This is a genomic window from Vibrio sp. 1F169 (genome assembly GCF_041439605.1).
Lineage (GTDB): Bacteria > Pseudomonadota > Gammaproteobacteria > Enterobacterales > Vibrionaceae > Vibrio > Vibrio tasmaniensis_A.
In genome coordinates this window covers 1-56,563 of record NZ_JBGOOI010000028.1, presented here as the reverse complement: position 1 = coordinate 56,563, position 56,563 = coordinate 1, and the positions used below count along the sequence as shown (strand labels likewise).

At 43.2% G+C, this 56,563-nt stretch carries 50 protein-coding genes and 4 pseudogenes; 33 read left to right on the top strand and 21 right to left on the bottom strand.

Translation table 11 applies throughout. The features are described 5' to 3' along the window. Positions 1–74 precede the first annotated feature (74 nt). On the bottom strand, positions 75–2,102 hold the full coding sequence (locus tag ACED53_RS12645; protein WP_017100051.1) for a cache domain-containing protein: 2,028 nt from the start codon (positions 2,100–2,102) through the stop codon (positions 75–77). Continuing rightward, positions 2,092–3,555, bottom strand: a complete 1,464-nt coding sequence (locus ACED53_RS12640) for a sigma-54 dependent transcriptional regulator (protein ID WP_032499045.1) — start codon at positions 3,553–3,555, stop codon at positions 2,092–2,094. The genes ACED53_RS12645 and ACED53_RS12640 overlap by 11 nt, the downstream gene beginning before the upstream one ends. 303 nt (positions 3,556–3,858) lie before the next feature. Between ACED53_RS12640 and ACED53_RS12635 the strand changes: the two genes are divergently transcribed. The 5 genes from ACED53_RS12635 to ACED53_RS12615 all read left to right on the top strand — a co-directional run bounded on the left by ACED53_RS12635 (position 3,859) and on the right by ACED53_RS12615 (position 8,750). Then, complete coding sequence (locus ACED53_RS12635; protein WP_009846741.1) at positions 3,859–4,665, top strand: substrate-binding domain-containing protein; 807 nt, start codon at positions 3,859–3,861, stop codon at positions 4,663–4,665. 277 nt (positions 4,666–4,942) lie between these two features. Continuing rightward, positions 4,943–5,641, top strand: coding sequence for an ABC transporter permease (locus ACED53_RS12630; RefSeq protein ID WP_009846742.1), 699 nt, complete (start codon positions 4,943–4,945; stop codon positions 5,639–5,641). 10 nt (positions 5,642–5,651) lie between these two features. Next, positions 5,652–6,371 carry an energy-coupling factor ABC transporter ATP-binding protein gene (locus ACED53_RS12625; protein ID WP_009846743.1) on the top strand — a complete coding sequence of 240 codons (720 nt, stop codon included), beginning with the start codon at positions 5,652–5,654 and terminating at the stop codon, positions 6,369–6,371. Then, entirely contained in the window at positions 6,349–6,933 is a 585-nt protein-coding gene (mobA, locus tag ACED53_RS12620; protein WP_009846744.1) for a molybdenum cofactor guanylyltransferase MobA, read from the top strand. Before ACED53_RS12625 ends, mobA begins: the two co-directional genes overlap by 23 nt. Continuing rightward, on the top strand, positions 6,933–8,750 hold the full coding sequence (locus ACED53_RS12615; protein WP_009846745.1) for a bifunctional molybdopterin-guanine dinucleotide biosynthesis adaptor protein MobB/molybdopterin molybdotransferase MoeA: 1,818 nt from the start codon (positions 6,933–6,935) through the stop codon (positions 8,748–8,750). The genes mobA and ACED53_RS12615 overlap by 1 nt, the downstream gene beginning before the upstream one ends. A 122-nt stretch (positions 8,751–8,872) precedes the next feature. Here ACED53_RS12615 and ACED53_RS12610 read toward each other — a convergent pair whose 3' ends face one another. Together ACED53_RS12610 and ACED53_RS12605 are read right to left on the bottom strand one after the other, a co-directional pair. After that, positions 8,873–10,276 (bottom strand): sensor domain-containing diguanylate cyclase, encoded by a 1,404-nt coding sequence (locus tag ACED53_RS12610; protein ID WP_017100053.1) that lies wholly within the window; start codon positions 10,274–10,276, stop codon positions 8,873–8,875. Between the two features lie 93 nt (positions 10,277–10,369). After that, entirely contained in the window at positions 10,370–11,020 is a 651-nt protein-coding gene (locus ACED53_RS12605; RefSeq protein WP_017100054.1) for a tetratricopeptide repeat protein, read from the bottom strand. A gap of 171 nt (positions 11,021–11,191) precedes the next feature. Between ACED53_RS12605 and ACED53_RS12600 the strand changes: the two genes are divergently transcribed. Next, positions 11,192–11,458: a DUF2960 family protein gene (locus ACED53_RS12600; protein ID WP_004733780.1), complete on the top strand. Its 267-nt coding sequence runs from the start codon at positions 11,192–11,194 to the stop codon at positions 11,456–11,458. A 179-nt stretch (positions 11,459–11,637) separates the two neighbouring features. Here the strand turns inward: ACED53_RS12600 and nagK are convergent, their stop codons facing one another. Next, positions 11,638–12,546, bottom strand: coding sequence for an N-acetylglucosamine kinase (gene nagK / locus ACED53_RS12595; protein WP_012603950.1), 909 nt, complete (start codon positions 12,544–12,546; stop codon positions 11,638–11,640). 163 nt (positions 12,547–12,709) lie between these two features. Further along, positions 12,710–13,456 carry a tRNA-uridine aminocarboxypropyltransferase gene (locus ACED53_RS12590; protein ID WP_017100056.1) on the bottom strand — a complete coding sequence of 249 codons (747 nt, stop codon included), beginning with the start codon at positions 13,454–13,456 and terminating at the stop codon, positions 12,710–12,712. A gap of 68 nt (positions 13,457–13,524) precedes the next feature. Between ACED53_RS12590 and ACED53_RS12585 the strand changes: the two genes are divergently transcribed. Then, positions 13,525–14,328, top strand: coding sequence for a sterol desaturase family protein (locus ACED53_RS12585; protein ID WP_069591774.1), 804 nt, complete (start codon positions 13,525–13,527; stop codon positions 14,326–14,328). 206 nt (positions 14,329–14,534) lie between these two features. Here the strand turns inward: ACED53_RS12585 and ACED53_RS12580 are convergent, their stop codons facing one another. Then, entirely contained in the window at positions 14,535–16,580 is a 2,046-nt protein-coding gene (locus ACED53_RS12580) for a methyl-accepting chemotaxis protein (RefSeq protein WP_017100328.1), read from the bottom strand. 104 nt (positions 16,581–16,684) lie between these two features. On the opposite strand from ACED53_RS12580, the gene ACED53_RS12575 reads away from it, so the two are divergent. Beyond that, the gene (locus tag ACED53_RS12575; RefSeq protein WP_017100329.1) at positions 16,685–17,170 is read left to right on the top strand and encodes a C40 family peptidase; all 486 of its coding nucleotides are present in this window, start codon (positions 16,685–16,687) and stop codon (positions 17,168–17,170) included. A gap of 91 nt (positions 17,171–17,261) precedes the next feature. Here the strand turns inward: ACED53_RS12575 and ACED53_RS12570 are convergent, their stop codons facing one another. Continuing rightward, positions 17,262–17,606: a DUF3802 family protein gene (locus ACED53_RS12570; protein WP_009846752.1), complete on the bottom strand. Its 345-nt coding sequence runs from the start codon at positions 17,604–17,606 to the stop codon at positions 17,262–17,264. A gap of 454 nt (positions 17,607–18,060) precedes the next feature. Between ACED53_RS12570 and ACED53_RS12565 the strand changes: the two genes are divergently transcribed. After that, positions 18,061–18,927 (top strand): fructosamine kinase family protein, encoded by an 867-nt coding sequence (locus tag ACED53_RS12565; protein WP_017100330.1) that lies wholly within the window; start codon positions 18,061–18,063, stop codon positions 18,925–18,927. A 115-nt stretch (positions 18,928–19,042) separates the two neighbouring features. Continuing rightward, positions 19,043–19,246: a CPXCG motif-containing cysteine-rich protein gene (locus tag ACED53_RS12560; RefSeq protein WP_012603956.1), complete on the top strand. Its 204-nt coding sequence runs from the start codon at positions 19,043–19,045 to the stop codon at positions 19,244–19,246. A gap of 175 nt (positions 19,247–19,421) precedes the next feature. Here ACED53_RS12560 and ACED53_RS12555 read toward each other — a convergent pair whose 3' ends face one another. Next, the gene (locus ACED53_RS12555; protein WP_029225414.1) at positions 19,422–20,033 is read right to left on the bottom strand and encodes a riboflavin synthase; all 612 of its coding nucleotides are present in this window, start codon (positions 20,031–20,033) and stop codon (positions 19,422–19,424) included. A gap of 441 nt (positions 20,034–20,474) precedes the next feature. Between ACED53_RS12555 and ACED53_RS12550 the strand changes: the two genes are divergently transcribed. Beyond that, the gene (locus ACED53_RS12550; RefSeq protein WP_012603959.1) at positions 20,475–21,845 is read left to right on the top strand and encodes an MATE family efflux transporter; all 1,371 of its coding nucleotides are present in this window, start codon (positions 20,475–20,477) and stop codon (positions 21,843–21,845) included. Between the two features lie 118 nt (positions 21,846–21,963). On the opposite strand, the gene ACED53_RS12545 is transcribed toward ACED53_RS12550, so the two are convergent. Further along, complete coding sequence (locus ACED53_RS12545; RefSeq protein WP_029225415.1) at positions 21,964–22,806, bottom strand: DNA ligase; 843 nt, start codon at positions 22,804–22,806, stop codon at positions 21,964–21,966. 311 nt (positions 22,807–23,117) lie between these two features. Between ACED53_RS12545 and ACED53_RS12540 the strand changes: the two genes are divergently transcribed. The 20 genes and pseudogenes from ACED53_RS12540 to ACED53_RS12445 all read left to right on the top strand — a co-directional run bounded on the left by ACED53_RS12540 (position 23,118) and on the right by ACED53_RS12445 (position 49,044). Continuing rightward, a complete protein-coding gene (locus ACED53_RS12540; RefSeq protein ID WP_004733793.1) occupies positions 23,118–23,447 on the top strand; it encodes an STAS domain-containing protein in 330 nt (109 codons plus the stop codon). 62 nt (positions 23,448–23,509) lie between these two features. Then, on the top strand, positions 23,510–24,346 hold the full coding sequence (locus ACED53_RS12535) for an OmpA family protein (RefSeq protein ID WP_017100333.1): 837 nt from the start codon (positions 23,510–23,512) through the stop codon (positions 24,344–24,346). Next, positions 24,343–26,442 (top strand): SLBB domain-containing protein, encoded by a 2,100-nt coding sequence (locus tag ACED53_RS12530; RefSeq protein ID WP_017100334.1) that lies wholly within the window; start codon positions 24,343–24,345, stop codon positions 26,440–26,442. Before ACED53_RS12535 ends, ACED53_RS12530 begins: the two co-directional genes overlap by 4 nt. Then, positions 26,442–27,131: a tyrosine-protein kinase family protein gene (locus tag ACED53_RS12525; protein ID WP_017100335.1), complete on the top strand. Its 690-nt coding sequence runs from the start codon at positions 26,442–26,444 to the stop codon at positions 27,129–27,131. Before ACED53_RS12530 ends, ACED53_RS12525 begins: the two co-directional genes overlap by 1 nt. A 599-nt stretch (positions 27,132–27,730) precedes the next feature. Further along, positions 27,731–28,723, top strand: coding sequence for an ABC transporter substrate-binding protein (locus ACED53_RS12520; RefSeq protein WP_102580036.1), 993 nt, complete (start codon positions 27,731–27,733; stop codon positions 28,721–28,723). Positions 28,724–28,870: 147 nt separating this feature from the next. Continuing rightward, complete coding sequence (locus ACED53_RS12515; RefSeq protein ID WP_102580037.1) at positions 28,871–29,770, top strand: proline/glycine betaine ABC transporter permease; 900 nt, start codon at positions 28,871–28,873, stop codon at positions 29,768–29,770. Next, the gene (locus tag ACED53_RS12510; protein ID WP_009846762.1) at positions 29,763–30,995 is read left to right on the top strand and encodes a glycine betaine/L-proline ABC transporter ATP-binding protein; all 1,233 of its coding nucleotides are present in this window, start codon (positions 29,763–29,765) and stop codon (positions 30,993–30,995) included. Before ACED53_RS12515 ends, ACED53_RS12510 begins: the two co-directional genes overlap by 8 nt. A gap of 501 nt (positions 30,996–31,496) precedes the next feature. Further along, positions 31,497–32,618 (top strand): annotated as a pseudogene (locus ACED53_RS12505) (sigma-54 interaction domain-containing protein); the annotation flags it as partial. Continuing rightward, positions 32,599–33,705, top strand: coding sequence for a glycosyltransferase family 4 protein (locus ACED53_RS12500; RefSeq protein ID WP_009846765.1), 1,107 nt, complete (start codon positions 32,599–32,601; stop codon positions 33,703–33,705). The pseudogene ACED53_RS12505 and the gene ACED53_RS12500, both read left to right, overlap by 20 nt. A gap of 258 nt (positions 33,706–33,963) precedes the next feature. Continuing rightward, positions 33,964–35,340 (top strand): O-antigen ligase, encoded by a 1,377-nt coding sequence (locus ACED53_RS12495; protein ID WP_017100340.1) that lies wholly within the window; start codon positions 33,964–33,966, stop codon positions 35,338–35,340. A 92-nt stretch (positions 35,341–35,432) separates the two neighbouring features. Further along, positions 35,433–36,218, top strand: a complete 786-nt coding sequence (locus ACED53_RS12490) for a DapH/DapD/GlmU-related protein (RefSeq protein ID WP_017100341.1) — start codon at positions 35,433–35,435, stop codon at positions 36,216–36,218. Then, positions 36,211–37,328 (top strand): annotated as a pseudogene (locus ACED53_RS12485) (glycosyltransferase). The gene ACED53_RS12490 and the pseudogene ACED53_RS12485 overlap by 8 nt, the downstream one beginning before the upstream one ends. Beyond that, positions 37,325–38,749, top strand: coding sequence for a Wzz/FepE/Etk N-terminal domain-containing protein (locus ACED53_RS12480; protein WP_017100342.1), 1,425 nt, complete (start codon positions 37,325–37,327; stop codon positions 38,747–38,749). Before ACED53_RS12485 ends, ACED53_RS12480 begins: the two are co-directional and overlap by 4 nt. Positions 38,750–39,120: 371 nt before the next feature. Next, entirely contained in the window at positions 39,121–40,221 is a 1,101-nt protein-coding gene (locus ACED53_RS12475; RefSeq protein WP_017100343.1) for a glycosyltransferase, read from the top strand. Next, complete coding sequence (locus ACED53_RS12470) at positions 40,218–41,405, top strand: glycosyltransferase family 2 protein (RefSeq protein ID WP_017100344.1); 1,188 nt, start codon at positions 40,218–40,220, stop codon at positions 41,403–41,405. Before ACED53_RS12475 ends, ACED53_RS12470 begins: the two co-directional genes overlap by 4 nt. Positions 41,406–41,414: 9 nt before the next feature. Beyond that, the gene (locus ACED53_RS12465) at positions 41,415–42,074 is read left to right on the top strand and encodes a sugar transferase (protein WP_017100345.1); all 660 of its coding nucleotides are present in this window, start codon (positions 41,415–41,417) and stop codon (positions 42,072–42,074) included. Between the two features lie 216 nt (positions 42,075–42,290). After that, positions 42,291–43,169: a LysR family transcriptional regulator gene (locus tag ACED53_RS12460; protein ID WP_017097827.1), complete on the top strand. Its 879-nt coding sequence runs from the start codon at positions 42,291–42,293 to the stop codon at positions 43,167–43,169. 100 nt (positions 43,170–43,269) lie between these two features. Further along, positions 43,270–44,403 (top strand): efflux RND transporter periplasmic adaptor subunit, encoded by a 1,134-nt coding sequence (locus ACED53_RS12455; RefSeq protein ID WP_017100346.1) that lies wholly within the window; start codon positions 43,270–43,272, stop codon positions 44,401–44,403. Between the two features lie 10 nt (positions 44,404–44,413). Next, positions 44,414–47,533, top strand: coding sequence for an efflux RND transporter permease subunit (locus ACED53_RS12450; RefSeq protein WP_199861940.1), 3,120 nt, complete (start codon positions 44,414–44,416; stop codon positions 47,531–47,533). Between the two features lie 2 nt (positions 47,534–47,535). Then, positions 47,536–49,044 carry an efflux transporter outer membrane subunit gene (locus tag ACED53_RS12445; protein ID WP_017100348.1) on the top strand — a complete coding sequence of 503 codons (1,509 nt, stop codon included), beginning with the start codon at positions 47,536–47,538 and terminating at the stop codon, positions 49,042–49,044. A gap of 124 nt (positions 49,045–49,168) precedes the next feature. Here the strand turns inward: ACED53_RS12445 and ACED53_RS12440 are convergent, their stop codons facing one another. From ACED53_RS12440 to ACED53_RS12390, 11 genes are all read right to left on the bottom strand, one after another. Then, on the bottom strand, positions 49,169–49,384 hold the full coding sequence (locus tag ACED53_RS12440; protein WP_017101670.1) for a DUF6434 domain-containing protein: 216 nt from the start codon (positions 49,382–49,384) through the stop codon (positions 49,169–49,171). Between the two features lie 34 nt (positions 49,385–49,418). After that, the gene (locus tag ACED53_RS12435) at positions 49,419–49,751 is read right to left on the bottom strand and encodes a YnfA family protein (RefSeq protein ID WP_004733816.1); all 333 of its coding nucleotides are present in this window, start codon (positions 49,749–49,751) and stop codon (positions 49,419–49,421) included. A gap of 71 nt (positions 49,752–49,822) precedes the next feature. Continuing rightward, positions 49,823–50,119, bottom strand: coding sequence for a hypothetical protein (locus tag ACED53_RS12430; RefSeq protein WP_017099842.1), 297 nt, complete (start codon positions 50,117–50,119; stop codon positions 49,823–49,825). Between the two features lie 452 nt (positions 50,120–50,571). Beyond that, the gene (locus tag ACED53_RS12425; RefSeq protein ID WP_009846780.1) at positions 50,572–50,853 is read right to left on the bottom strand and encodes a hypothetical protein; all 282 of its coding nucleotides are present in this window, start codon (positions 50,851–50,853) and stop codon (positions 50,572–50,574) included. A gap of 60 nt (positions 50,854–50,913) precedes the next feature. Beyond that, positions 50,914–51,246 carry a hypothetical protein gene (locus tag ACED53_RS12420; protein ID WP_009846781.1) on the bottom strand — a complete coding sequence of 111 codons (333 nt, stop codon included), beginning with the start codon at positions 51,244–51,246 and terminating at the stop codon, positions 50,914–50,916. A gap of 110 nt (positions 51,247–51,356) precedes the next feature. Continuing rightward, entirely contained in the window at positions 51,357–51,809 is a 453-nt protein-coding gene (locus ACED53_RS12415) for a hypothetical protein (RefSeq protein ID WP_017099843.1), read from the bottom strand. A 183-nt stretch (positions 51,810–51,992) separates the two neighbouring features. Then, complete coding sequence (locus tag ACED53_RS12410; protein WP_029225355.1) at positions 51,993–52,541, bottom strand: GNAT family N-acetyltransferase; 549 nt, start codon at positions 52,539–52,541, stop codon at positions 51,993–51,995. Between the two features lie 213 nt (positions 52,542–52,754). Further along, on the bottom strand, positions 52,755–53,252 hold the full coding sequence (locus ACED53_RS12405) for a DUF2867 domain-containing protein (RefSeq protein ID WP_029225356.1): 498 nt from the start codon (positions 53,250–53,252) through the stop codon (positions 52,755–52,757). Between the two features lie 214 nt (positions 53,253–53,466). After that, a complete protein-coding gene (locus tag ACED53_RS12400; protein ID WP_017099848.1) occupies positions 53,467–54,141 on the bottom strand; it encodes an HAD family phosphatase in 675 nt (224 codons plus the stop codon). 143 nt (positions 54,142–54,284) lie between these two features. Further along, positions 54,285–54,623: a hypothetical protein gene (locus ACED53_RS12395; protein ID WP_102580039.1), complete on the bottom strand. Its 339-nt coding sequence runs from the start codon at positions 54,621–54,623 to the stop codon at positions 54,285–54,287. 103 nt (positions 54,624–54,726) lie between these two features. Beyond that, positions 54,727–55,536 (bottom strand): class I SAM-dependent methyltransferase, encoded by an 810-nt coding sequence (locus ACED53_RS12390; protein ID WP_017099847.1) that lies wholly within the window; start codon positions 55,534–55,536, stop codon positions 54,727–54,729. A 79-nt stretch (positions 55,537–55,615) separates the two neighbouring features. Between ACED53_RS12390 and ACED53_RS12385 the strand changes: the two are divergent. Together ACED53_RS12385 and ACED53_RS12380 are read left to right on the top strand one after the other, a co-directional pair. Continuing rightward, positions 55,616–55,774 (top strand): annotated as a pseudogene (locus ACED53_RS12385) (IS110 family transposase); the annotation flags it as partial. A gap of 550 nt (positions 55,775–56,324) precedes the next feature. Further along, positions 56,325–56,563 (top strand): annotated as a pseudogene (locus ACED53_RS12380) (IS110 family transposase); the annotation flags it as partial.

Below are 56,563 nucleotides of genomic sequence, written 5' to 3'. Positions count from 1 at the left end.
ATCACTTACTACCGTTTTTGTTTTGAGTTCCCGCTAATCCGCGATGAACCTTTTTCTATTCGCGTTATGAACGACTAAAGGTTAGACACTAATAACTGCGGTGTGGCTTTTTGCTGAAGATAGATACTAAAGCGACTTCCTTTACCTACTTCGGATTCAACTCGTATTTCGCCGCCCGTTTGGCTCAAAATACTTTGAGAAACGGACAAACCTAAGCCTGTACCGTCTCTTTTGGTGGTATAGAAAGGAGAGAAAATACGTTTCAGTTGTTCTTCCTTAATACCACAGCCCTCATCTTCAACATGAACAATAGCCCCATGAGATACTCCATTTTCAACCCAATCTTCACTCGAGATAGTCAATGTGCCCTGTCCGTCCATCGCGTGAATCGCGTTCATTTGCAGGTTAACTAGAATTTGCAGCAATTGGTTTCGGTTCACTTCGACTGAGGTTTTAGCATTCAATTGCGAGACATACACAATGCCTTTCTTTTTTGCGCCTGTTTTTACGAGCGTAATACTTTCATCGACAATTGGATTGATATGTTGCCAAGTGATTTCGTCTTGTACACCACCGTGTCGGCTGTATTGAAGTAAGCTTCGCGTGATGTTTCGGATTCGGTCGATCTGCTCCATGATCGCGTGGACTTCTTCGTCTACACGAGCCACTTCGTCACCTAGTTCAAACTTCATTAGCTCAACGTTGCCTAGAATTACTGCTGTCGGATTATTGATTTCATGGGCAATACCTGCGGTTAACTCACCTAACGCGGCTAATTTTTCGTTGACCACCAGCTTATCTCTAGCTTGGTTAAGAAGCTGGATGTGCAGTTCGAGTTCTTCCGTTTTCTCTTTCAAACTGGCGGTACGAGAATGAACCTTACATTCGAGTTCAGACGCCGCTTGTTGAATCTCTTGATTACGCTCGTGGAGCAGATCTAACATTTTGTCGAACTGTTTCGCAAGCAACGTAAGTTCATGTTGATCATCCAAACCCAACGTACCGATTCGCTTGTCTTGCCCCATTTGGACTAGCTTTACAACTTTATGGATGCGTTCAATTGGGTTGAAAAGATCGCGTGCACCACGGTGTACGATCAAACCTGAAGCTAACAGCAGTAATATGATGGTAATGCTGATTTCACCAAGGTTAGTCAGATACGTCTCTACGAGTGGCCAGATTAGATAGCCGGTATAAAGCATGCCAATAACGTTATCAAACTGGTCGTGGATTGGTTGATAAGCGGTGATGTACCAAGCGTCGTAAACATATGCTCGGTCTAACCACTTTTGCCCTTGATTCAAGACTTTTGAATGAACCTCATGAGAAACGCGAGTACCAATTGCGCGCCCTGCACTGTCTTCACTGCTTAATGGCACATTAGTGCTGACACGCAGATCATCAAGGAATACGGTAACCGTACCAATGCGGCGATTAAAACCATCACGTTGTGGATAGATCAAGTTGCTGATCTGATCAACTAACTGTGTGCTGTTGTTAAGTAGGATCCCGCCATCAAGAAAACCAATAACGTGATCATTCTTGTCTCGAATTGACACAACAGTGCGGCTAACTAAACCTCGAGTTTCAACGTTTTGATTATTGAGCATTGGGACTTCGGCTTGCCTGGCAAGGTTTTGGTCTAAATCGTTGAGTTCGTTTTGGCTCAATACACTAAAGAACGATTCTTTGTGTGTCAGGTTGAGGTATTCAAGCTTTTTCTCCATGCTCTCGACGCTACGCCAGCGTAGAAAATCGAGTTCATAGCGAGATTTGTTTTCTGAAACCCAACGTGTGAGCTCTTCTTTCGAAATATCACTCGTGAGTTTGATTCGGAAGTTGTAAGACTCAGCAAATGCTTGAACGTTATAGGCCTGTTGGTTCTGAATTAAATGGATACTGTTGTCGGCAACATCCAAACGCTCATCGACATCAATCAGAGCACCCTGCCACGTGTAATGTACTGACCAATACAGTGTTATAGCGACAAGCGCACACAAAGTAAGAATGATGGGAGCGGATGTTAGAAATAGCAGGCGATAACGCACCATGGTTTTGAACCGGAACGCCCACTTTGTCCACCAATGACGTCTAATCGGCATATTCAGAGCCTTCTGTGTTCCATTCTTTGTACTTACGCTCTAGTGTTTTACGCGCCACACCGAGATCTCTCGCTGCTGCAGATTTATTGCCATCATGAAAACTCACCAGTTGTTCTATGTGAGATTTCTCGACTTCTTTGAGTGTCCAAGTGTTCGGGTAACCCTCAGCTGCGTCTACATTATTCAAGTTTGGTATTTCCGCCCCATGTGACACCGTCACTGAAATGCTGGTTGGGGCTGGATCACCATTCACTTCTCGCCAATAGTGTGCTGGTGGCTTGTCTAAAAGAATGCATCTTTCGACTAAGTTCTTAAGTTCGCGGATATTGCCCGGCCATTCGTATTCATTCATTGCCAAGATATCTTCATGTGCCCAGTTTGGAACCGGCATACCCAGTTCACTAGATAAAAGACGAGTGAAGTATGGAACAAGCTCTATCAGATCAGACGGTCGTTCTCTCAATGGCACAACATCAATCTTAAGTACATTGAGTCGGTAGAACAGATCGCGACGGAAGTGGCCTTTATCGACCTCTTCTTGAAGGTTTCGGTTTGTTGCTGCGACGACACGTACATCGACAGCGATCTCTTTCTCACTGCCAACTGGACGAATAGTACGTTGCTCTAACACACGTAACAGCGCTGCTTGCATTGGCAGTGGCATTTCACCTATTTCATCTAGGAACAAGGTGCCGCCACTTGCGACTCGGAAAAGGCCTTCACGGTTTTTCTTCGCACCGGTAAATGCGCCAGAGGTATGCCCGAATAGTTCACTTTCAAGAAGTTCTGGGGCGATTGCGCCACAGTTGATTGGCACAAATGGCCCTGTACGTTTACTGGCTTCATGTACACCACGTGCAACTAGCTCTTTACCTGTACCTGACTCACCTTCTATAAGAACGGATGCTCGAGAGGGTGCAAATTGACTGATCAGCAATTTAAGCTGTTTGGTTTTATCTGAGTTACCGATTAACTCGGTCTTGATATGACGGCTAACATCACGCTTCAATGCGTATTGCATTCTTTGGTCAAGGCGCTTATCCATACAACGTAGTACAGCTTGTATCATTTGTTCTAAGTTGAAAGGTTTAAGAATGAAGTCTGAAGCGCCAAGCTTAAGCGCAGATATGGTCATCTCTAGATCAGCATAGCCAGTCATGAAAATAACATCGGCACGTTTGTCGTTGTCGTTAAAAGCCTCTTCCCACTCAATGCCAGAGCGTCCTGGCAGGTTGATATCAAGAACAATGAGATCAAAATGTTCGCTCGAACGCAGTATTTCAGCTTCTTCAACAGACCCTGCACTCGATACCTTGCCAAAGAACTTACCTAGGGCCTTCTTTAGAATAGCCTGCATCCCGACTTCATCGTCCACGACCAAGACGGAAAACGCTTGATATTGAGTCAATGTGTTTGGGTTGAGGTTCGATGCAGGTGAACTAGGTAAAGACATAATGATTAGCCGATGGGGAAAGTTGGGACAGAGTGTACCAATTAACCTTTTGTGCGACAGGGACAATGTGCGACATTTTGTCCTAGCTCATATTTTAATGCATTTTGTTAGCCTAAATGACGCAGTTTTGTTCGATATAACAGCAATTTAATGAAATTTGATGCACTATTTATTGGCATTAAGATTGCTTATTAGGTGTAGATTCCTAATTACAACAATTAGCGTCTTATGCACATGCCCTTCTTTGAGCCCTTTAAAAATAGAGGCATGTCATTCATTTATAACAGAATGGACATAATAATAATGAAAGCAATTCCCCTAACTATTGCAGCTCTATCTATCGTCAGTTACACGGCTAGCAGCGCGGAAGACACCACTCATATCAAATTGGCGACAACCACAAGTACCTACCACTCAGGCTTACTGGACTACTTATTGCCTGAGTTCGAAAAGGATTCTGGTATTAAGGTTGATGTTCTCGCTGCGGGTACGGGTAAATCACTTCGCATGGGTGAAAACGGTGATGTTGATTTGGTAATGACTCACGCACCAAAAGCTGAAGCGAACTTCGTTGAAAAAGGTTACGGCGTTTTACCTCGTAAGCTGATGTACAACGATTTTGTTATCGTTGGCCCACAAAGCGACCCTGCGAAGATTGAATCTCAAAAAGCAGTAGCTGATGTGTTCAAAGCAATCGCGAACAACAACGTGACGTTTGTTTCTCGTGGGGACGACTCTGGTACTCATAAGAAAGAGATGGGTATTTGGGCGCAAACTAAGATGGAGCCGAACTTTGGCGGCTATCGCAGCGTTGGTCAAGGAATGGGCCCAACTCTGAACATGGCGTCTGAAATGCAAGGCTACACCATGACAGACCGCGGTACTTGGTTAGCTTACCAAAACAAACTTGACCTTAAAGTGTTGTTCCAAGGCGACAAGAACCTATTTAACCCTTACCAAGTGATTCTTGTTAACCCAGAACGCTACCCAAGCATCAATTACCAAGCAGCGAAAGTATTCAGTGATTGGTTGGTTAACCCTAAAGGCCAGAAACTGATCAACGACTTTAAACTGCACGGCAAACAGCTATTTGTTGCAAACGCAGAATAGTTGGTTGCAAGCGCAGAATAGCTTGTTGTAAGAAATGAGTCGTGGGTTGTGAGTAAAGCGTAGCGTTGAAGGTTTAACCCTAACCAACTAGCGCTACGCTTAACTAAACAGTCAACGAGACCACCTAAATAATCACGTTTAAAAACCGTCTTGCTTTAAAGGCATTCACGCTTAGAAACAATAGCTGACCAATACAGGCTCAAATAGTTTGTGTCAGCTATGATTAACATCAGACACTACCGATAAAAGCCTATTATCGATTCAAACGAGATACTTCATGACCTTATGGCAAACAACGATTGATGCAATGAATCTACTGGTGAGTTTTGACCACGAATTGTGGCAAATCGTCGCGGTATCCTTCAGTGTATCTTTGTCCGCCATCTCATTAGTGATTGTTCCTGCAATCCTTATGGCTTTCTTACTGGCTTACACCGAATTCCCCGGTAAATGGGCGCTGCTTTCGGTGATCAACACCTTACAAGCGATACCGACCGTGGTAATTGGCTTGTTGATGTACATGATGCTCTCTCGTTCTGGTCCTTTAGGTGACTGGCAATTACTGTTCACGCAAAAGGCGATGATTCTAGGTCAGATGCTGATCTGTTTCCCTATCCTAGTTGCGATGATGCATGGCGCTCTGCAGGCCAGTGACCGCCGAGCAGTAGAAACAGCGCGCACTCTTGGCGTATCAACAACACGAGTCGCGTGTACCTTGATTTGGGAAACTCGTTTCCCTCTATTGGCTGCAACCATTGCTGCCTTCTCTCGTATCGTCACAGAAGTAGGTTGTTCAATGATGGTGGGTGGCAACATTATGGGGATGACAAGAAACATCCCAACAGCTATCGCCATGGAAAGCCACAAAGGCGCATTCGCTCAAGGCGTCGCCCTCGGTATGGTGTTATTAGCATTGGCATTAGCCCTTAACTTTTTCCTTTCCAGTGTGAGAGGAAAAGGCTATTTAAGAACTTAGGAACGCTGTCATGAGTATAAAAATAACAACGCAGCAAATTTCAATGCGCTACAAAGAGCGTGTTTTGTTCCACATCCCCGAATTGTCGATCGGCCCCAACGATGCCATTTATCTCAAAGGGGACAATGGCGTTGGCAAAACGACCCTACTTAAAATCTTATCAGGATTGATCAAGCCGAGCTCTGGCCGTATTCAGTCTCCGACACAAAGCTGGCAACATAGCCTGTTTCCTCGGTTAAAATTTAAAGACATCATCTATCTCCACCAAACTCCTTACCTTTTTGATGGCTCGGTGTACCAAAATGTCGCTTATGGCATTCGCTTTAATAAAGAGAGTCAAAAAGATAAGCGAGCTCAAATAATTAATGCATTAAGAATGGTAGGTTTAGAAACCTTGGCAGATGAGCACATTTCTGTGTTGTCTGGTGGTGAGCGCCAACGCGTGGCAATGGCCCGTGCTTGGATTCTTAAGCCTTCAATCTTGCTTATGGATGAACCAAGTGCTTCTTTAGACAAAGAATCTATTGAAAGATTGGTGATTATGGCCGAAGATCTTCTTCAGAGAGGCGCGAGTTTGGTCATCACTAGCCACCAAACTAACGCGTTAACCGATTTATGTAAGAAGCAGTGGTGGATCAAGGACAACACTTTGACTGAATCACCGCTTCTGCAAGTTATTAAAAAGAACAAAGCACAAGAGAATATTTATGCTGCTTCCAACGCAAACTAGTTGGGTTATTTTGGCTGGCGGACAAGCCAGCCGCATGGGCGGAAAAGATAAAGGACTCGTTGAGCTCAACGGTTCTCCGCTCATTCAATACGTTATTAACAAGCTGTCACAACAAGATGTCAGCATTACCATCAATGCCAACCGTAACTTAGACAGTTACCAAGCATTTGCACCGGTTGTTTCCGATTCTTTCCCTGACTATCCAGGCCCATTGGGCGGCATTCATGCTGGCCTTAAAAACGCGAGCACAGATTGGGTCGGCTTTGTCCCTTGCGACAGCCCACAGATTAGTGATGACCTTGTTGAACGTTTTTGTGCAGCAGTAAAAGAAGACAGCGACATTCTTGTCGCGCATGATGGCGAATTTAAGCAACCAGTATTCACCCTATTCCACAAACGTGTTCTACCAAAGTTAGAAGCGTTTTTGGAACGTGGTGATCGTAAAATTATCTTGCTGTACAAAGAGTGTGTCACGGAATACGTTGATTTTAGCGATTCTCCTAACTGCTTTGTTAATCTCAACACGCCAGAAGAACTCACCCAATTCGGAACGCTTCAATAATGAAAGATTCTAAACAACGCCCTAACCTTCCTCTATTGGGGTTTGCTGCTTACAGTGGCACAGGCAAAACAACCGTATTAGAAGCTCTGCTTCCTTTATTGACAGAGTCGGGTTTAAAAGTTGGTGTGCTAAAACATGCTCACCACGATTTTGATGTCGATAAGCCGGGCAAAGACAGCTACCGTTTACGCAAAGCGGGCGCAAATCAAATGCTGATAGCTTCGCGTAACCGTCATGTGATGATGACTGAGACTCCAGAAGCAGAAGCCGATTTTGATTACCTGTTGACTCGTTTTGATACCAACACACTTGATCTGATTTTGGTTGAAGGCTGTAAGAACATTGCTTTCCCTAAAATCGAGCTTCACCGTGATGAAGTGGGTAAACCTTGGTTGTACCAAAACGATGACAACATCATTGCTATTGCTGCTGATAGCCACGTTGAATCTGACTTACCTCAAATGTCGATCAACGACTTAGAAGCGATTCGTGATTTCATCATCGATTACGCGCAGTCCTTTGACCTTTCCTCTACAAAAGGCAAAGCAGCGTCATGCTCATCTTCAAAAGACGCAGCGCCCGCGGTGTGTTGTGATTCGTTCTCTCCAGCAGGTTTAACCGTAACTCAGGGCCAACAAAAGATTGTTGATAGCATTGACGCGCTTGATCTCACAGAGAGTGTTGAATTACTGCAAGGCTACGGTCGTGTGTTGGCTGAAGATGTGATCTCGCCAATCAACGTCCCACAGAATACTAATTCTGCAATGGATGGCTACGCGATTCGTAGTGAAGATCTTGAATTGGATAGCTACAACATTGTTGCTGAAGTTATGGCTGGTCACAGCTACGACAAAACCGTTCAACAAGGTGAAGCTGTTAAGATCATGACGGGTGCACCAATGCCAGATGGCGTTGATGTTGTTGTGATGCGTGAGCAAGCCGTGCAAGATGGCGATAAAGTTAGCTTCCCAGACGCGAAAATCTCCGTTGGACAAAATGTCCGTATGGCCGGTGAAGATTTAGAAATTGGCCAACCTGTCTTTACACGTGGCACACGCATCGAAGCACCAGAAATGGGTATGATGGCGTCGTTAGGTTTCGGTACCTGCCCTGTTCTGCGTAAAGTGAAGGTGGGTGTGTTCTCAACGGGTGATGAAGTTCAGGCACCGGGCGTTGAGCAAAAGCCAAACTCTATCTACGACTCGAACCGTTTCACTATCATCGGCATGCTTCAAAAGCTAGGTTGCGACATCGTTGATTACGGCATTATCGAAGATGACGAACAAAAGATGATGGATGTACTTCATGCTGCGTCGTTAGAGACCGATATGGTTCTGACTTCTGGTGGCGTGTCTGTTGGTGATGCTGACTACATCAAACTCGCGTTAGATAAGTTGGGTGAGATTAACTTCTGGCGTATCAACATGCGTCCAGGTCGCCCTCTTGCTTACGGCAAAATTGAAGACAAACCTTTCTTCGGTTTACCTGGCAACCCAGTAGCCGTGATGGTGTCGTTCATTAACTTTGTAGAACCTGCAATCCGCAAGCTACAAGGTCAAACTAACTGGACACCAGTGAAAGCGAACGCGATAGCGACTGAGCAATTACGTTCTCGTCAAGGTCGTACTGAGTTCAGCCGTGGCGTGTTCTCAATGAACGAATCAGGCGTGCTTGAAGTAAAAACAACCGGTAAGCAAGGTTCAGGTATTCTACGTTCAATGAGCGAAGCAAACTGTCTAATCGAGATTTCACCAGCGGTAGACACTGTAAAAGCCGGTGAAACGGTGACGATCATTCCTTTGCAAGGTCGTGTGTAAATAAACAAGATTGTTAGCTTTAAGCTAGCGAATTCAGAGTAATACATACTCTAAATAGATGAAGCCCCTGATATTGGATATCAGGGGCTTTCTTTTTATGGGGGGTTGTATACAGAGTTGAACTAAACAAGCTCGACTTTAAGTAATCTGCAATCGACCAAATTATAGTTGTTACGGCCATTTTCTTTGATTTGATAGAGCTGTTTGTCTGCAATATCACAAATCATTTTAAAGTTTCGATCCACATTGTCACTGGCTAAGTCGACGTTAACCCCACCAATAGAGAGTGTTAATTGTTCCGCATAGAGAGCTTTAGGGTTTGCTAATTTGACTTCATTTAACATCTTTCGCAGAGTGACAACCTTATTTTCAATATCACTACTACTCTGTCCGAAGCAAATCGCCATGAACTCATCACCGCCATATCTGAAAAGGTAGTCATTCTTGGTTGTGAATGTTTTTTTAAGTAAGCGACTGATAATACGAAGCGCTTCGTCGCCCTCTAAATGCCCATGAAAATCGTTATAAGCTTTATACTCGTCAACATCGATCATAAGGACCGCTAGAGATTGTTTTTGGTAGTAAGCGTTATGTATTAAGACTGGCGTGATGTTATCTAATTGATATCTATTAGCTAGACCTGTTAGTGGGTCAGTAGTACTCAAGATTTCGAGTGTTTGATTCGCACTTTCTAAACGCTGTCGTTGCTTTTGATTTTCTAGCGACACGGCAATAAAGCTAGCTAAATGTTCTATAAGCTGACAGTGGTGTTCCTGATATTGGTTTGGTAGATGATGCTGAACTGACAGAAAGCCGATTAATTTTTCATTAAGAATGATTGGCGTTAGAATCATTGAGTTAGTATCAAGCTCGCCACGAAACGTAACGAAATTATCGTCTTGTGTGGTTTTACCGATATAGGGTTCTAGAGCCGCATCTGTCGCGCTATTAAAATGAACGGTAGCTCGCTTGCGAATCACATACGTACCAATGGTTTGGTTCTCTTGGCAAACTACTTTTAGGTTCGGTATTAATCCTTGAGTATCAACAAAATAGCGGTAGTCGAGTATGTCTGATTTATCGTCATACATAGCAATCCCAAACTCAGATGTTGGTAGAATCATATTTATCTTATGGAGTATCTCAGGCAGTACGCTTTCTAAATCTGCAGCGGTTGCTATGAATTGACCAATATCAGTGAGCGCACCCATATATTTTTGCATTTGAGTCAGAACGTCATTTTTCTTCTTACTCTGAATGGTACCTACCCCTTCTAGAATACGTTCGCTCTGTTCGCGCTCATAACTTCTCATGTGTTTTTCTAAAAGATCCACATGCTGAGTTTGAAGTGCCGCTAAACCAGACCAATCCTCTTCATCTCGAAAGAGCTTCGCCTTAGTTTGGGCATAGATAGCATAAGAACGGTAACTACTCTTTAGATCAAAATTCTGTTCGAGAAAAGCGCACCCTACTTTTGCTTGTTCTCGCTCTCCAATGCCTTCTAAGAATTGAAACCAGTAAACCAAATTTTCTTTTCGATTATGCTCATCTCTCGATTTTTTGAAGTGCTCTTCTGCCTGATAAAATGCATCTAATACATCACTATCATCGAAGCCTCCCTACAAGAGCATGGTTTGCCCTAGGTAACTATGACAAAGAGCTATCGTCCTGTGACTAGAAAGCGAGGTGCCTATTCTTTTCGCTTCCATAATGGCGCTAACCGCTTGCTCAAACTCATTTGTATATGCACAGCTATAGGCTAGGTTTAAATGGCTGACAGCACAATCTAACAGGCGATTCGCATTTTGAGATGAAATAATGGCTTTACGAGCATATTGCTTCGCTTGTTCGTATTTTTCTAAGCTTAAGTGCAAGTCACTTAGATTACAGAATATAAGTGACTTAAAATTGTCATCAACTAGGTGTAAGTTTTCTAGTGTTTCTGAGTAACAAGCATACGCTGATTGATAATCACCACGAATGTTGTGGGTAGACGCAAGTAACCCGATGACAAATACATATAGTTGAATTTCTTCAGGAGCAATGACGTTTAGGCAGGCTTTATAATGCTCAGCAGCGTCAGAAAGGTTATCGTGGCGATAGCTTGTGAAACCTTTAAGGAAAAGCGCGATTGAATCCGGGATCGGTTGATTATTAGCTTCGCATAGACTCGTTATTCTGTCTTCGACTTCTTTTAATCCTTTGATTCCAGGGTAGTTCTGGATTCGCGTTATAATTCCCATGATCTTTGGGTAAAGCGTATTGCTCATAAGTTCCGTTTAAGTCAGCCAGATTAAAAAATAACGAATAGTATACCACAAAATGCTTATTACACATTCCATTCATGAGGCTAATAAGTGGTAATTTCCTATCATTATCTTGAGTGGCGTACTGTTTTTATGTAGAGTGCGCGCAAAGTAATAATTATATTGGAGAGCACCATGGCTCGTACCATTCTGTACACTTATAAAGATGAAGACAAAGAGTTATTGTTTTCGAAACAAGAACACCGCACGATCCAAGAAGCTGTTGCAGCCGCTGAAGGTATCGACATCACTGAGTATCTAAAAACTGAGCAGCAGCTTGAGTTCATTTCTGATACTAAAGCGGTTCGTAACTACCAAGACAACTATTTCCGTAAGCTTGGTTTTACTAAGCTTACATTGAAGCAAAAAGACAACCTTGGTGTTGGTAAAAAGAAGAAGTAAGCCCTCTGGCTCTTTTTCTTGATATGTAGCTTCTAGCTTTTCGTTTGTAATTAGAGCTAAGAGCTGAAGAAACGAAAACACTGAACAATAAAAAATGCCGCAACCTCTTTCGAGATTGCGGCATTTTTAGTTGTTCTTTTTAACTATCTAACCTTAGCTAGCTTAACGGTAAGTAACGATTACTTAATGTTAAGGAATGCAGCGCCACGAACACCGCCTGAATCACCGTGTTTCGCTTTGATGATTTTCGGACACTTCGCTACAGACAGTAGGTATTTAGGGATACGCTTTGGCATCTCTTCGTAGATAAGTTCGAAGTTTGAAAGTCCGCCACCCAGTGCAACAACGTGTGGGTCAAGACCCGTAAACAGGTTTGCAAAACAGATAGCCAATAGCTCCATAAAGCGATCTACGTGCTCAGCGGCTTTTGATTCGCCTTCGTTGTATGCTTGAATGATCTCGATCGCTTTCTTCTTCTCACCGAAGTAGTGCTCGTAAATCAGTTCGAAGCCGCGACCCGATAAGTAACTGTCTAAACAACCTTTCTTACCACAACCACAACCCAGTAGCGGTGCGTTGTCGCCAAGGTGGAACCAAGCATCTAGAGGAAGGCGCATATGACCTAATTCACCAGCAACGTGGTTACGACCAGAGAACACTTTACCTTCATAAACTAAACCGCCACCGAAGCCTGTACCTAGAATTAGGCCTGCTACTGATGGTTCGTCTTTAAGTTCATCATCCCACGCTTCTGAAAGCGCAAAACAGTTTGCATCATTTTCAATTTTGACACTACGACCAATAAGCGCTTCTAGGTCTTTGCGTAGTGGTTTCCCCGTTGAAGCTGGTACGTTAACAACCAGCATTGTGCCGTCGTCAGCATCTTCCATTCCAGGAAGACCAAGACCAATTTTGCCTTCGCAAGAAAATTCGTTGTCGTACTTCTTTACCAAACCAGCAATTGTATCAAGTAGCAGTTGATAATCTTCAGTGGGCGTTGGTACGCGTTCTGTCGCTACTCGCTCAAGTTTTTCATTGAATGCACCAAACTCAATCTTTGTGCCGCCAACATCGAAGCCGTAATACATGAAATCTCTCCAATTTTTCCCTAAATTCGGGCAAATAAATTTTTGTAAATAAACAACTAAAGAGCATTATCCATAACACTCCCCCTACAAACCGTGATAGATGACAAACTTATTCCGTGTTTGAGTTTGTTTGAACAACAAGTCAGCACAAAGCGGTTAAAGGTTAGAGTGACTTCTCACTTTTAGTATGATCTATGAAAGCATTCAGGCTCGGTTTGGTTGGATCTGACTTATAACGTGTCTTACTTAACATGTAACTTTCCCGAAATGTCTCAAACCATAGCTGTAAAGTCTTGGCACCCTGCTCTTCACCAGCCTGTTTCAAAACCAAGCTCGCCACTTCTGCTGTCGAAAGATGTTGTTCGTTGTCTGACTTTCGCATCATGTATTGAGAAACTGACTCAGGCTCAATCGATAACACAGGTAAATCTTGCAGATATTCTGAGCGACGAAAAATTCGACGTGCCTCGCGCCAGCTACCATCAATAAAGATCAGCAATAGTGTTTTGTTTGGGTCACGCATTTGTGGCAGATCTTGAACCACGCGTGTTTTGTCGTCGGTATAGTCTTCAGGGAACACGATCACAGGTTGGTATTTGTCGTCTTTTAGAACATCCAACATCTCTTGATTTGGCTCAGTACGATGCCAAAGGTAGGCGTAACTGTCTTTTACCGTATCAACAATTAAACGACCGGTGTTACTTGGTTTTAAGATTTCGTTGTCTGACAAGATCAACATAGTCGCGACGTTCGTATCAATGTTAGGTTGATGCTCGCAGATACAGCTGTCTTGTTTTATTTTACAGAACTCACATCGCACTACTTTACACCCGCGCGCATTAAACGGCTTAGTAGCAATGGATAAACGGTGTTGATATAAACGGTGAAAAGCGTGGATTCTCATGGACAATAACGATAGATCTAGAAAAGTGGCACGATTGTACTTACAGTGACCCTAGAATGATAGAAGGAATTCCCATGCAAGACCCATCCCTGCTTCGCCTTGTTTGTTTTATTGTCGTTTTTGGATCATGTGCGCTTTGGGAGTACCGCTTTCCACGTAAAACGCTGACTCAGAGTAAATGGTTTCGTTGGGGAAACAACTTTGCGTTGGTTGCTTTAAACAGTTTTCTATTAGCCACTCTAATTCCAATCGCAGCATTTCAAGCGGCGGTTATCGCACAAGAAAGCCAATGGGGTCTATTCAATACCCTGTCACTTCCTAAAGAACTCAGCATTCTCATCTGTGTTTTACTGTTAGATTGCGCTATTTACCTGCAGCATTTGGTGTTTCACCGTGTTTCATGGCTATGGAAGTTACACCGAGTTCATCATGCAGATCTAGATATTGATGTCACAACCGGAACTCGTTTTCATCCAATCGAGATGATTATTTCAATGCTGATTAAAGTGAGTTTAGTGATCGCGCTTGGTATACCTGTCATCGCTGTTGTCATCTTTGAAATTGTTCTTAACGCCAGCGCGATGTTTAACCACAGCAATGCGCGTCTGCCACTGTGGATTGATAAGCGATTGAGAAAAGTGATTGTGACACCAGACATGCACCGAGTTCATCACTCGGTCATTGTTAAGGAAACGCACTCAAACTTTGGTTTTTTCTTATCGGTGTGGGACATTTGGTTCAAAACCTATCGCGCTCAACCTAAGCTTGGCCATGATAACGTTCAGATTGGCGTTCCAGAGATTCAAGATGGTAAAGAGCAACGGTTAGACTTAATGCTACGTCAGCCATTTGCACGATTCCCGACAACGAAAGACTAGGTTCGAATTCAGTTGAGTCTCAAGTTTAAACTGAGGTCAAACCTATCTTAATAACAAACCCGTCTCCATAACAAACCAAGCTTAATACCAAAGCAAAACGCCCTTAGATTCTTGTGAAAACTTAAGGGCGTTTCTGTATCAATAGGAATTTAAGCGTACTTGGTGCTTCAACTATTATGCTGTCAGGCTTAACTCAGCACGCTCGTTTATTTCAACACGTATTTATGAAGCATAGCTTGTTGGTGCCCTGCTATCTCTCCGACTTGCTCTGAACTCTCGATCATGGATTCAAGCTGTAACTTAGTATTCTCGCCTTGTTCAGAAACACGAGTGATCGAATGTGTCACATCCACCGTTGCACGTGCCTGTTGCTCAGTCGCCACCATGATTTGTTCAACACGTCCTTTAATCTGGCTAACCGCTACCTCGATTTTTTCAAACGCTTGTTTCACATCTCCACTGGTTTCCAGTGCATTCGCCATTTCGTTTCTCGACTCTGTTACAGACGCCCGTGAGCGATCAGCTGCTGCTACCAATTCATTCATCATATTTCGAATATTAGTGGTTTGCTGGGAAGTATCGCTGGCTAGTTTTCTTACTTCATCGGCGACCACTGCAAAGCCTCGGCCTTGATCTCCTGCTCGAGCTGCTTCTATTGCTGCATTCAATGCGAGTAAGTTAGTGTTGTCAGCAATGCCGCTGATCATGTCGACCATTTCGCGAATCTGTTTAACACGCCCGTCTAAGTCGGCCATCGATTCTTCATTCATGCTTAGAGAGTGTTCTAGTGCATGCAGTCGCTGCTGGTTAAGTCCAACAACTTGACTCCCTGTTACTGACTCACTTTCAGCAAGCTGGGCGTCATCATTCGAGGCGTTAGAAATACGTGCAATTTCACCAATAGATGCTTCAAGCTCTGTAATGGTGGTAATCATGTTTTGAAGTGATTCATTTTGCTCGTGTAAGCTTGAGTTAGTTTGCTCTGCGGCATCGTGACTGACTTCCGCGGTTTGATAAAGCGTTTCACAGTTTCGTGTTACCAAGCGCACCGAATCAGCGGTTGAGTCGACAACAGAATTAAGTTTTGATGCGATAACTTGCAATTCCAATGGGCCAACTAATTGACTCTGTTTTGAAAAATCGTGTTCCGCGAGTAAGCTCATTTGTTGAGTAATGTTCCTGAGTCCTTTGTTCACCCAGTGACGCAATACGAACCATGAAATAGAAATGATGGCCGTTATCACTAATCCGCTAATAAATAGTACTTTGTCTATCGTCGCAATTGTCTGATTGACCACAAACTCGCTTTCATCAATTAAAATGGAAGCGGTGTTCGATAGTTGATTTAAGGTCCCTATCACGGTGTTAGCCAGATAGATGACTTTTGCTAAGTCGGCTTCTTGTTGCTCAACAAGTTCTAGCTTTTGCAGGATTTGTCTTAATACACCGTTATCTGCAAAGCCAGATTTAACCATCTCATAAGGCGCTGTTAAGCTTGCGAACTCTACGATGTCTGGATGCCATTCAGAAAAGTCATCATACGCGAGGTTAATGCCTGCAATTCGATTTCGAAGCTCTCTGTATTCGTCTTGCGCTTTTTCTAAGTCTGATTGCATCATCAACATTAGGAAGGTGTTCGCCATTGCAGAAGCACTCGCTGTGAATCGGTTAGCCGCATCGGAAGCCTCTGGGTTGTTCTGAACAAGGAAAGAACTGATACGGTTCATTTCAGGTCCGATAGAACTCACACCATAGCGAAACTCAGTGACTTGGCCATCGATGAGGTTTTGCTTATTCTGAATTTCAATTTGAGAAGACAACACTTGGCTAGTCATCAATTGTAAGGTCGCCATGTTCTCGGTTAAGTCTTGTTTTTGTTCAACGGAAATCGCGTCAGGAAAAGATTGGGATATGAAGAGGAGTTCTTCTAGCGTTTGGTTACTTTCGGCAACTAACACGTCGATCGAGTTGCCTGTTGTGTTAAGCGTATTTAGGTCGGTTGATTGGGTGCTATAAGTAAGAAGTTTTACCTGCTCCAACACGCTTTGTGTTAATTCGGCGTTGTTTAATGCAAGAGGTAATGCTTGTTCCGAAAGTGCTTCAAAATGGCCCCCGACCCGATCGACGCCTCGGAGACTGACCAAAGATAAAAAGATGACGAGCAAAAGAATGGAAATAAATACAGCGGTGACGGTTTGAATGAGCGAGAATGTATAACGTGAAGGTTTTATTGATAAATTTGTGTCGGGCATGTGAAATCCAGTTTGACTACGAAAAAAGATATCCTTAAGTTAGTTCGTATACTAGAAGTCCTTGATGACGTTTATATTTCAGTTTTTTGTCAGAAGAGTTACATATGAAATTCAGAAAAATGGCTGTAGTTACAATAACTTTAGCAACATTGGCTGCTTGTAGCTCGACGCCATCCCCTTCTCAGCTTAGTCAAACCGCACACAAGCCTCTGCCAAAGTTAGAGCAATCAACGACCAATGCGTATATGAGTGTGTATGAACAGTGGAAAGGTGTGCCATATCATTTCGGTGGGACTTCATTTAGAGGCGTAGATTGCTCTGCTTTCGTTCAAATCGCAGTGCAAACTGCGACCCAGCAAGCCTTACCGAGAACCACAAAAGATCAAGTTAAAAAGGGAAAGGAAATAGCGTATGGACAGGCAATAAGTGGTGACTTGGTGTTTTTCAAAACATCGATGACGGTACGACACGTCGGTGTATATTTAGGAAACAATCAATTCCTACATGCTTCGACATCGAAAGGTGTCATTATATCGAGATTGGATAACCCTTATTGGGCCTCTAAGTTTTGGCATTTTAGGCGTTTATAGTGATTAAAAGATTAACTGATAACACAGTTGCTTTGAAGGTACTATTTAAACGCCTATCGCTGTTTAGCCTAGAAAATGTACTAGAAGCTAATTAGTCGTATTGAGCGACCGCAGTATCAAACAGATTCTTCACTAATGCGATGTATTCATCTAAGAATACAATTTGTTCGTTAGTCGCTTTTTTTGACCATACACCAGCTAACACTTCACCTAAATCAGCCACCACTGAATCCGCTTCTTTCAATAGTTGAAAACGAACGCTTGAATGTAACTCAGGGTTTTGCTCGAAAATAGCCATGATGTTTGTTGATATCATGTCAGTGATGATGTCTTCGACACTTTCATTTCCTGTATCACCATTACTATTAGTAAAGACATCTAGGTTAAATGATAAGTGTTCGATCAAAGCCAAATAGCCATCGGTTTCTACAACCACAATAAATCTCCGTTTAAGCTCAAGAGCAGATTAATATGTACCTACCTAATACTATGTATATGAGTCTGTTTGTCATCTCTTTATTACTAAAAACTGTATTAAAGTGATCCGAGTTAGCATTTAAGCTTAAATTTCAATCAAAACACCCTAACTTCACCAAACACACCTAAAATATAGTGAAAAATAATCTCAACCTATTTCTGCGATTCTATTGTATGAAAATCATCATGCCGTGAGATTAGTTCCAAACTATTTCCTTACATCGTTCTCAATTTTTGTTTTGATTTCAAAGGGCTTGAATCAGTTCGAGTTCACAAATCAGCCAATTGATTCTACATTAGTTGAAGAAGAGCCAAGAACATTGACGAGTGCGTCTATAAATTGCTCAGATTTATCCTAAACTATTTCTAGTAAACAAACAGTATTTCTAACCTTCAGTCTTTGAGGATTTCCTATGTGGCAGGCCATTTCTCAACAACTTTCAGATACTCTTCTATTTAACTTCCAGATAACTGAACGAACCAAGGTTTCTGGTGGCGACATTAACGATTGCTATATGATTAGCGATGGTAACGAACGTTATTTTGTAAAAGTGAACCAGCGAGAATTTTTACCTAAGTTTGAAATTGAAGCTGAGAACTTACGCTTGTTAAGAGAAACTTCTACCGTTTATGTTCCTGAGTTGGTACTGATTGGTAAAACCAAAGAATGCTCGTTCATTATCCTTAATTACTTGCCGACCAAGCCGCTTGAAACAAGCAATAATAGCTATGACTTTGGCGTTCAACTTGCTCAATTGCATCAATGGGGTGAACAGAAAGAGTTTGGTTGTGACCAAGACAATTATATTGGTAGCACCCTTCAACCCAACCCTTGGCATAAGAAATGGGGGCGTTTTTTCTCTGAGCAACGCATTGGCTTCCAACTGCAATTGTTAAAAGAAAAAGGCATCGAATTCGGCGATATCGATGACATTGTTGATGTAGTGAATATGCGTCTTGCAGGCCACAACCCTCGCCCTTCTTTGCTTCATGGCGATCTTTGGAACGGTAATGTTGCTAACTCAGCCTTTGGGCCAATCTGTTATGATCCCGCTTGTTATTGGGGCGATCATGAATGTGATTTAGCGCTAACTGAACTGTTTGAAGGGTTTTCAAAAGAGTTTTATGAAGGTTACCAGAGCATCAATCCACTCGACGTTGGCTATACTGATCGGAAAGACATTTATAATTTGTACCATCTTCTCAACCACTGCAATCAATTTGGCGGCGAGTATTTAGCACAAACTGAGGCGTGTATTCAGAAGATACAGGCCGTTTAACACCAATCACAGCTAGCTACTGCGATCGATATAAGTGCAACGTTCGATATCGCTATTTGTTACGCCCCATACAAGCTACTACGATTAGTGCAAGTTACAGTGAGGAGAATTCGCCATGCATAAATACACAGAGAAACATGTTTCTTGCCCCCATTGTGGTCATGCAATTAGCATAACGCTGGATGCTTCTAATGGGAGCCAAGATTTTTATGACGATTGCCCTGCATGTTGCAATGCTATTCATCTGGACATGCAGGTTGATGAATTGAGAGACAGAATCCATCTTTCAATTGATGCAGACGACGAACAAGTTTTCTAACACCTACTCTCTTGTCGAGTTGGCTCTACACCTCGATTTAAAGCTACACCTCGATTTTGAAGCTAGCCTAGAAAAACACAAAAATAAAAAAAGAGCACTTAATGTGCTCTTTTTTAATATCTTCGACTTTTACTTAGTCAACGCTTTTTGGGCAAGTGTTATTGATGAACCGCTACTACGACGTCTGGTTTGCTAGCACGCGCTCAACAGTATCAACAATCGCTTGTGTTTGAGGATCAAACTCAATATTTACTTGGTCGCCTATTTCGCGGCTGCCAAACAAAGTGCGATTTAGCGTTTCAGGAATTAAGTGTACAGAGAAACGGTTCTCTTCCACTTCACCTATCGTTAATGAACAACCATCAACGCCAATATAACCCTTGCTCAATACATACTTCATTGATTCTTGTGGCAACTCAAACCAAAGCGTGCGGTTGTTTTCAGTCTTGATCACATCCACTAAGTTCGCCATCAACGTAATGTGGCCAGACATACTATGCCCGCCAATTTCATCACCAAATTTTGCTGCTCGCTCAACATTCACTTTATCACCAACATTCAGTTGGCCCAAGTTCGTCAATCGCAATGTGGCTTGCATTAAATCAAAAGCAATCTGATTGCCCGAAATTTCCGTTACCGTTAAGCAACAACCGTTATGAGCTACTGAGGCACCAATCGCTAATCCCTCAACCATTTCGTCGCTTAGCTCAATGGTATGAGTCTGAAACAACTCTTTTTTGTTTATAGCAACCAGTGTTGCCATGCCTTGAACGATACCTGTAAACATAAGATTCCTATTTAGCATTCTAGGGCGTGTTGACCTTTCTCGGTTAAATTTTGTTCGAGATAAAAGCGTTTTAATCGCGGCGAGGGGGAAGTAGCCTAGTCATCCTAAGCAAATCTCCCTCAACAAAGAGTAAAACGCTTTTTGCGGGGGCGCCCAGCTCGAACCCTTCGGGCAGCGTTTGCTGGTCATTTTTACTACGTTATCTGCTTCTCATGTAGGCTAGCTACACATCGAAGCCTCTGCCTTGTATAAACACCCAGCAACTCGCTGCAAAAATCAGCTCGAAAGATCAACACGCCCTAATAACAGTTTTTCATAGCAGTTATTGTGACATTTCTTTATGATTCGTCCAGTGGAAGCTTAAGATCATTGTCTCTGATTCCTTCAGAATGTCCTTTCCTACACTATTATTCTAATTTTCCCTCTTATTTGGAGTTGTTTGTGCATCGTTACAAAGAAGAATCCTCGAATCTAATCAAACTTGCGACCCCAGTATTGATCGCATCTGTTGCACAAACTGGAATGGGTTTTGTCGATACCGTAATGGCCGGTGGTGTAAGTGCTATCGATATGGCGGCGGTTTCGATTGCAGCAAGTATCTGGCTACCATCAATCTTATTTGGTGTGGGTCTGTTGATGGCGTTGGTTCCTGTCGTTGCACAACTACATGGTTCTGGTAGACAAGTAAAAATTCCATTTGAGATTCAACAAGGTGCGTTTTTAGCGCTTGTCATCTCCCTTCCAATCATTGGCGTACTTTTTCAGACACAACTGATATTGGAGTGGATGGACATAGAACAACTCATGGCAGAAAAAACCATCGGTTATATGAATGCGGTGATGTTTGCTGTCCCTGCATTTTTGTTGTTCCAAACATTGAGAAGCTTTACAGATGGTATGTCTTTAACTAAGCCTGCAATGGTGATTGGTTTTATTGGCTTGCTATTAAACATCCCGCTTAACTGGATGTTCGTATACGGAAAGCTTGGCGCTCCCGCTCTAGGTGGTGTTGGCTGTGGAGTTGCAACGGCTATCGTATATTGGGTGATGTTTGCTCTGCTGTTCGCTTACGTTTTAACATCAAAGCGTTTGGCTAAAATCAATATCTTCGGTACGTTCCACAAACCTCAGCTCAAAGCACAAATTCGTTTGTTTAAACTGGGCTTTCCAGTTGCTGCTGCTATCTTCTTTGAGGTGACGTTATTCGCTGTTGTTTCTCTGTTGGTTGCCCCTCTTGGGTCTTTGGTTGTCGCCGCACACCAGGTTGCAATTAACTTCTCGTCACTGATATTTATGATACCAATGAGTATCGGTGCCGCCGTGAGTATTCGTGTTGGTCATAAGTTGGGTGAAAACAACACTGAAGGAGCGAAAATCGCGACACACGTGGGAATCATTGTTGGTTTAGTCACAGCCCTAATGACAGCTACATTGACGGTACTATTCAGAGAGCAAGTTTCGTTACTGTACACAGAGAATACGGCGGTAATTACTGTTGCAATGCAATTACTATTGTTCGCTGCAGTTTATCAATGTACTGACGCAATCCAAGTTATCGCTGCAGGGGCTTTGCGTGGATACAAAGACATGCGTTCGATCTTCAACATTACTTTCGTTGCTTACTGGTTGCTTGGTCTTCCTATTGGTTACATTTTAGGAATGAAAGATTGGATTGTTGAGCCTATGGGCGCGCACGGTTTCTGGGTTGGGTTCATTGTTGGTCTAACGTCTGCAGCTATTATGCTAGGTATGCGTCTGCACTGGATGCACAAACAAGACGACGATGTGCAGTTAGAATTTAGCTCTCGCTGAGTTCTAACTCACTCAACCGGTATCCCTGATATTGAATACGAAAAAGAGCTCTGATATTCAGAGCTCTTTTTCGTTTACTGTGTGTATGACTATATTGTACTGAACAATCTGATTGGTATTAATACTCACTCTTTTCTCTAACGAAGCGCGCAAACTTGGGTTTTCCATTTTGAGTAAAGCCATTGTAGCGAAAGGTAATACGGCTGCCGATCTCAGGCGGCGCAAGTCTCATTTGATCACTGAACCCGCTTCCGATATAAAACTCAACCCCTTCTTCCGTGTGAACCAAAATCGAACCCATCATCCCTTTATACTTCCCTGTCCCGCCTTTGTAGCCAATAACTGTGGCTTCGGCATCGTGATGCCTTTTTAGTTTTAACAGGTCATTGCTTCGACCTGCTTGATAACGACTGGTGATCTTTCTGAGCATCAAACCTTCGCCATTACGTTCATCGACATTGTCTAATTGATAAAACAAAGCTTCTTCATTTTGAATAGGTACATGTTCGATGTAGCTGATATGAGGTTCTCCAATCACACTTACCCAATGCAATATGTTGTAATAGCGCTTTTGATAATCGCCAGTAGCCCCTGGCATATCAAACAGCATCAAGTCTATTTGGCGCCACGCAGCATCACTAGGTGTGTGATCGAGGACGGTAGATTGGACTAAGTGGAACTTGCCTCTTCCTGCCCAGAGCTCCCCTTCAAGGTGTACCTTCGGTAAGTTTTTTGTAAACCACTTCGGTGAGTATATACGATTCCCGTTGCGTGTATAAAGATGCTGCCCGTCCCACAGCGCTCTAATCCCATCGAGTTTTTCACTCTTCCAGTATTCAGACACATCAATGCCTTGCTGGTATGTGTTTGCGAGCACCAGATGATCAGGCGGTAAATAGGATGAATGAGATGTAAGCGAACACGCCCATAGAGTGGCTATCGCCAATTTTGTTAATCTCATCATCTGCTCCGTATTGATATCTGTAGTGGTCAACAAACGCCTTTAATCCTAAGCGTTCTGACACGTAGGTAGACAACCTTTGCTAGAAGATGCGATCCACACACCAACCTTATTTAACTTTCAATTTCATTCATATAATTAATGACTTATGGGTCTCAAATGTTCACCCATTTTTAGTTCTCATATTGAGAAACCAACTTTCTCAATATGAGATAGAGATTAGCAGTCGATTTAAGTTGTTGAAAAATATGAATATAAAAGTTGGCACATTCAATGCACTTGTTCATACATACTTAAAAGGAGATATCGCTATGGAACTACGTAAGATTGATTTGAATACAACCACACTAACTCTTTCTATCTTCGGTGATTTAGACGCAGCGGGAAGCCGTGATGCTCAGACTGATATTGACGATGTAATCTCAAATGACGGCCACCCTGAAATCGAAGTCGATTTTAGCCAAGTTGAGTTTTTAGATTCATCTGGTGTTGGCGCGATTGTTTACATGTTCAAACGCTTAACTGAACGCGAACGCAACATGCGACTTGAAAATGTGACTGGTCAGCCTCTTGAAATTATGAACTTGTTACGTATTGGCCACGCTATCCCAGTAAATTCAAAAAATCCTACAAATTCATGAAGATCCACTAAGCTAGAAGTAACAAAACATAATAATAAAAAGTAAAAACATAGGACGTTGGCATGAAAATACTGAAAAGCTACATAGCCCTTTCTCTGTCTGCTTTAGTTCTAGGTGGCTGTACTAGCTATCCTGAACAAGGCACTGGCGGCTTGGCTGAAAGTTATGACTCTATTAATTACCAAAATTCCGACTTTTCTCCTGTCATGCCAGACGAACCTCTTGGTCCTGAACACGGATTACGTTTTGATTGGCAACTGGCCAAATTACATCTTGATGCCTTGATTCAAGAAGGCGCCCGCTGGTGCTTCCCCGCTGCTGTTGTGCAAGCGATAGAAAAGCAAAATCGTATCGCTCGCGAACTACAAGGTGGCCTGCTGCTAGATGCGGCCAACGACCTAGTCATTCAAAGAAAACGCTTAAACGAACTTGAAGTTCAACTGGACTACGTAACGTCACAAGCCCGTTGTGAACCACCAAAAAATGAAAACCAATTTAGAATGCAATTGTCGGTTATCGAGCAGTTGTACGACCTGCTTAATGTTGACAACCAATTTGCGGAAAACTCTACTGAAGTCAATCCCAAATACATGGGACGACTTGCCGAGGCAACGACGCTACTGAAAGAACATAAATCTCTAGACCTTGTTGTTACCGGCCATGCCGATGCCACGGGTACCGAAGAATATAACGATGACTTGGCACTTGGACGTGCTAAACAAGTCGAACGCTACCTAACTATTTTTGGCTTAGGTGCTCAGCGAATCAAAGCAGTGTCTGTTGGTGAAACGGTTCCTCTTTTTGAAGGCGAATCAGACGGTACGCGTTTAACCAACCGCAGAGTGAGTATTGAAGTTATCTCCCCTAAAAATGCCGAGAAAATGGGAGGTGGATTATGAAATTATTGATCGCTTTTATCATCACCCTATCGTTATGCCTTTCGAACCTCGTAAATGCTAACGAAGATTTTTCAGACGCGGTTCAAGTCGGTGACCTTATTCAAGTCAACGTACCCGGTGAAAGTACGTTGAACAAAGGGTTTCAAGTGGATAAACGCGGCCGAATTACCCTTCCTGAAGTGGGTGCCGTATTTGTTGCGGGTTATAACAGCGAGCAACTTAACAAAGTCGTTTTAGAGTCACTGGCTACCGCTTATAAAGATCTTTCAAACGCTTCGGTATATGTAAAAGAGCAGCAAATTATCATCTACGTGCAAGGTTATGTAGAACAACCCGGTGAATACACACTGGCGTTAGGCTCAAGTATCCAAATGGCACTCTACGCAGCAGGTGGATTACGCCCCGGTGCACAACTGGACAAATTGATACTTAAGCGAGGTGCGGACAAGAAAGAGTTTAATTACAAACGATTCCTTGATTCAGGTGATGAATCAACACTACCTACTCTGCAATCACTGGATTCATTATTCGTTCCAGCTTCCCCACTAGTCGGTAACATCGAGCAAGAGTTTGACGCAGCAAAGCTTGCAAACTCAGGTGACAGTGCTGACTCTCGCAATTCGATTCAAGTGTTTGGTGAGGTTAACGCGCCGGGTTCGTTCACTTACAAAGAGAATACCGACCTTGTCGACGTATTAATGCGTTCAGGCGGGGTAACTCGCTATGCCAGTGTTGAACAAATCCGAGTAATTTCAAATAATACGCCTACGCTGTTCAACCTTAAGCGTTATTTGGATTCTGGTGACGAAAGCCTACTTCCAATCTTACGCCCAGGTGCAACGATTTTTGTGCCGAAGCAAGAGGAAGAGATCAAATCCGGCGCAAACATGGTTTACGTTATGGGTGAAGTCGCTGCCCCTGGCGCTTTTGAAGGAAAGAGAGACGCTACCTTCATGGATATCCTTGCCAATGCTGGCGGCCCAACTCGATTTGCAGAGTCGCGTCAAATACGCGTAATCAAAGCGGATGGTCGAGTACTTAAATTCGATTTAGCGGCTTACACTGAAGGCTTACCTAACTCTAACCCACCGAATATTAAAGCCGGTGACGCGATCTTTGTTCCTGAGAAAACCGACATGAACGAGAAATCTTGGTTAAAGATTGCACCAGACAGAGCAGTTAACGTGATTGGTGAGGTGAATCGACCTGGTCGTATAGAATGGTCAGATGAAATGAACTTCATGGGATTATTGGCACACGTCGGCGGCCCCACGCTACGCGCTGACACATCGAAAATTGAAGTCGTGACGGGTAGAAAGTTGGTTGTGTTTAATCTTGATGATTTCATCAGAAATGGTGCGCCACGAGATCTGATGCCACAAATTCGTGCAGGCTCTATCGTCCGTGTCCACGACTTGCCACAAGATCCGTCAGACAATAAATCTCAATGGGTACGTCAAAGCTCTGATGCTTCGATCTACATTTTTGGACAAGTGAATGCACCGGGTCGTTACCGCTTCACCAAAGACATGCACTTTCTTGACATTTTGTCTGCAGCTGACGGGCCTACTAAGGATGCCGATATACACAACGTTCGTGTCACGCATCGTGATAAAACCTACTCTAAAGTAAGCAAACTCAATCTATCGCTCTACTTTGAAACCGGTGACGAATCATTACTGCCAAATGTAACTACCGGTGACACCATTTATATTCCGGAGAAAGGTAAAAACTGGTTAGACACACCGAAAGAAGAAACCGTTCGTGTGCTTGGTGCGATTAACAACCCAGGTCGCTATGTGTTTAACGACAACATGACCATTTTAGATATATTGGCAGAAGCGGCAGGCCCTACCGACAATGCTTACGTAGAGAAAATTACCATTGTGAATATGTCTTGTTGCCAAGGCCAAGCTCGTACCTTCGACCTTGTTGAATTCAGTAAAACAGCCAATATTTACAACCTACCAGTACTGCGCGCTGGTGACACTATCTACATCCCAGATCGCCGTGAGAGCTTTATGGAAAAAGCTCGTGTAGGTCTAGAAGACATATTACGTCTAACAACAATGATCGTCTTAATAGGAGCTTTATAATGACTATTTCAGCAATCCAAGCAGAAGTAGAACAACTGTATCTAGCTTCTGAACTTAACGGACAGAAATCGATTTGTGTGACTGCTTGTCACTCAGGTGACGGGGTAACCTCTGTTGCAACTGCATTAGCAGAACGTTTTCTCCTTGCTGGTCATTCTACGCTTTATGTTGACCTCAACTTATACAATCCTGGTTTTAAAGATTTGAACATGTTGGAAGACAATCAACAGGGACAGTTAATTGAACATGTCGAGTCTCATCGTATGTTTATCGGCGTCCCTGCTCCACAAATTGCATCAACGCAATTGGCTTATAAAGATCCGACAACGTTACAAAAAGTGGTGAACAAATGGTTAGACAAATACGACAGAGTCATCATTGATACCTCACCACTTCTCAACATAAACAAAGGCAACATTCCGGCGCAATCTGTCGCGAGTGCTTGTGATAGTACATTGATGGTTGTCGCCTATGGTGAAACCTCTAGTCACCACCTAGAACAAGCGAAAAAGCTGCTTGATGCGCAGAGTATCAATCTTATGGGTTGTGTGATGAACATGAAACAAACACCTAGCTTTGCACAAGAGTTGGTAAGACAAATCAATCGCATGAAATTCCTTCCAACTAAACTTCGCGATAGCTTGGCCAATAAGCTTTACCAAAATGAGTTTTTAAATCTACCGATGTAACTTTTCTGCGCCACGATAGCTTTTTTGTACAACTATTGCTTTTGTGTGCAACTTAGTATTCTTGTGCAACTGTATGGCTGTCAGTAAATCCTGACAGCCACGGTTCCTATTGGACTTTACGCCCAAACACTCCAAAACCAAGTTGGGTGTTTTTGGCGAAATTATTGTTAAAAATACGATTTTAAAAACCACTCAACGCATTTCATACACTTCGGGCGTGGTCTTACCACCTTTAAAACCCTTCAAGAATCAACCGCCCATGCCTAACTTTATCGGTAATGTGACACAGACGGTTAAAGTGCCATGTAAATCGCATCAAAGATGGAATTCGTACGATTATTCCCTAAGATTATAAATAGAGGTGGTTTTTGACGAATTTGTAATAGTTTGACAAAGTTATCCGATGGCTGTTGAAACACAGTGGATGAATTGGCAAATCACACTTCACTGACTTTGCACATTTATCTATTCAAACTTCACCCATCCCTCCTTCTGCTCAAATGGTTCAAATACACGGAAAGGATCACCATCGAGCAATTTAGATAATCAATTTACCTTGGTTACCTTAGTTGTATTATTAAAGAGAAAGGAAACTCAATATGAAATACAAGTTAAGCTCCGTATTTTTGTTAGTAGCAGCAGCCAGCGGTAATGCTAACGCTGGAGAATGTGGCAGCGTAACAATCGCAGATATGAACTGGAACTCTGCAACACTGATCGCCAATATCGACCAATTCATCCTAGAACATGGTTATGGGTGTGATGCCGAACTTATCCCTGGCGACACCATGCCAACAGGCACATCCATGATTGAAAAAGGCCAGCCTGATGTTGCACCTGAACTTTGGAGCAACAGCTTAAAAGACGCATTGGACAAGGGTGTCCAAGAAAAACGTCTTCGCTATGCAGGTAAAGCACTTGTGAATGGCGGTGAAGAAGGCTTTTGGGTTCCAGCTTACTTAGTTAAACAATACCCAGAGATGGCAACCATCGAAGGTGTACGTAAAAACGCTAGCTTATTTAAGCACCCTGAAGACCCAGATACATCAGCATTTTACAGTTGCCCAGCAGGCTGGAACTGTCAGATCAGTGCCGGAAACTTGTTTAACGCTCTTGAGCTGGAAGACAGTGGTTTCACGATTGTTGATCCAGGCTCGAGTGCCGGCTTATCTGGCTCTATCGCAAAAGCTTATGAGCGCGAAGAAGCTTGGTTTGGTTACTACTGGGCGCCAACTGCCGTTCTAGGCAAATACGACATGGTTAAAGTTGACTTTGGTAGTGGTGTTAATGAACAAGAGTTCTTAACTTGTACCACCAAAGAAGACTGTGATTCACCTAAAGCGACCATGTACCCGCCTTCACCCGTTCACACTATCACCACTGAGAGTTTTGCGTCACGTGCACCTGAAGCTTATGACTACTTCACTAAACGTGGCTTCACAAACGACAAAATGAACTCCCTACTTGCTTGGGTGGAAGACAATCAAGCTGATGGTGAAGAAGCGAGCTTGCATTTTTTGAGTGAGTTCCCAGAAGTATGGCACCCATGGGTTTCTCAAGAAGTGGCTAATAAAGTTGAAGCCGAACTGTAACAGCTTGGTTTAACAACAAGTAATTACGCTTCAACAATGGAACAGAAATAACGTCGCTATACTTGATGTTATTCATGATTCGGAGCCCTTTTCATAGGCGATTACCTCATCGTATGAACAAGTGGCTCCGAACTATAAGGATATAAAATGGCTGACACCAATTGGTTATCAACCTTTCCAGAGATGGAACGCGCTGATTTACGAACCATAAAAAAGACGCTAGATGGCGCATACCGTGAATTCTCTCGTGAATACGGTGAAATGATTGAATCTCTATTTGACCCTCTTCTTTCATTCCTGGTTTGGTTTGAAAAACTTCTTATCTCAACCCCTTGGATTATAGTCCTCGCTGTTTGTACAAGCCTTGTCTACGCCGCGAGTCGTTCTTGGAAACTGGCTTTAGGTTGTGTCGTTTCCCTGCTCCTTATTGGTTACTTTGGTATGTGGGAAGACACCATGCGTACGCTCAGTATCATCACTGTGTGTACCTTGGTTTCGATATTCTTAGGCATTCCGATTGGCATTGCGATGGCTCGCTCGAATCGAGCGCAATCTATCGTTACGCCGATGCTTGATATCATGCAAACCATGCCGGCATTCGTTTACTTGATCCCAGTAGTGATGCTACTCGGCATCGGTAAGATTCCAGGGCTAATCGCCGTGGTTATCTACGCGATTCCACCTGTGATTCGTTTAACCAACCTAGGCATACGACTAGTCGATAAAGAAGTCCTTGAAGCAGCAACCGCTTTTGGTGCGAGCAAGAAACAACGCTTATGGGGTGTTCAACTCCCTCTAGCAATGCCAACGATCATGGCGGGTATCAACCAAACTATCATGATGGCACTGTCTATGGTTGTTATCGCATCCATGATTGGTGTGAAAGGCCTAGGACAACCAGTTCTTAAATCCATTACCAACCAATACTTCACATTAGGCTTGATGAATGGTTTCGCCATTGTGGCCCTAGCAATCCTTTTTGACCGCGCTTCGCAGGCGTACGCAAGAAGAACCAATGCGCATTTAGGAGGATTCAAGCATGACTAAACCATTGATTGAGATTAGTGGCCTATACAAAGTGTTTGGACCGAAACCGATGTCTGTTATGAACCGAGTTCAGAACGGCGAACACAAAGACCAGATTCTTGCTGACACGGGTCATACCGTTGGTTTGAAAGAGATTAACCTTGAGATTAACCGTGGCGAAATCTTCGTTATCATGGGGCTTTCTGGCTCGGGTAAATCGACGCTGATTCGCCATTTCAACCGTTTAATTGACCCAACGCAGGGTAAAATTATGGTCGAAGGCATCGATGTGATGAGCCTCAATACCAAGCAATTAGAAGAGTTCCGTCGTCATAAAATGTCGATGGTATTCCAACGCTTTGGCTTAATGCCTCATCGCACCGTGGTAGAAAACGTTGCGTACGGTTTGGAAGTACAAGGTATCAAAAAAGAAGACCGTTTAGCGAAAGCCAATGAGTGGTTAGAAACGGTGGGGTTGAAAGGTTACGGCAAGCAGTACCCTGCCCAGCTTTCTGGCGGTCAACAACAACGTGTTGGTCTTTCTCGAGCTCTGTGTACTAATGCTGAAATCTTATTAATGGATGAGGCGTTTTCAGCGCTCGATCCTTTGATTCGAAGTGAAATGCAAGATCAACTCATTGAACTGCAAGAGAAGCTTCATAAGACGATTGTTTTCATCACCCACGATTTGGATGAAGCACTTCGTCTCGGCGACCGAATCGCAATTTTGAAAGATGGCGAGTTGGTACAACAAGGTACGCCACATGAGATTCTGCTGAATCCAGCCGATGACTATGTAGAGGCATTCGTTAAAGACGTAAACCGTGCTCGTGCATTGACCGTTGAAACCGTTATGCAGCCCCCTCTCTATCGAATCACATCTGAAACGATTGAAGGTGCTTTGGCACAAATGAAGATGCTGAAAAATGACTACGCTTATCACGTAACGGATGAAGGCTATCAAGGTCTAGTCACACAAGAGAGCCTGCAGGATGCAGTTGAAGATTCATCGGTGCATGACTTCAGTGAAGAGATATACGAAGAAGTTCCAGCCATTTTGCCTGATGCGGTGATTGAAGAAGTGCTACCAGACACTATGTCTTGTGACTATTCTCTTCCGGTTGTTGATGAGGACGGTAACCTAAAAGGTGAACTAGAGAGAAGCGCTGTTGCTGATATCTTCTCTGAAAGTAGCGAGGAAGAAGTAGAAACCGACCCAAAGCCAAAGATTGATAAAGCTTCGTAGTTCTACTTTTCGATATTTAAAGCACGGCTGTTTAAATTATCGCTATTTGGGTTATAGGTGTGTGGGTTATAGCTATTTTGGTTATATAGCTATTTAGATTAGCCTAAACGACTTAACCTGCTCTAAGACCACTGTTGTTAGTAACTGCAGTGGTCTTTTTTATGTGTATCGGCCTAGCTTTGTCCTGCACTCTCCCATTTAAGCTTATAAGTACCCAGGCTAATAGGTGCCTAAGTTTATATTTCATAAGAGAAAACAAATTTAAATCAGTTCGTTAGGTTTGTCACAAACATAGTGGCAATTCGGGCAAGAAGGCAATTAATTGCTTTGTTTATAAGGCAAGCAGTTGAAATTATTCTAGAAAATGACTAAAACTTAATAGGGGCTGTTGACCTTTCGAGCTGTGTTTTGCAGCATCTTGTGGAAAATTAATACAAGGAAGAGGCTTTGAAGTGTAGCTGGCCTACATGAAAAGTCTCTAACGCAGTAGAAATGAACCACAAGGGCAAGTTCGATCGTGACCGCTTTCATAATTTCATCGGCTCTTGCCTACCTATGCAAGCGGTTTACAAAATTATCGATTCGGTAGCACCAACTACCGCCAGCGTGTTTATTAACGGTGAAAGTGGTACGGGTAAAGAAGTGTGTGCGGAAGCGATTCACCAAGAGAGCCAGCGCAACAGTAAGCCCTTCGTTGCTATTAACTGTGGTGCTATCCCTCGAGACCTAATGGAAAGTGAAATCTTCGGTCACGTTAAAGGTGCATTTACCGGTGCGACAACCGACCGTAAAGGTGCGGCGATGCAAGCGCATGGCGGCACCCTATTTCTTGATGAGCTTTGTGAAATGGAATTGGAGATGCAGAAGAAGCTCCTACGATTTTTGCAAACTGGGACGTTTACCCCACTCGGTGGCAACCGCGAGATTAAAGTGGATGTCAGAATTATCTGTGCGACCAACCGCGATCCACTGGTTGAGGTAGAAGAAGGACGCTTTAGAGAAGACCTTTACTATCGTGTTCACGTTGTGCCTATCGAGATGCCACCGCTTCGTGAACGAGGAAGTGACATTGTCACCCTGTCTAATCACTTCTTGAAGCTGTACGCGAAGCAAGACAAGAAGAAGTTCAAATCAATAGACAAAGAAACGCAGAATCTACTTAAACGTTATGCGTGGCCAGGCAACGTACGTCAGTTGCAAAACATCATCCGTAACATCGTGGTGTTGAACAATGAAACGAGCGTGACTAAAGACATGTTACCGCCTCCGATTAATAAAGTAGACGTAGCTACAACCACGAAATCAGTGACACCTATTCGAGTAGCTGCGCCCCAAGCTGCTGTTGTGGAAGCACCAGAAACTAAGTTGCCACCTATTACACCGGAAGAGTTGGAGCAACCCTCAGTTGTCCCCGCTAACAACGATCCGATGACGCCCGCATTTACAACAAGCGAAGGTGCTATTCGGCCAATGTGGCAAATAGAGCGCGAAGCTATTCAACATGCCATCAATCATTGCGATGGGAATGTGTTAAACGCTGCCGTGCTGTTAGAACTTAGCCCTTCTACTGTTTATCGTAAGAAACAGGCTTGGGAATCGGAAGATGAGTACAATCAAGCCTAGCCAAGGTGTACTCAACGTAAACCTTCACGAGATTTGGCTGTTGATCGACAGCCAAACTTTTGGAGGCATAGAAACGCATGTTTTAGAGTTAGCACAAGGCCTGATATCTGAAAGCGCTCAGTATTCAGAGGCTATTCGAATCGTTCTTTTGACTAAGTTTAATCCTGAAGCGATCATCGTTGAAAAGTTGAATGCGCTGAGCATCCCTTATAGTTACCTCTCCGATTTAGCCTCATACTCTGCAGATTCAAGCGGCAATAGCGCGACACAGCTTAAACGTGCAGCTCATTATTATGAGCCAAGACTTATCCATGCTCATGGTTACAAAGCCAGTTTGGTCAGCAAACTAATAAAGCTCCCACCTCGTTTAAACAACACCAAACAAATCACCACTTATCATGCAGGTGAAACCCCAACAGGCAAAGTATGGCTTTATGACTGGCTCGACCGTTACAGCAGCTTTCTTTCTGATCAGTCGCTCGTGGTCAGTGAGAAGATTAAAGCGAAAGTGCCGAGTAAAACCCATCAATTGAATAACTTTGTGAAGGTCCCAACCGGATTAACAAAGTCCCCTTCATCAAGCCCATTCCATGTTGGCTTTGTGGGACGATTAAGCCACGAAAAAGCGCCTGATCGATTTGTCGCATTAGCCAAACCGTTTCCTGATGTTCGGTTTGAGCTTTTTGGTGACGGGCCAGAAATGGAAGCGTTAGTTAAATCGCAGCCTGATAATGTTACCTTTCATGGGCATCAAACCAATATGGACGACGTTTGGAGCCAGATCGATTTGTTAATTATCCCTTCCCGCTTTGAAGGCTTACCTATGGCGGCATTAGAAGCCATGATTCGCGGCATTCCTGTCCTCGCCACCTCAGTTGGTAACTTGCCTAAACTCATCGAGCACCAAGTTAACGGCTACCTCGCCAATTCAGAAGCTGAACTAGAACAGTTTTTATCTTTGTGGATATCATTGTCGATTGAACAACGTGACTCTCTCAGAAGTAACGCGATAGAAACGGTCAAACACCAATATTCGCCACAAGCTGTTGTCCCGAAGTTGTTGGAAATCTACCAACTCGATCGTTAATCCTAGTCTTAGTAGATAACTGGTTATTTTAGCTTGATAATTTGGCCGTTTTAGTCAGTTTTATACTGATTCTCAAAATGACAAATCTCAACTTAAGATTATAGTCTTACTCCATAATCCATCATTAAATCAGTTGGTTAAATGAAATGCATAACTGGCACTCGCTTTGCAATCTTTAACATCAGGCGTCAATGCGACTTTCAAATGTATAACGATAGGGAGCTGCCATGAATAGTTTACTCAGCAATAGAGATTACAATGTTCACCCCTGAAGCCAACAGATTGCCAGTCATCATCACTATCAGCACCTTGTGTGTTGGGCTTGGTATTGTTTGGTACTTTGTGCCTCATCCTGCTGTCATTGTCGCGCTCGCTCTTGTGCCATTGGCCGGGTTATTCGTGTTAAACAAGACATTCTGGTTAGTTCTATTGTTCGTTGTCTTTTCATTTTTCCGAATTCACGAAGCCATACCTCAGCTCTATTCGTTAAAAATACCGCTGATGCTTTCATTAGGCGCTCTGTCAGCTCTGCTCTGGCATGCATTAATCAGTAAAGAGCTTAAAATCTTCTGGCACCCTTGTTTAAATTGGCTCGCCATATTTTGGGTCTTGGTTTTCATTGGTATTATCTTCGCGTCCAACAGGCCAATAGCACTTGCAGAATTCAAAGGTGTTTATTGGAAAATAATCGTCATGACGCTTGCGATTACTTGGTTAGTAAACACCACGGAAAATCTTGCAAAAACCGCGATGACGATTATCTACGCAGGCGCTTTAGTCAGTTTTATTGCCGTGTACAACTCAGTAAATAGTATTGGGCTTGTTGAAGGCTCGCGCGTAACTATTGGGCGCGATTTTGGCTCTATGTTAGGTGACCCTAACGACTTAGCACTGGTACTGATGTTCCCCCTTGCCTTTACGATAAGCCAAGCCACCACATCTGGCATCTCACGGTCCAAACGTTTAATCAGCGGGTTAGTCTGTTTGTTACTGCTCGCCGCCATTATTGCGACTCAAAGCCGTGGCGGATTACTGGGTTGTATTGCGGTGATTGGTATTTTTGCGTGGAAACTAGTTCGTTCTAAAGTCCTGTTAATCTCCGTAGGAACCATCGCGGCCGTGGCGCTCTATTTAGTTGCTGGGATCTCAGACAGAGCTTCTGGTGGTGCCGCTGAACAAGGTATCGATGAATCTGCAATGGGTCGAATATATGCCTGGGAAGCGGCAGTAAAAATGGCGGTTGAGAATCCACTGACTGGCGTAGGGTTGAACAACTTCTTCTCGAACTACTTCTTTTACAGTTCGCATTGGGACGGACTGAATCACGCCGTGCACAGTACGTGGTTTGGTGTGTTAGCAGAGACTGGCTTCATTGGTCTTATCATTTTTGTCTGCCTTATCGTTTCTTTGATCAAAACCTCCCGATCCACACTCACCAGATTAAAAAACTCAACTACAGAAATCGCACCTGAACTAAATGCGGTCGCCTATGCGATCTATGCAGGTCTGATTGGAACAATCGTGTCGGGTACGTTTTTGACTCAAGGTTTCAATTGGCCGATTTATATCCTCGCAGCGCTCACAGTTTGCGTCTCTAACGTATCTCAAACTGCCTGTCAAAATGAGAAAACCTAAAACCCACATTTTAACCCATTGAAAATATTATATTTATTAAATGGCACAGTATATGAAAGTACTTCTATATAACAAAATAGAGGATTTTCATTATGACGTCAGTATCTATACATCAATTCAAACATTGGCTTAAGTTTCATCCTAATTCTCGAATTAGAAATGTGTTTTTCATTTTGAAAGACATCAGAAGCGCAGAGCTACCTACCCCTCAAATACTTAATCGTTGCCTATATCAAGCGCACAAGCTAGTGGTGAATTTGGTTTCTGGCTTGACGAGATTCTTCTACTGGACACCGGCTTTCAAAGGTCGTGTGGCTCAATGTGGCAAGCGCCTGTATTTGTATGGTGGTCTGCCTTTCGTCAGCGGTCCGGTACAAATTTCGATTGGCGATAACTGCCGTATCTCTGGCCACACGACATTCTCTGGTTGTACTCAGCCACTTGAAGGCTTGGAACACCCACTATTGTCGATTGGCAACAACGTCGACATTGGTTGGCAGTCGACTATCGCTGTTGGAGGTAAAGTGGTTATCTCTGACAACGTACGTATCGCTGGCGGCGCGTTCCTATTTGGATACTCTGGTCACCCGCTAGATGCAAAACGTCGAGCGCAAGGTGAAGGTGATGACCCTCAGCAAATCGGCGACATCATTCTTGAACCTGACGTTTGGTTAGGAACCAATGTAACTGTAAAAGGCGGCGTAACTATCGGCGAAGGTGCAGTGATAGCCGCAGGCAGCGTGGTAACAAAGAATATCCCGGCCTTTGCAATCGCAGGTGGTAACCCAGCTCGAGTAGTCGGACAGATTAAATCCGTTGAAGTGACTGAATCCGATGTATTCGATTCATTAGAGACTCATGGAGGTGACCATGCGTGATTTAATCGTATTTGGTGAAGACTTTGGCGGCCTACCGTCATCAACTCAACATTTAGTGCGTCACCTTGCTAAGCAACACAAAGTCTTATGGGTCAAATCTATTGGCCTAAGACAACCGAAGCTGTCCGCTAAAGATGCAACACGAGCGTTCAACAAATTGTTTGGCAAAACCAAAGCCGTTACTCAAAATATGCTCGACTCTGAGGGACACGATAACATTACTATCGTTAACTTAAAGACAATCCCTGCGCCTGCTTCTCAATTTTCTAGAAAGTTGGCTCAGCAAATGATGTTGCACCAACTAAAAGCTGTGATTGCAGAGCTTAATCTTAACGCGCCTATCCTATGGACTTCTCTTCCGACTGCTGTTGATCTGTGCGGACACTTAGGCGAGTCAGCGGTTGTTTATTACTGTGGGGATGATTTTAGTGCACTTGCGGGCGTAGACCACAAGACGGTCGCAAAGCATGAATTAGAACTCATTGAAAAATCAGATTTGATCTTCGCTGCTAGTGAAAAGTTGATGGACAAATTCCCTAGCGAGAAAGCTCAGCTCTTACCACATGGTGTCGATGTCGGGCTATTTTCTACACCTGCACCAAGAGCAAAAGATTTACCAAGAACCACCGCCCTATTGCTGGTTTTTATGGCAGCCTTTCTAAGTGGCTTGATTATGAAATGATTGATCATGTCGCGACAGCAATGCCGGAATGGGACTTTGTATTTATTGGCCCAAATGAGCTTGATACGATCATGCTGCCTGAGTTGAGTAACGTACATTACCTTGGCCCACGTCCGCACTATACGCTGCCAAGCTATTCTCAACACTGGGATGTGAGCTTGTTGCCGTTTGTTGATAACGAGCAGATCCGAGCTTGTAGCCCACTCAAACTAATGGAGTACCTTGCGGCCAGCACGCCAATTATCACAACTCAATTCCCAGCATTAAAGCCATATCAAGAACATGTCACCACAGTTGGTAGTGTAAACCAAATGATTTGGGCGCTTGATCATGCACGCCAGCTGAGCAATTCACCAATCTCTGTCGTCGAACAAGAGAGCTGGCAGAACCGTGGTAACTTCGTACATTGGATGTTGGAGCTTTTATGAATAATCTTAAGTTGCGCTTACTAGTCATCCTAAATGCCATGTGGCGCCAACGCTACGTTATTGTTCTCCCAATCTTTATTTTGCCCTTTGTTGGCTTCGGTGTGAGCAAGTTGGCCCCGACTAAATATGACGCGCATACCAGTATGTTGATTCAAGAAACAGCCAAGATGAATCCATTTTTGGAAGACATCGCCGTCTCTACCATGCTCAAAGATCGACTTAACGCATTGAGAACATTGCTTCACAGTCGACATGTTCTTTACTCGGTCGCTGATGAACTGCAATTAACTAGTCCAAATATGCCTGAGGTTGAGAAACAAGAGATCATTACTGACTTGTCTCAGCGTTTATCAGTTACTCAACTTGGAAAAGACTTTCTAAAGATAAGCTTAACGTCGAGCACTCCAAATGGAATGGAACAAACGCTTCGAGCGGTGAGTGAACATTTTATTGAACAGCTGCTCGCGCCGGAACGCTCGTCAATTGAGGACTCAAGTAATTTCTTGAAAATCCATATAGACAAACGTAGCGCGGAACTTGAAGAGGCAGAAGAAGCGCTAGCCGCATACATGAACGAAAACGTCCAATCGACGCCAGAAGTGCAAAGCCAAAGCTTGAATCGCTTAGCGTCACTCAAACAAACACTGGCGGAAAAAGAGGCGGAATTATCGGGTGTTGAAAAAAGTTTAGGGTCAATCGACCAACAACTTTCTAAAACAAATCCCGTGATAGGTCGAATCGAAGACCAGATCATCGACATTCGCAGTGAGCTGACTCTGCTGCAAGCCAAATACACAAATAAACACAGTGCCGTACAAGCTAAAGTCCGTGAATTAGACAGGCTTGAAAATGAGCGAAAAAGTTTGCTCGAGGTAACCCAGCCAACGATGAACAGCGACCGGCTTTGGGACATCGCAAGTAGCACGACACTAAACAAGCTTTCTGATACCCAACCTCTTCTGGTCACTCAATTACACAGCCTACAACTGGTTCGTGCTCGCTTTGAGTCTTTAACTGAAGAGACCAAAAGCCTTCGTACTATGATTTTCGAATTAGAACACAAGGCGAATAACTTCGGTGAAAATGCCAAAGAGATGTACCGCCTTAAACGTCAAGTTGAAATCAAGCGTCAACTATATGATGAACTGACAGAGCGTTATGAAATGGCTCAGCTAACGGGTTCGCTTGGTGTATTCGAGCAAAACAAACGTGTGAAGATTATCGATTTGCCTTTCACGCCTAGCATGAAATCTAACATGCCGACTTTTATCTTTATTCTGGCTGGATTTGTTGCGGGCATCGGATTGGGCATTGGTCTGGCGGTATTGTTCGAGCTGTTTGACTCTTCAATCAAGCGTAAAGACGAAATCGAAGAGATCTTAGGTGTCCCTGTGATAACGGTGATACCTAAAATGGGCTAGTCAGCCTCAAAAGCATTTTTAACTTGCTAGCCTCGTAGCTTCTTAGCTTCTTCTTATCTTTTTAGCTTCCTAACACTAAACTCCAACATTCGCTTGGCGTTTTTTTTGTCTAAAGCCTCAAGTTCTAACGCTACTTTCGATTAACCCAAGCCCTATGCTCCAAATAGCTATTCATTGATGTTTTGTTTTGATTCCCATTTTGAGAAACAAAAAACGCCCTATAGAACCATGATTTAAATGGTTGAAATATAAAGGTTATTTAATTGGCACAACTCCTGCAATCTCATTGTGTAGCTAAACGTTTTAAAGAAGTTACTTCAAGACAAATGTCAGAAAGGCGAAACAAGAATTATAAAGGCAGGGTCCAAATTATGAATACGCATTTAACGAAGCATGGTAAAAAGATCATACACGTTGTTCAACACCTCGCTCCCGGCGGATTAGAAACCCTAACGTTAGATTTGCTGCGCCTTGCTAAACCAACAGACCAAGTGTTGATTGTCAGTTTAGAGGGGACAAAAGAAGACTCGATCAACAACTGGCCGAAATTAAAGCAGTATCAAAATCAAATCGTCTTTTTGGACAAAGCACCAGGCGTACAATTCAGTATCATCATCAAATTGATGAAAGCATTTAACGGTATTCGACCCGATGTGGTTCATACCCACCATATTGGCCCCCTACTTTATGCTGGCTATGCGGCTCGCGTGACCGGAGTTCCAACTCGAATTCATACTGAACATGATGCTTGGCATTTGAACAACAACAAACGTCGTCGCTTACAAGCCCTTGCATTGAAAGCGGCTCAACCAACGTTAGTGGCCGATGCAACACGCGTTTACAATCAATTGCGTTGTGCGTTTTCATACAAAAACATCATCACGATTAAAAACGGCGTAGATTGTGAGAAGTTTAAACCGATGTCAAAAGCAGACGCGAGAGCAAAGCACAACCTACCAACCGACAAATACATCATTGGTTGTGCGGGGCGTTTAGAGCACGTGAAAGGTCAAGATCAGCTGATTAAGGCACTTGCTCTACTGCCATCAAACACCGTTGTCGCACTGGCTGGTGATGGTTCAAAACGCAATCAACTGGAACAACTCACTGACCGCTTGAATCTCAGCGACCGTGTGATCTTTCTCGGCCTAGTGGATGACATGACTACCTTTTACGGAGCGCTGGATACCTTCTGCCTACCTTCACGCCACGAAGGGCTTCCTCTTTCTACACTCGAAGCCCAAGCATGTAACATTCCAACCGTCGCGATGAACGTCGGTGCGGTTGATGAAACCTTATGTCCCATCAGCAGTTCCCTCGTCAAAAGTGGCAGCATTGCCGGATTAGCCAGCGCGCTATTAGAAAAACAAAATGAACGCTTTTTGTCACCTCGTCGTTACGTTCTCGACAACTTCGATATCATCAAAATGGTTTCGTCTTACAACGACATCTCAGAAGGAGTTTGCGCATGATCGACTGGTTGCTTGCAGGACTTTGCTTATTCTCTGGTGCGCTGATTGTCTACCATCACGCCGCCTATCCACTGTTACTACGTTGGTATGCGAAAAGTCACCCGGCGCGTCAGATTGAAGAGAGCCATCGTTGTTATAAAGACGAACAACAAGATTGCACACTACCCACCATCACCATTCTTGTACCGGCATTTAACGAAGAGCAATGGATCGCAGACAAGATCCGTAATCTTGCTTCACTCGATTACCCAAAAAAGAAGTTACAAGTGATTATTGCTTGTGATGGTTGTACTGATGACACGGTAAAAATCGCTCAAATGACGATTCAAGAAGCGATGTGCAGCGATATCTATTTCGAGATACATGACCACAAAACCAACCGAGGGAAAGTTGCGGTTATCAATGAAGAAGTGACAAGCATAAACAGCGACATCACGGCACTGAGTGATGTGTCAGCCCTTATTTCATTGGATGCGCTGCTTATTGCCGCCGCTCACTTTGAAAGTGACAAGGTTGGCGTGGTAAACGCAACATATCAGCTTTGCCCAACAGGTAACGAAGGTGAAAATACCTATTGGCAGTATCAAACCGCCGTTAAAGAGTCAGAAGCTTCATTAGGTTCGAGCTTAGGTTCTCATGGCGCTTTCTACTTGTTTAGAACACACCTGTTCGAACTGCTTCCACTCAACACTATTAATGATGATTTCATCCTACCGATGCGAATCGTTAAACAAGGTTACATTGCAGAATACGAAACACAAATGGTCGCACTGGAACTAGAAGAATCAAATTTAGAAACAGATTTCAAAAGAAGACTTCGTATTTCAGCGGGTAACATGCAACAAGCGATTCGATTATTTGGCTTGTTCAGCCCGAAATTTAAAGGCATCGCGTTTGCGTTCTTCTCAGGAAAAGGACTTCGTCTACTCACTCCATATTTAATGATTGTGTGCTTGGTGTGCTCAATCTTGCTTAACAACTACTTGGTATTTGAAGTGTTGTTATGGGCTCAAGTTGCCGTTTATACCATTGGCGTACTTGGCTGCATCTTGCCAAAGCGTCTCGTAAATAAACCTATTTCATTAATCTCTTATTTGATAGTTGGACACTATGCCAACTTCATTGGTGGCATTCGTTACCTAGTCGGGCTAGAAAACTCACCTTGGACACGAGCGAATCATTAAGGACTTATTATGATGAACATTGAACAGCTATCTACTCAAAACTTATACCAATACAAAATCTCACGTGCTAAACGTACTTTCGATTTCGTGAGTTCACTGATTGCTTTGATTTTGCTAGCGCCAGTATTTCCATTGATTGCGATGGCTATTGTACTCACTTCTCGTGGCCCGATTTTCTACCGTCAACTGCGTGTTGGTAAATCGACACCGGAGAAAATGGAAATCTTTGAGATCATGAAATTCCGTAGTATGTACGAAGATGCAGAAACGCGTTCTGGTGCCGTTTGGGCTACGGCGAATGACCCACGAATCACACCCGTTGGCCGATTTTTAAGAAAGACGCGTCTTGATGAGTTGCCACAACTGATCAATGTATTGAAAGGTGAGATGTCTCTAATTGGCCCACGTCCTGAACGCCCTACTTTTTACACCAAACTAGAGAACGAAATCCCCTACTTTGCTGACCGTACATACGGCGTAATGCCCGGTATTACTGGGCTAGCACAAGTAAATCAAGGTTATGATACCTGTATTGATGATGTACGTCGTAAAGTGGGCTTTGACCACAGTTATGCACTGAGTCTGTGCTCTATGAAATCTTGGATTGTGGCTGATCTCAGCATCATTTCTAAAACAATCATAGTAATGGTCGATGGACGAGGTCGTTAAACTGATATGGTGTGAGGCGAAAGAACAAGCTGTCTAGTCCAAGGTGAAAAATAGAGCAGTCTGTCCCATGCGAACACAAAGCCAGCTTTGATAATGATTTGTCAGCTGGCTTTTTACTGTCTTAAAACAAGCCAAACCCAAGAACGCTTCGATTTTAAAATCCAATTGGTATACGATGCCAACATACTGTTCTAAAAACGATTAAATGCCGTTGTTATGAAAATCGAAGATCTTAAGTTGTTCACCACCGTTGTCGAACTGGGTAGTTTTACTGCCGCCGCTAATGCTCTTGACCTTCCGCGAGCTAACGTTAGCCGTAGAATTAACGACCTTGAGAAGTCTCTCGGCATTCAACTGTTCTTTAGAACCACACGAAGCCTCTCCTTAACCAAATCTGGCGAGCTCTATTACAAAGAGTTACTCAATGCATTGAGTGCGCTCGACAAAGCAAACCATGTCGCTTCCAACCTGTCAGAGGTTGCACACGGACAAATTAAGATTGGTCTATTGCCTGAAACCAGCGATATCATGCAGTCGACTCTGTTTAAATTCCAAGATATGTATCCTAAAGTTGAGCTTGATATTCGCAACATTAGTAACGGCTTTGTCGACATGTACCGTCAAGGGTTAGACCTCGCTATGCATGGTGGTACGTTGAGCGATGCAAACGTGGTTGCCCGTAAAGTGATGGTTCTTCAACGTATTTTTGTCGCAAGCCCTGAATTTATTGAGAAACAAGGCAAGCCTTCAAGCCTAAGAGAGCTCACTAATTACCCATTTGTTTGTTTCAGGTGGCCAAGTGGGGACATCGATAAAGAATGGGACATCAAAGATCACACCATCAAAGTAGAACCTTCGGTCGTCAGTGACAGCATTGGCTTTGTTAAAGGCGGTGTTATTAGACATAGAGGTATCGCGTTGTTACCAGAACTTTTGGTGCGACATCAGCTCAAAGACGGTAGCTTGATTAACCTATTCCCCGACGACAATCTTCAAAAAGAAGAAGCATGGTTGCTCTACCCTCAGCGTAAAGCGTTAAGCCATTCAGCACAGCTTTTGATTGATTTTCTATTACAAGAACTTCCAAAACTCTAACCATTGTAATGAATATTGTGACAGTGTTTCACGAGCAGGCTAGATTATCCTAACGAAATAGAAAGATAGAATCGCTTCATAAATTCAAGAGGAGCAATCCATGAAGCCTATCTTTCAACATTCATCTATTTTTCAACGTTCGTCTACCTTTCAACAGACACCTATATTCAAATATACAGTCATTGCACTAAGCTTAACCGCCCTGTTTGGCTGTAATGACTCTGAGGCAACTGCGCCTCAAAAACAAGCTCGACCAATTCAAGTGATTCAACTTGAGCCTCTTTCACATACGGCTGAAAAGTCTTTTACTGGCAAGATACAATCATCGGAAACGGCTGGCGTTGCGTTTCGTGTGCCTGGCACTATTCAAAATATGATGGTCTCTGTTGGTGATTCAGTAAAGAAAGGCCAACCACTTGCTCAGTTAGACCCTCATGACTATCAAGTCGCGTTAGAAGAGTTACAAGCACGAGCTCTTGAAGCGAAATCTGCACACAAATTAGCGACATCCGAACTTGTACGCGTAAAACAAGCCATCGCTGATAATGCAATTGCCGATGTTAACTTAGACCGTGCAATCAGCGGGTACGAGCGAAGTGAAGCGGCGGTTAAAGTCGTAGAACAGAATATACGAAGGGCGAAAGATTCGATTCGTTATACCCAATTGCTCGCCCCTTTCGATGGTGTGGTTGCGGCATCCAATTTTGACCAGTACGAACAAGTACTGCCGGGCATCTCGGTGTTCACAATCCACAATCCAGATCAACTTGAAGTTAAAATCCAAGTACCTGAAAATTTGATTCATGAGTTCAAACCAAATCAAACTTCTGTCATAGATTGGTATGGTTCAGAGACTAAACTAGTTGGTTATGCCGCTGAAATTTCGACGTCACCTCACCCAATCAAGCAGACCTATGCGGTTACTTACCATGTCGACTCCACTGACAAATCGGTATTACCTGGAAAAGCGGTCACATTGACGACTCAACTTGGAGAAGCGAGCAGTAATTTCTGTTTGCCCTATTCTGCGTTAGTCAACCAAACGGGTATCGAGCAAGTATTCACGGTTAAAAATGAACAAGCTCATGGCGTGACTGTGGATGTGATTTCTATGTCCGAAAATACTGTGTGTGTTGAATCGACGCTCAACGATGGCGACTTCGTGGTCGTGAGTGGCGCGCAATACGTGGTGGAAGGACAATACTTCTCCAATATTCAAGTTAAAAGCCTGTAGGTGAACCATGATGAATCTAGCTGATTTTGCAATCAAACAACGCACCTTCATCCTGTTTTTCACTGCACTGAGTGTCATCGCAAGCCTGTTTTCTTATTTTGAGCTTGGAAAACTTGAAGACCCAAGCTTCACCATAAAAACGGCCGTCGTTGTAACGCTCTACCCTGGCGCTTCTGCGGAAGAAGTGGAACAACAAGTCACCGACACCGTCGAAACCAAACTCCAAGAAATGGCGACACTTAATCGGCTTCGATCTTTATCGCGCCCTGGCATGTCGATGGTATTTGTCGACCTAAAAGAGTCTCTTAATTCAAAAGCTCTTCCTCAAGAGTGGGACTTATTACGCCGTAAAGTGTCTGATATGAAGTTATTGCTACCTTCAACTGCACAGATCAGTGTCGTACAAGACGAATTCTCTGAAGTCTACGGCATGCTTTTCTCTATCCATAGTAATGATGCATCGCCTGCAGAATTAAGACGTTACGCAGAAGAGCTCCAACGCAGAATTAAAACCGTCGATGGTATTAAGAAGATTGAACTGCATGGTGTTCAACCACGCGTTGTTCATATCGATATCCCAGATGAAAGGTTGGCGCAATACGGCCTATCTATCACACAAGTTTGGTCGCAGTTGAATACGCAAAACATGACGTTTGATGCGGGTAAGTTTTCAGTAGGTACTGAGCGAATCCGAGTTCAACAGTCGAGTGAGTTCAGTTCGTTAGACGACATCAAAAACCTGATGATCAAAGGCGGCGTAAGTGAATTGGGAACCAGTTTAATTCGCTTAGGCGATATCGCTGACATCACAATGGGTTACCAAGAGCCAATGATGACAGAAAACCGCTACAACGGCGTACCTGCAGTCACATTAGCGATGAGCCCAGTCACCGGTGTTAACGTGGTATCACTTGGCGATGAAATCAATCAGATCGTCAACGATTTTCAAACAACCTTACCACTAGGTGTTGATATTGCGACAGTTGCTAATCAACCTGAAGAAGTTCAGAAATCTATCGACAACTTCGTAAGTAACTTATTAGAAAGTGTCGCGATTGTATTTATCGTCTTGTCGGTATTCATGGGGTTAAAAAGTGCAACCATCGTCGGTTCGAGCCTCCTGCTGACTATCTTGTTGACGCTTATCTACATGAACATGACTTCGATTGACTTACACCGAGTTTCTCTAGGTACCTTCATTCTTGCCCTCGGCATGTTGGTAGATAACGCCATTGTCATCACCGACATGATGATTGTGAAAATCAACAAAGGCATCGACCGCACTAAAGCCGCGATTGACTCTGTTAAAGAGACAGCAACACCACTCTTTGGTGCGACAGTTATCGCTATCATGGGTGCGAGCCCTGTAATTTTTTCAAAAACCGATGCTGCTGAGTTCGCAAGCTCGGTATTCCTTATCATCGCGTCGTCATTGTTACTGTCTTGGCTAGTTGCGATGACCTTCACGGCCTTGATGTGTTGGTTCTTCATCAAGCCAACCAAGCAAGCTGATAACACCAAAGTCAGCTTATACCGTAAGAGTGTCAACTGGACTGTCGATAATCCGCTTAAAGCATTGAGCGCTTTGGTTCCGTTGATATTAGTGACTGCATTAGCTATCCCGAACATTGCCGTTAACTTTATTCCACAAGCCGACCGACCGATCCTATTTCTAGATTACTGGCTGCCGAACGGTGCCAAGGTAGAACAAACCTCAGAAGACATGAAGCGAATCGAACAATGGTTGTTGGAACAGCCCGAAGTCGAAAGTATTTCAACCTATGTTGGCGCAGGTGCTCCTCGCTTCTCAGTGACTATAGAGCCAGAACCGTTCGATCCGGCCTATGGTCAGATTTTGATTAACGCGACCGATTTTCCGTCACTAAGCCCATTGATTGCACGCGGTGATAAATGGTTAATGGAAGAGTTTCCGAACGCAGACCCTCGCTTTAGAAGCTTAAAATTGGCGACGGCGGATAAATTCAGCGTTGAAGCACGTTTCTCAGGCCCTGATACCGAGGTCTTACATGGCTTATCAGAGCAAGCAAAAGCAATCTTCGCAGAACACCCAGACACCAAGTACGTTCGTGACGACTGGCGACAGAAAAGTAAAGTATTTGAGCCGGTCATCAACCAAGAAAAGATGCGCACTGCAGGTATAAACCGCGCGGATATTGCGTTCGCGATGAAGCGAGCTTCAGAAGGTATGCCCTTGGGTCGTATGAACTTAAACGATGAACTGGTCACAATTCAACTGCGAGGCACAAAGAGTTCGATTCAGTCATTGGAAACGTTGCCCGTTCGATCTCTGTTGGGCATCCACAGTGTTCCACTTGGCCAAGTTGTCGATGGATTTGAATTAAGCAGCGAAGAAACCATGATTTGGCGCCGTGACCGTGTAAAAACCATCACAGCACAAGCAGGTGTTGGTCGTTACACCACACCAGCAGCGGTGAGGAACTCAATCAAAGATCAAATTGAAGCGATTCATTTGCCTGATGGTTATAGCCTTGAATGGGGTGGCGAATATTACGACGAGCACAAAGCCGTCAGCGATATTCTTAAACAGCTACCTAAAGCAATCTTGTTAATGATCATCATCTTGGTGGCGATGTTTAACGGATTCAAACAACCAGTGATTATCTTCACTACCCTACCGCTAGCAGCGACGGGTGCCACATTCAGCTTATTGCTATTGGATAAACCATTCGGATTTATGGCATTGATAGGCGCCGTAACCTTAACAGGTATGATCATCAAAAACGGCATTGTATTGATGGACCAAATAGAACTTGAACGTAAGAACGGGCGCTCACTATCTGACGCCATCAAAGAAGCAACCGTGAACCGCACAATGGCGATTTCAATGGGGGCACTTACTACAGCACTTGGCATGATCCCGTTGTTAAGCGACCTACTGTTTGACCAGATGGCGGCAACCATTATCGGCGGCTTAGCTGCAGCAACCGTGTTGTCTCTGTTTGTGATGCCTGCGCTGTACAAGCTTTTCTATCGAACTGAAGAAAAAAAGACAGTAGCAGAAGCAATCAAAGACGCCGTGATTGTGCTTGATGCAACACCTCAGCCTTCAAACAGCGGCAATACAACTTCATTCAACAAGGAGCAATAAACATGCGTCCATTAACTAAGTTTAAAGTAGCTCCCATAGCGCTCACTTTGTTGCTGACAGGTTGTGCTGTTGGCCCAGATTACGAAGAACCGCAAACAACCATGGCAGAGACGTTCTTATATAGCCAAGCTGATGTGAACCAAGACGGTGTGAACCAAAACGAACAGCATAATCATTGGTGGACACAGTTCAATGATCCAACGCTCAATCAGTTAGTGGCCGATGTTCAAAACCAGAACATCCCACTTAAACTGGCAGCCGAGCGAATCAACATGGCGAACTCATACAAAAGCGTGGTCGAATCATTCAAGGTTCCGACCATTAACGTCGGTGGTGGTTATTACAACTACCAACTGAGTGAGAACGACTCCCTACTCGGCCCGGTATTTGGTGCCTCTGATGCGGTTGAGTCAGCAACGGGCATGTCGTTGCTGGAAGCTCAACACGATGGTGGATTCTTAGGTGCGAGCATCGCGTGGGAAATGGACTTGTTTGGACGTATCGACAAACAATCCAACGCAGCGACGATTCGAATTGAACAAGCCGAGATATTCCAGTCAGGCTTGAACACCTTGATCACTGCCGATGTCATTCACAACTACCTGCAATATCGTGGCGCGCAAGAGCGAAAAATGATCGCACTAGAGAACATAGCCGACCAAAAGCAGACTTTAGAATTGGTCACCAAAGTGGTTCGCAGCGGCTACGGGTCTGAGTTAGATCTTGCTCAAGCCAAAGCCATGCTTGCGGCGACTGAATCTATTGTTCCTCAACTTGAAATAGCAGAGCAAGTTCACAAACAACGTATGGCGGTGTTGTTAGGCGAATCACTCACGAGCGTAAACCAACGTTTAGTCGGTGAATTCACCCTTCCGCGAATGAACGATGTAATTCCGACAGGCTTACCTTCTGACTTATTAGAACGACGCCCAGATATCCGAATCGCAGAACGCGAAATGGCAGCCATTAACGAAGAACTTGGTGCAAGCATTGCTAATCGCTATCCAAAGTTCTTCCTAACGGGTACGCCAGGTGTGACGGCTGGAAGCTTTGATGATCTGTTCAGTAGCGACTCATTCGGTTGGGCTGCATCTGCCGGTATCAGTTGGAATGTATTCGATGGTGGCCGAGGCGAAGCCATGGTAGAAATGAACGAAGCAAGGTTCCGTTCTGCAGCGCTTAACTACCAACACTCTGTCGACAGCGCCTTTGCAGAAGTCGATTCAAGCTTGTTTGCCTATGGCCGTAGCCAAGAGAACCAAAAGCGCATCGATGAAGCTACCCTTGCCGTCGATAACGCGGTGAACAAAGCAAAGTCGCTATACAAAGCAGGCCTAGTCGATTACTTATCGGTGTTAGACGCACAAAGACAACAAAAAGCGATGCAAGATCGCCAAGTAGCCGCCAAGCTTCAAACCGCCAACACCACGATTGCCGTGTATAAAGCCTTAGGTGGCGATTGGAAAGTCGCAAACGAAACGCAGAGTGTTGAATTAGCCCACGTTAACTAGGCTCTCTGCTTTCAGTTCTCTGCTGAATAATGCAATAAGCGTAATAAAAAATACCGCCGTTGATTACGGCGGTATTTTTGTGAACTGGTTAGCTGGTAAATAAGTTTACCAACAAGATAATCCGTTACTTTATATCGTTACGCTTTGCCCACTCTTGTAAGGCATCACCCATAGTCAATCCTGTCGCATTGTTCATCCACTGCATAAAATCACGGTCAAATTTAAACTCTTCGCCAAGCTTGGACTTAAAATATCGACGCACGTTCTGAGTCGTTTTGTAGCTGTCCGTTATGACGGTACTGTCATCAATCTGATTCTTGTGCCAATCAACCTTTTCCATGATTTATTCTCTTCCTGTCATCTCAATGCATGCACTACGCGTTTCGAGGGCCAAACATAATAATCGCCATACCGAGTAGTGCAACTGAGCCACCTACCAGATCCCACGTTGTCGGCTTCTCGCCATCAACAAGCCACAGCCATATTAGGGCAACAGAAATATACACACCGCCATAGGCTGCATAAACACGCCCTGTCGCGGTAGGATGAAGCGTCAATAACCAAGCAAATAACGCCAGGCTTATCGCAGCAGGAATCAATAACCAAATGCTCTTGTCTTCTCTCAACCAAAGATAAGGTAGATAACACCCTACAATCTCGGCGACCGCCGTAAGTACAAAAAGACCGACCGTTTTAAATTCAATCACAACTTACCTTTATCTGTTTTAATGCAAAATACCCTCTAACGCCTAGGGCCGACAAACGCAATAACCAGTGACTAGGAATTAGACGCTTCGTTGCTGTCTGTATCTACGGTTTTGATCAAAGGGCCTGCGCACTCGACAAAATCACCGATGTCAAAAGTTTCTGGCGCATCGGCTCCGCCCGTCACACCAAAACTGCCTTTCACCGTTGGATCCTTTTCAGTCTTATCTACGTCTAAAATGATCTCTACTTTATAAGTGTGACCGTCAGGAAGGAGTTTGGCACACTCTTCGAGTGTCGAAGCGTTAGCTCCCATGCTAAAACCGAATAAACACACCGCAAGTACACTACTTTTCATTTTCAACATCATAAAACCTCTCTAAGACGATAGAAACACCATACCAACAATCGAAAAATCTTCACGATAAACGTTGAGAAGTGAGTTAATAACAACAAGGTCAATTAGCCCCAACCATGGGGAGCGCTTTCGCTATCATCGTACTCAGCATGACAAACTGAGCACTTGAAGTAGCTAATTTTAGATTTTGATTTGTGTGAACCCAATAACACGCCGAATGCAATATTTAGAATTCGTGACTTGAAGCTGTTCTTCTCTTGCTGTTTTAACTTCACTTCGGACGCGCTTAACCTGATGTGTGACGTTTCCTTATTGCAGTTTCCACATCGTAATACAGTGTCATTTTCTTGCATTGCCCTATTCCTTTAAGCACGTATATAGACAGTTTCGTTATAACCTAAGTTCGCTGACTGAATTAGGTTCCAAACCGACATTAATAAACAAACGCTTAGACTCAAAGCAAACTAAAGAACCGTCACGCCTTCAACTTCAATCACTGAGTTAACATTCGCTCGCTCGATTATCTTGAGTAACGTTGTCTGGATTAACTCATTATCTCGAATTTCTGTTTCGCAAGAGAAACGCTCCTCTTGAACACCATCGCTCTCACCCAACATAAATTGAACCGAAACTTCCGTTGCGAGATCTTTTGTCGTTCCGTAATACGCTAGCGTGATTTTTGGGTATCCGTTGTCGCCTTTTTTAACCTGCTTTGCGATGCGTTTTTTAGCTTTATCTAAATTCATACAACTTCCTTTTAAGGCTGAAACTAAAAATGAACAAACGTCTGGTATATCGTAGTTTTACTATAAAGCATTACCACATCCACTACATGATTTTATGGATGATAATCCTCTTTTTCTTACGTTAGTTTTTCCACAAGAAACACAAAATTTCAATGAGTGGATATTGTAAATAGACGTCAAGATAACCAGCGGAACCCAGACCAATAATTCTGACCCATTACCACCTGAGCTATAGATAAAACCAATCGAGAAGATACCAAAAACAACAGACTGCAAAGTCCACAATGTTTGTTTGTACTTCGCACCTTTGATAATAAAAAACGTAAAAAAGCCAATTGAGCTACTGATAAGCCCATAAACCGCAAAACCTATAAAGGCTTCTTGTTGATTCATAACTCTCCCTGTCAACCTCACGTTTATGGTCCGAGCAACGCTACTGCCCCAAAACCATACGACCTTAAACATTAGTCAAACTTTAAACGAAAAGTGCCAAGCCTCGTAAATCATTTTTGAGTTATCTGTTCGTTAGCAGCTTTCAAGACCGCATTTAAACCGTCTGTATCCTTACAACCAATGTAAACATGCTTTCCATTGCTTAGGCTTAACTTCAGCGCTGAACCTATCGATACATTATATAACCAACCATCGCTCAACATGCGGATGCCAATACCTTGATACCACTTGCTTTGATAAAACGATGTCTCCGTTATGTCTGACACTTCTACATTCTTACGCCAAAAACCAAAACCGAAATACCAGCTCAATGCATTGCCTTTGACCTCAATTGTCATGGAGAAAAAGAGCAAAGCAATTAACCCGTTGATGGCGTGAGCGATGAATGTTCCGGAGTTATTATCAGACGTAATGACAATGAAAGCACTTATCGAAACAAGGATGAGCAATAACCCCTTGTTGTATTCCTTACTATAAAACACAGTTATATCTCCTATAGACAACGAACAACCAATTACCTAGCCAACAGCTATCTTACTGCGGCCTATCTAAATAATCGTGGCAAGTAATGAAAGCAGATTCCCCAAAACCAAGTAGCATTACCTTGATACGACCTAACCAAAGTATCAAAGCAGAATAACCTTGTTCATGTTCTAAGCCTTGTTATAAAGCACATCGAATCTACATTAGCTACTTGGTAATGCCTTGGCCCATTCGGCTCGCAGAACAGACAGAACTACGGTATCCCACCACAGCCCTTTGAAAAAACGATGCTCTCTAAAGTGCGCTTCTTGACGCATACCTAAAGACTTACAAAGCTTAATGGCAGGTAAATTCTTACTGATTGTCTCCGCATAAATGCGGTGTACACCCAATGTTGAAAAACCAAAATCAGCCAAAGCGAGAGCCGCTTCATTGCTTAACTTATGACCTTGATATTGTCTTGAAAACGCACACCCCATTGAAGCTTGCTGATTGTCTTCTAAACGCAAACAAACAGTACCAATGAACTGCCCTGTGCTCTTATATTCAACTGCGAGTTGATATGATTTCCTTGGTTCTTCAGAAGCCTGGGCTATAAACAAGTTGGTTAACTCTTTATATTTAATAGGATCACAGTCACTTTCATCATAGAAACGCTGATATTTGGCATCTTGAGACATCGCCACGAAAGCATTTTCATCGCCAGGATTCATATCCCTAATAATCAGCCGCTTTGTCTCAATTTTAAACATCGAACGTTCCTTTTCATCTTTGTAAGCTAACGCCCAATAACGTAACCAAACACACTCAAATCTACCATCTAAATCACTAAAGCAAAGCCGAACTGCAACGGCAACGGCAACGGCCAAGTGTTAACTGTCGGCTTAAATTACTCGCTATATTTCTTGATTTATAGCTTTCACCTAGTCAATTAAAGTATCGTATTCATACTCAATCCCTATTTGTTATGCCTGTTCTAACCCTTTCAGGGTGCTTGGTACTATTATTTTATGAAACGGCGTAACGAAGAACATATAGATCTTACCAAACACATTATTCACATGAACCACGGTATTTGCGTGAACAATTGCGGTTTCTCCTTCAGGCTCAATAAGAAAAGAAACTCGGACATTAAGGTGTTTATCACAGTCTTCTAATACAACTTCATTCTCAGTTGAACTGACCAGTGTAAAAATACCGACTCGTTCGCCTACTACATATTCTGAACCTAATTTATCTCGAGATACATCTTGGAGGCCACCCAAATTTTTTAAACCGAGTTTCGATACAACCCAGTTTCTCGTAGACATCAGAAATGCAATCCAAGTCGGTGTTTGAGTTGCTATTTCAAGAAATACTTCAATAGCAGTTTGGTTGTTGTATTTTATTTTTTTTGAAAAGCTATCACAGAAATATGAATTTTTGGAATACTCGCTCAATAGTGACTTCTTGGTTATAGACATAAACTCTCCTTGATGATGAAAAGTCGACAATGCGCCATAGCGACTAATATGGACTCCCCCTCCTGAGGAACTGCCACACTTAAGTGGGATTACACCGGAGGTAACATGTCTGATGATTCTTACTTCAGCGGTATCACTCTAACTAAAAAACACTTTAGCCTTCATGCCGCAGACCAACATGGTAAGGCAATACTTAAAAGTCAGTTACTCGATCTTAATTACTAATCCCATACTCGTTTTTTATACGGGGCAACTCCTCATATGTACTGATTGCTTTAACTGCACCGCTTAGATCATTTTTACCATTAAAGCTATGCTTAACAGCAATGACGTCACAGCCACTAGATTTACCAGCACGAATACCCGCTGTGGAATCTTCAAACACAATTGTTTGGCCAGGTGAAGCCGCTAATCTACCAAGAGCTAAAGTATAGGCTTCAGGATCCGGTTTATGCTTAGTTACGTGCTCCTGTGTGATAACAAGGTCAAAAGCATTCTCGAGCTGCAACGAGGTTAAAATATTATCAACCATCCATGTTGCTGCTGAACTAACAACTCCACACTTTTTCCCTGCTAGTTTTAACTGTTCTATGTAAGCCTTAGCCCCAACATTTAGCTCAAGATCATCATTGAGCATCTGTTCGTAATGAGCTCGAAAGTGGTAATTAAACTCTTCTAAGTCAGGAGCAATATTAGCATTTTCAAAAAAGTGACCCGTTACAACCTGCCAACTTTCCCCCATAACATCTTTGTAAATGTTGTGGTCTACGTGTGCGCCATAATCTAAACAAGCTAATGCTAACGCTTTGCCCTTTAAAGGCTCTGAATTTACTAATGTTCCGTCCATATCGAACAGATAAACTTCGTAATCTTTCAATTCACTCTCCATGTTATATTTTTCAAGCTCGTATAAGCCTAGTTAACTAGTGAAAAATGCAACCAAACTAATATGACTACCTTACCCACAAAAGCCGACCATTACAAAAGTGCCGAGCGTTTTGGAATCCAGTTAAACAATCTATTAGGTGATGGCTACGATAGTAGGCAATAAAGTAGTGGCAACAAACTAGCGAGCAATAAGCTGTGCCCAACAGACGTACTCTCTAATTTTGTCACAATGGTTGATTTAGCAGACTCGTTTTCAATTAACGAACTAGCAGAAACGCCAGCCATGTTACTAGGGTCACTATATCCGACCTTATGACCGGAAAAAGACAAAAGTGAACCCAGAGCAAGAAGAATTAGCATTGAATAGAACGCATAATCACTAGAAAATGCTAGTTTCAAATAGCCTGTGAAATACTCGAAAGTAACCACAACTAGCAGTGCTAATAAATTTGATAGCACTATCAACCTTACGAATTTAAACATATTCCCTCTGATACTAATAGAACAGCTAACGTCCCAATAAACTGTGAGTGAACGTGTGCCATAATGAAGCGAAACGGAATCGGCACACGCTTATGAATCCGACTTAACTGCTTTGTGAACTGGCTTTTCTAGCGATCACTAAACCATGATTACTTGATCCCAAAAGGCTTACTTCATCGCAATTTACCAAATGATAATCTAACCATGTCTGATATTGGGATGGCGTAAAGTTATTAACACCGTTAGATATGTAACGTCCAAATCCATCTGTTGCTGCGTGTCCAATTACATTAAACCCATTTTCGTTTACAAGATTTTCAATTTCACTAGGCGTTGCGAAATACCCGACCTTGAAAAAACTATCGGCTTTAGCGTTTGATACCGTGCCATGTTTATTTAACTCTAGAAGCACCTCCGGAGTGACTAGCTCTGGAAATTGTTGGGCAAACATACCAGCGACAAAGAAACGTGAAATATAGGCTATGGCTAGTACACCATTTGGCTTTAAAATCCTTAGTGCTTCATTAACCGCAAGCTCTCTTTCATGCAGAGTTTTTAGGTGGTACAAAGGCCCAAGAATTACACAAACGTCTTGAGAGCTACTTTCGATAAATGACACATCACAAGCATTACCCTCAAACACTTTTAACTCAAGACCTTCAGATTTTACTTTAGTATTTAAAATCTTCACTTGGTCAGGCGCAAGTTCTACTGCTGTAACATCACAACCTAATTTTGCAAAATGTAAGGAATAGCGCCCCGTTGCTGCTCCTAACTCACATACTGATTTTCCTTTAAGTAAATAAGGTGTGAGTTTATGTATCGTAGTATCAAACTCTAACTGAGCAATATATTGCCGAGTTAGCCTTTCATCTTCGTTTGCACCCGTATATTGGGCTATCAATTCTTCCATTGTTCACATCCCCTTTGCCAGTGAGCACCCAATTAAGTAGCTGACAACGCTACCACTACACAGTCGACTTAAATTTGTTATTAGAACGATACTTAAAGGTATCGCCCTAACAAAAAACCACTTTAGTCTTCATGTCGTAGACCAAAATGGTAAAGTCTTACTTCATAAGTAAGTAACCCTAACTAAACTATTGACTACAATAGCAAATATGCCACTCATGCGTATAGGCGTTGAAGCTAGTAGCGAGTAGCGAAAATAGCTAACTGGTCGATAAAATTGCTATCGCTTGTTATAAGCGAACTAGCTTGACCGTATTACTTATTTTTATTGTTCAGCCCAGACTCTAGTGCTGCTGCCTTAGTTTTAGCCGACTCTTCATAAGCATTAAATACATCGCTATTTTTACGACCGCTAAAGTGCAGAAAACTATGAATAATAAGCATAAAGAAGGATATCAACACAACAAATATGGGCGCTAAACCTAACCCATCAATGTTCGTTGACAAAAGACCTAGAACAAAAAATACACTCGATATAAGTGCAACCGATTTACTGCGAGATGATGAGCCCATAAGTAACCCGCTTTACATAACTAAAGAAAGAATAATACTTAGAACCTTTTACGCATACTTTGAAATACTTAACAAATGCAATAGCTTATAACGAAAAGTTAAAGCGTGAACAACGCAATACCGAAGCTACTGCAAACACCTTAATCACTAAAACCAACGCACAGTAAAAATGCCACGCGTTGCGAATCACCCTTAAACAGTTTGTATGGATAATAAGCACTCAAAACAATTAAGAGTCACAGTCCTGAACGAATCGTTATTGAAGCTACAGGCCGATTAGAAATGCCTTTTGTTCTTGCATGTGCAGAGGCTCAATTACCCATTGTCAGAGCAAACCCTGTCCACATAAAACGATTCGCTGGTGCTATTGGCCGCAGAGCCAAAAAACATATGCCTAATTAGTGACTTAGTCATTCGCCGAAACCAGTTGTTATCCATGCAAACCATGGAAAAGA

Coding starts and splice junctions, on each gene's coding strand:
- ACED53_RS12645 (WP_017100051.1), bottom strand. CDS start 2,102: ATGCCGATTAGACGTCATTGGTGGACAAAGTGGGCGTTCCGGTTCAAA.
- ACED53_RS12640 (WP_032499045.1), bottom strand. CDS start 3,555: ATGTCTTTACCTAGTTCACCTGCATCGAACCTCAACCCAAACACATTG.
- ACED53_RS12635 (WP_009846741.1), top strand. CDS start 3,859: ATGAAAGCAATTCCCCTAACTATTGCAGCTCTATCTATCGTCAGTTAC.
- ACED53_RS12630 (WP_009846742.1), top strand. CDS start 4,943: ATGACCTTATGGCAAACAACGATTGATGCAATGAATCTACTGGTGAGT.
- ACED53_RS12625 (WP_009846743.1), top strand. CDS start 5,652: ATGAGTATAAAAATAACAACGCAGCAAATTTCAATGCGCTACAAAGAG.
- mobA (WP_009846744.1), top strand. CDS start 6,349: ATGCTGCTTCCAACGCAAACTAGTTGGGTTATTTTGGCTGGCGGACAA.
- ACED53_RS12615 (WP_009846745.1), top strand. CDS start 6,933: ATGAAAGATTCTAAACAACGCCCTAACCTTCCTCTATTGGGGTTTGCT.
- ACED53_RS12605 (WP_017100054.1), bottom strand. CDS start 11,020: ATGAGCAATACGCTTTACCCAAAGATCATGGGAATTATAACGCGAATC.
- ACED53_RS12600 (WP_004733780.1), top strand. CDS start 11,192: ATGGCTCGTACCATTCTGTACACTTATAAAGATGAAGACAAAGAGTTA.
- nagK (WP_012603950.1), bottom strand. CDS start 12,546: ATGTATTACGGCTTCGATGTTGGCGGCACAAAGATTGAGTTTGGTGCA.
- ACED53_RS12585 (WP_069591774.1), top strand. CDS start 13,525: ATGCAAGACCCATCCCTGCTTCGCCTTGTTTGTTTTATTGTCGTTTTT.
- ACED53_RS12580 (WP_017100328.1), bottom strand. CDS start 16,580: ATGCCCGACACAAATTTATCAATAAAACCTTCACGTTATACATTCTCG.
- ACED53_RS12575 (WP_017100329.1), top strand. CDS start 16,685: ATGAAATTCAGAAAAATGGCTGTAGTTACAATAACTTTAGCAACATTG.
- ACED53_RS12565 (WP_017100330.1), top strand. CDS start 18,061: ATGTGGCAGGCCATTTCTCAACAACTTTCAGATACTCTTCTATTTAAC.
- ACED53_RS12560 (WP_012603956.1), top strand. CDS start 19,043: ATGCATAAATACACAGAGAAACATGTTTCTTGCCCCCATTGTGGTCAT.
- ACED53_RS12555 (WP_029225414.1), bottom strand. CDS start 20,033: ATGTTTACAGGTATCGTTCAAGGCATGGCAACACTGGTTGCTATAAAC.
- ACED53_RS12545 (WP_029225415.1), bottom strand. CDS start 22,806: ATGAGATTAACAAAATTGGCGATAGCCACTCTATGGGCGTGTTCGCTT.
- ACED53_RS12540 (WP_004733793.1), top strand. CDS start 23,118: ATGGAACTACGTAAGATTGATTTGAATACAACCACACTAACTCTTTCT.
- ACED53_RS12535 (WP_017100333.1), top strand. CDS start 23,510: ATGAAAATACTGAAAAGCTACATAGCCCTTTCTCTGTCTGCTTTAGTT.
- ACED53_RS12530 (WP_017100334.1), top strand. CDS start 24,343: ATGAAATTATTGATCGCTTTTATCATCACCCTATCGTTATGCCTTTCG.
- ACED53_RS12525 (WP_017100335.1), top strand. CDS start 26,442: ATGACTATTTCAGCAATCCAAGCAGAAGTAGAACAACTGTATCTAGCT.
- ACED53_RS12520 (WP_102580036.1), top strand. CDS start 27,731: ATGAAATACAAGTTAAGCTCCGTATTTTTGTTAGTAGCAGCAGCCAGC.
- ACED53_RS12515 (WP_102580037.1), top strand. CDS start 28,871: ATGGCTGACACCAATTGGTTATCAACCTTTCCAGAGATGGAACGCGCT.
- ACED53_RS12510 (WP_009846762.1), top strand. CDS start 29,763: ATGACTAAACCATTGATTGAGATTAGTGGCCTATACAAAGTGTTTGGA.
- ACED53_RS12500 (WP_009846765.1), top strand. CDS start 32,599: ATGAGTACAATCAAGCCTAGCCAAGGTGTACTCAACGTAAACCTTCAC.
- ACED53_RS12495 (WP_017100340.1), top strand. CDS start 33,964: ATGTTCACCCCTGAAGCCAACAGATTGCCAGTCATCATCACTATCAGC.
- ACED53_RS12490 (WP_017100341.1), top strand. CDS start 35,433: ATGACGTCAGTATCTATACATCAATTCAAACATTGGCTTAAGTTTCAT.
- ACED53_RS12480 (WP_017100342.1), top strand. CDS start 37,325: ATGAATAATCTTAAGTTGCGCTTACTAGTCATCCTAAATGCCATGTGG.
- ACED53_RS12475 (WP_017100343.1), top strand. CDS start 39,121: ATGAATACGCATTTAACGAAGCATGGTAAAAAGATCATACACGTTGTT.
- ACED53_RS12470 (WP_017100344.1), top strand. CDS start 40,218: ATGATCGACTGGTTGCTTGCAGGACTTTGCTTATTCTCTGGTGCGCTG.
- ACED53_RS12465 (WP_017100345.1), top strand. CDS start 41,415: ATGATGAACATTGAACAGCTATCTACTCAAAACTTATACCAATACAAA.
- ACED53_RS12460 (WP_017097827.1), top strand. CDS start 42,291: ATGAAAATCGAAGATCTTAAGTTGTTCACCACCGTTGTCGAACTGGGT.
- ACED53_RS12455 (WP_017100346.1), top strand. CDS start 43,270: ATGAAGCCTATCTTTCAACATTCATCTATTTTTCAACGTTCGTCTACC.
- ACED53_RS12450 (WP_199861940.1), top strand. CDS start 44,414: ATGAATCTAGCTGATTTTGCAATCAAACAACGCACCTTCATCCTGTTT.
- ACED53_RS12445 (WP_017100348.1), top strand. CDS start 47,536: ATGCGTCCATTAACTAAGTTTAAAGTAGCTCCCATAGCGCTCACTTTG.
- ACED53_RS12440 (WP_017101670.1), bottom strand. CDS start 49,384: ATGGAAAAGGTTGATTGGCACAAGAATCAGATTGATGACAGTACCGTC.
- ACED53_RS12430 (WP_017099842.1), bottom strand. CDS start 50,119: ATGATGTTGAAAATGAAAAGTAGTGTACTTGCGGTGTGTTTATTCGGT.
- ACED53_RS12425 (WP_009846780.1), bottom strand. CDS start 50,853: ATGAATTTAGATAAAGCTAAAAAACGCATCGCAAAGCAGGTTAAAAAA.
- ACED53_RS12420 (WP_009846781.1), bottom strand. CDS start 51,246: ATGAATCAACAAGAAGCCTTTATAGGTTTTGCGGTTTATGGGCTTATC.
- ACED53_RS12410 (WP_029225355.1), bottom strand. CDS start 52,541: ATGTTTAAAATTGAGACAAAGCGGCTGATTATTAGGGATATGAATCCT.
- ACED53_RS12405 (WP_029225356.1), bottom strand. CDS start 53,252: ATGTCTATAACCAAGAAGTCACTATTGAGCGAGTATTCCAAAAATTCA.
- ACED53_RS12400 (WP_017099848.1), bottom strand. CDS start 54,141: ATGGAGAGTGAATTGAAAGATTACGAAGTTTATCTGTTCGATATGGAC.
- ACED53_RS12395 (WP_102580039.1), bottom strand. CDS start 54,623: ATGTTTAAATTCGTAAGGTTGATAGTGCTATCAAATTTATTAGCACTG.
- ACED53_RS12390 (WP_017099847.1), bottom strand. CDS start 55,536: ATGGAAGAATTGATAGCCCAATATACGGGTGCAAACGAAGATGAAAGG.